The organism is Roseiarcus sp., from assembly GCF_049514155.1.
Lineage (GTDB): Bacteria > Pseudomonadota > Alphaproteobacteria > Rhizobiales > Beijerinckiaceae > Roseiarcus.
The window spans coordinates 1-57,671 of record NZ_JBEKVH010000020.1; the positions used below are offsets into that span (position 1 = coordinate 1).

The window sequence follows — 57,671 nt, forward strand, 5'->3', positions numbered from 1 at the left end:
CGCACCCCGATCGTGACTTTGGCGCCGCCATCGAGCGGGCCGGCCGGCAGCGCCAGCGGCTCGAACCCGACGCCAAACACCCGCGCAGTCCCGCCGTCCACGGCTTCCACAGAACCGGAAAAGAAGTTCATCGCCGGCGAGCCGATGAAACCGGCGACGAACAGGTTGGCCGGCGCATAGTAGAGATCGAGCGCCTTGCCGATCTGCTCGATGCGGCCTTCGCTCATCACCACGATTCGGTCGGCAAGCGTCATCGCCTCGGTCTGATCATGCGTCACGTAGACCATGGTGGCGCCGAGGAGGCGATGCAGGCGCGCGATTTCGACGCGCGTCGAAACGCGTAGCGCCGCGTCGAGATTCGACAGCGGTTCGTCGAACAAGAATACGTCAGGCTCCCGCACGATCGCGCGGCCGATCGCCACGCGCTGGCGTTGCCCGCCGGAGAGATCGCGCGGGTAGCGACCGAGAAGCGGCTCGAGCCTCAGCATGCGCGCCGCCTCGTCGACGCGCCGCTGGCGCTCGGCCGGCGCCACCCCGGTGAACTTGAGGCCGAAGGTCATGTTCTTGCGCACGTCCATGTGCGGATAAAGCGCATAGGACTGGAACACCATCGCGATTCTGCGTTCGGCCGGCGCCAGTCCGTTGACCAGCCGATCGCCGATGTAAATGTCCCCCGTCGTCACGCCGTCGAGTCCGGCGATCATGCGCAGCAACGTCGACTTGCCGCAGCCCGAAGGGCCGACGAGAACGATGAACTCGCCGTTCTCGACGCTGAGGTTGATGTCGGTCAGCACGTTCGAGGAGCCGTAGCTCTTGCCCAGATGTTCGACGCGGAGGTTGGACATCGCGTAAAGCGCCCTACTTGACGGCGCCGGAGGTCAATCCGGCGATGAGCTGACGGGAGAAGACCACGTAGATGACGACGACGGGCAGAATGGCCATCGACAGCGCCGCCAGCACGGAGTTCCAGTCGGTGATGTACTGGCCGAGGAATTGTTGCACCCCGAGCGTGATCGTGTGCGTCGAGTCGCTCGACGTCAGGATCAGCGGGAACCACAGATCGTTCCAGATCGGCACGATGGTGAACACCGCGACAGTGGCGATCGCCGGCCGCAGCAGCGGCGCAATCACTTCGAAGAAGATCCGCGTCTCCGGCACGCCGTCGCAGCGCGCGGCGTCTCGAAGATCCATGGGGATCTGCTGAATGAACTCGCTGAGGATGAAGATCGCCATTGGCAGGCCCTGCGCGATATAGACGAGGATCAGCGCCGTCAGCGTGTCGTTGAGACCGGCCGTCCGCATCATGTTGAGGATTGCCACCGATCCGAGACGGATCGGAACCATGATGCCGATCGAAAGGAACAGCGCCACCGCGGTGGAGCCGCGGAAGCGGTATTCGCTCAACGCCCAGGCCGCCATCGCGCCGAACAGCAGCACCAGCCCCATGCTGACGAGGGTCACGATCAGCGAGTTCTCGAAATAGACGACGATGTGGGACGCCCGGAACACTTTCGCGTAGCCGATCAGCGAGAACGTCGAACTGTCGGGCGGCGACAAGGGCGAACCGAAGATGGCGTTGCGCGACTTGAACGAGTTCATCACGACGAGGAGGATCGGACCGAGCGCGAGCGCGCTGTAGGCGATGAGAACGGCGTGGACCGCAAGAGCGCGCGCGCGTTGTTCGAGAAACACGGTCGGAAATCCTCAGAATGTGTAGCGACGCATGCGGCGTTGGACCACGAACAGATAGACGCAGACGCCGATCAGAATGATGAAAAACATCACGGTGGCGACGGCGGCGCCCATGGTCGGATTTCCGAGCTGAAGCTGGTTGCCGAAGAAGGTGCGGTAGAAGAACGTGCCGAGGATGTCGCTGGCGAAGTTTGGACCGGCGAGCGCGCCCTTGACCGAATAGATGAGATCGAAGGCGTTGAAGTTGCCGACGAACGTCAGCACCGACACCAGGCCGATGGTCGGCAGCACCAGCGGCAGCTTGATGTGGAAGAAGATGCGGAGCTGGCCGAGCCCGTCGACGCGCGCGGCGTCGACGAGTTCATCGGGAATGTTGAGCAACGCGGCATAGATCAGCATCATCGGAATGCCGACGAACTGCCACACTGACATCAGCGCCAACGTGACCAAAGCCGTCGACTCCAGGCCGAGCCAGGGGGCGAACCAAGATCCGAGACCAACCGCCGTCAGCGCGCCCTTGGCGACGCCCCATAGCGGCGAAAGGATCAGGTTCCAGGAGAAACCGACAATGACCACCGACAGCATGGTCGGCAGAAAGAAGACCGTCCGGTAGAAGCTCTTCAGCTTCAGTCCAGGCAGGCTGAGGAGACCGGCCAGCGCGATGCCGATCGGATTCTGCACCGCCATGTGGATGGCGAAGAAGATCATGTTGTTCTTTAGCGCATTCCAGAACGGCGTGGACCACAGAGAGTCGGTCAGCAGGGTCACGAAGTTCGCGAGACCGACGAAGTGGACGCCGCCGCCGCTCTCGCCGGTGAACGTCGACAGCTGCATCGTCGCCAGCAGCGGATAGATTGAAAACGCGGTGTAGATGACGACAGACGGCCCAAGAAACAGGGCGAGAAGGCCAATCAGCTTGGCCTTTGGCATCTGGGCGACGACTTGGGGAACGGGTTCGGCCATGGCCGGGGCTTTGGGCAAGAGGCGAGAGCGACAGCGTAGCGAACCGTCCCTCTCTCCCGCAAGCGGGAGAGAGGGGATCGCGTCAAGCGTCTAGAGATTGCTCGACGGGGCTCGACGCCCCGCCGACGCGCGCGTCACTTAGCGGCCGGCTTGTACCACTTGTCGAGGCCGTCCTGCAGCTGCTTGCCGGCGGCTTCAGGGGTCAGTTTGCCGTTGATGACCTGCGCCGACACGTTCCAAAGCTCATTCTCGAGATTCGGCGTACCACGCGACAGGATCTGGTACGAGTCGCGGATCGTCGACTTGCAGTCCTTGCGCCAGCCGACCATCGTCGCGGCCAGTTCGTCGTCGACCTTCACCGGCGTCGTGTTGAGCGAGAAGAACCCGGGCAGCGCGTTTGAATAGAGCGTCGCGAATTCCGGGGTCGTCAGCCACGCGAGGAACTTCTTGGCGTCGTCCTTGTTCTTGGACGCCGAGTTCAGGCCCATCGCGATGTCGGTGTGGTCGGAGATGTAGCATTCCGTGTCGCCGGCGGGCAGCGGCGGCGGAAACGCGCCCATCTTGAACTTGGCCTGCGCGCGGAACGTCGAGATGTCCCATGAGCCGGCCGGATAGATCGCCGCCTTGCCGAGCGAAAACAGGTTCTGGCTGTCGGGATACGTTTGCGCCTGGAACCCGTCACCCATGTAAGGCGCCCAGGAAGCGAGCTCCTTGAATACGGCGATGTACTGCGGGTCGGTGAACTTGTCCTTGCCGGCGATGAGGTTCAGGCGGCCGGTCTCGCCTTTCCAATAGTCGGGCCCGATGTTCTGGAAGCCCATCGTCGCGGCTTCCCACTGGTCGGCCGTGCCGAGGTCAATCGGCGTGTAGGTCCCGTCCTTCTTCAGCTTGTCGAGGATGTCGTGGAACTCCGCCATCGTCTTCGGCGGCTGCGCCCCGATCTTCTTAAAGGCGTCCTCGTTGTAGATGAAGCCATGGATGACGGAGGCCATCGGAACGCAGAATGTCGTCTTGCCGTCGTCCGTTTGCCAGGCGGCTTTCGCGACGCTCGAGAAACTATCCATTCCCTTGAGGTCGTTCAGGCCGTCCAACTGGTGCTTGTTGAAGAGGTCAAGCGAGGCGTCGAACGGCCGACAGGCGATGATGTCGCCAGCCGTGCCGCCGTCGAGGCGCGCGTTGAGGGCGGCGTTGTATTCCTTCGGCGCAGACGGCGCGAACTCGACCTTGATGTCGGGATAGGTCTTGTTGAAGGCGGGAATGATCTTCGAATTCCAGATGTCGGCGTCGTCGTTGCGCCAGCTTTCGATCTTCAACGATCCCGCTTGCGCGGCGACGAGGCCCGTCACGAGCGCCGCGACCGCGATGGCCGCGCGGGAAACTGTCTTCCGTGTCCAGTTCATCGCTTCTCTCCTCTTTTCCTGGGCGGGCGGCGCGGTTCATCCGCGGCGCTTCGCCCGAGCTCCTTACGCAGAGTATCTAGCGCCTCGGCCAGACGGCCGCGCGAACGTGCAAGACGACTGACGGCGTCGCCGCAGTCGCGGGCGCCCGACGACAGAAGCACCGCCTGCTTCACTTCGCCGCCGGCCGCCGCCAGCGCGGCCTGCGCCGTGTTCTCCGCGACGCCTGAAATCGACATGACGATCCCTAGCGCGCGACGTTGCAGCTTGTCGTTGTCGGCTCGCAGGTTGACCATCAGACCGGCGTGTATGTGTCCGAGCGCGAGACCGACGAGCGTCGACAGCATCCCCAGCGCGCATTTTTGCGCGACGCCCGCGGCAAGTCGCGTCGATCCCTGCAGCGCCTCGTCGCCGGTGTCGAGCAGAAGCCCAATGTCGGCTTCCGTCAACAGCGGCGCGTTCGGCCGATTGGCGATGGCGATGACGAATGCTCCGGCGCGCCGGGCGGCCTTCGCGCCCGCCAGCGTGAACGGCGTCGAACCGCTGGCGGAGACGGCGATGACAGCGTCGCTCCCGAGATCGCCGAGCGCCGCGACGGCCTGTTCCGCCGCTTGGGCGTCGTCTTCCGCGGCGGCGTCAAGGTCGAAGGAAGCGCCGTCGCGGCCGGCGAGGATAATGGCGATCCGTCGGCGGTCGAGGCCAAAGGTGCCGGGCAGTTCGGCGGCGTCTTCCGCCGCGACGAGGCCGGCCGCGCCCGCGCCCAAATAGATGCAGCGGCCGCCGCGCTCCCATCGAACGGCCAGACGCGTCGCCGCCGCGCGGATGTCGCCTTCGACCGCCGCAACGCAGGCGATCGCCCGCCGATAGGACGCGAGCATCGCGCCCGAGAGCGCTGGCGCCGGGTCGGCGATCACGCGAGGTTCGGCGTCGCGCCGTCCCTGTCCGACCGATTTACGCAGTTCCACACCGCGCCCATTGGGTGTACCAGTGGTAGATACCTCTTGTATTTTTCATTAATGAATGGCATACCTCTTGTCTAGTGGTCTGCAACAATTTTTTACGGACTTGGGAGCGTGTCGACAGCCCAATTCTTCATCGGCGTGGACGGCGGCGCCACCCGTTGCCGGGCGCGGATGCGCGCGGCGTCGGGTCGCGCGCTCGCCGAGGAAACGGGGCCTGCGGCCAATATCTACGTGGATTTCGAAGCCGGCCTCGGCGCCATTGGCAAGCTCGTCGCAGCGGTGATCGCCAAGGCCGGGCTCGACCCGACCAGCCGCGGCAAAATGGCGCTCGGCGTCGGTCTGGCGGGCCTCTCCAGCGCTCAGGACGCCGCGCGCGTCGCCGCTGCGCTACCGGGTTGGGCGCGCGTCGAGGCAGCCAACGACGCCGTGACCGCCTGCATCGGCGCGAACGGGACGGGCGACGGCGGATTGATCATCGTCGGCACGGGCACGGCGGGCATCGCCCGCATCGCTGGCGCCGCGAAGATCGTCGGCGGCCGCGGTTTCCTGCTCGGCGACGACGGATCGGGCGCCCGCATCGGCGCCGACGCTATGCGCGCGGCGATGCGCGCGTTCGACGGTCTCGAGCCGATGAGCGGACTCTCGCGCGCGTTGCTGGCCGAGTTCGATTCGGATCCGCTGCGAATGATGACGTGGGCGCATTCCGCCAAGCCTGGCGACTACGGCGCCTTCGCGCCTCGCGTGTTCGAGGCCGCGCGCGCCGGCGAGTCTGGCGCGCGCGAGATCGTCGGCCGCGCCGCAACCGCGGTCGTCGCGATTTTTCGCGCGCTCGAAGCGCGCGGCGTCGAGCAGATCGCCATCGTCGGCGGCGTCGCGGAGTCGTTGCGGACCTACGTTCCCTCCGAGGTCGAGGCGCGGCTCAGAAGGCCGAAACACGACGCCGTCGACGGCGCCGTCCTGCTCGTCGGCGGGGCGCTTCCGGCGCCGGGAGATCTTTCATGACGATCGCGGCAACGTCGCCGAGCGGCGGCAAACTCTATCGCACTGTCGTCGAGACGCTGCGGCGCGAGATCGAAGCGGGGCGATTCGCCGAGTCGCAGTTGCTGCCCGGCGAGCGGGCGCTGTGCGAATTGCTGGAGATTTCGCGCACCACCTTGCGCAAGGCCATCGCCGAACTGATCGCCGAGGGGGTGCTGTTCCATCGCCACGGCGCCGGCACCTTCATTCATCGCGCAACGCCGCGCGTCGATCAGCCCTCGTCGCGCCTGACCAGCTTCACCGAGGACATGCGGCTGCGCGGATTCGAGGCTTCGTCGCGCGACCTCGAGCGCGGCGTCTCGCTGCCCACACCCGACGAAGCGATGATGCTCAGCGTGGGGCTGAACGACCGGGTGTTCCGGCTCGGCCGCCTGCGTCTCGCCAATGAAGTGCCGGTGGCGATCGAGCATGCGGCCGTACCCCTGCGCTATCTGCCGGACTGGGAGCGGGTCGGCCCGTCCCTCTACGAAACGCTGACCGAGCGCGGACATCGTCCGACGCGGGGTTTGCAGCGGCTGCGCGCGACCCTTCTCTCGGACGCGTATGCCGCGCTCCTCGGCGTCGAGCCGAGGAGCCCTGCCCTGCACATCCAGCGCATCGCCTATCTCGCCGACGGCGCCTGCGTCGAATTCACCAAGTCCTGGTATCGCGCCGACACATACGACTTCGTCTCCGAACTCACCCTTGCGCCGCCGTTACGAAAGATCCGCGGATGACCGCCTCTCTGACTCACATGCGCGCCGAGATCGACGAGGCGGGCGAGGTCGTCGAGCGCCAACTCGCGGGCGACGCCGGGCGCACCGACCGACTCGGACTCAAGCTCCGCGCGCTCGATCCGCTGGTGCTGACGACGATCGCGCGGGGCAGCTCGGATTGCTGCGCGCTCTATTTGAAATACCTGGCGGAGATCGTCGTCGGCATCCCCTGCGCCTCGATCGGCCCATCGATCGCGACGCTCTACGGCGCCCGACTGCGTCTTGCGCGCGCCGCCGCCGTCTCCATCTCGCAATCCGGCCGCAGTCCCGACATCGTCGAAATGCAGCGGTCGGCGCGCAAGGCGGGCGCGACGACCATCGCCATGGTCAACGAGATCGACTCGCCGCTGGCGACCGAGGCCGAGGAATTGCTGCCGCTGATGGCCGGGCGCGAGCAGTCCGTCGCCGCGACAAAATCCATGATCGCCGGCCTCGTCGCCGGGGCGGCGCTGGTTGCGGCGTGGCGCGGCGACGCTGATTTGCGGACCGCCATCGCGGGCCTGCCGGCGCTCCTGCCGGCTGAGAGCGCGCCGCCGCCCGCCGCCATGATCGAACGGGTCGCGCGCGCCGAACATGCCTTTGTGCTCGGACGCGGCGCGACTTTTGCAGTCGCCACCGAAGCGGCGCTGAAGCTCAAAGAGACCTGCGCCATTCACGCCGAAGCCTACTCGTCGGCGGAAGTGCTGCACGGGCCCGCCGAACTGGCGCGGCCAGGCTTCCTCGTCATCGCCTTCATGCCGACCGACGCCGGGCGCGAGGGCATGAAAATGACGCTGCGCCTGCTCGCCGCCGCCGGCGCCGACGTCGTGCGGGTCGACGCAGGCGGCGACGACGCCGGCGACCGGCTCGCCTGCGCGACGGCGGCGTCGCCGCTGCTGACGCCGATCGCCATGATCCACCGCTTCTATGGTCTCGCCGAGGCGGTGTCGCGCCGCCTCGGCCGCAATCCGGACCACCCGCGCAATCTGCACAAAGTGACGGAGACGATCTGATGACGGCGCTGGTCGGCGCGCGGATCTTCGACGGCGAGCGTTTCCTCGACGACCACGCCGTCATCGTCGACGGCGCCCGCATCGCCGGCGTCGCGTCCTATGGGAATCGTCCCCGCGGCGGCGACGAAGTCGATCTCGGCGGCGGCATTCTCGCGCCAGGTTTCGTCGACGTTCAGGTCAACGGCGGCGGCGGCGCGTTGATGAACGACCACCCGAGCGCGGACGTCGTCGGCCGCATCGCCCAGTCGCATCGCAAGTACGGCACGGTCGGCATGATGCCGACCCTGGTGACCGACACGCCGGAGAAGATGCGGGCGGCGATCGCGGCGGTGCGCGGAGCGCGACGGCGCTTTCCTTCGGTGCTCGGCATCCATCTCGAAGGGCCGTTCCTCGACCCGGCGCGCAAGGGCGCGCACGACGCGAGCCACATTCGCACGATTGAGCCGAGCGACATCGAAATGATCGCCAACGCCGACTGCGGCGCGATGATGCTGACGCTTGCCCCCAACCGCATTCCCACCGACGCAATCCGCGCGCTCGCCGCGCGCGGCGTGTTGGTTTCGCTCGGCCACTCCGAAGCTGCCTACGAGGAGGCGCAAGCCGGGCTCGCGGCGGGCGCGCGCGCGTTCACCCATCTCTTCAACGCGATGAGCCCGTTTCAGGGCCGCAGGCCGGGCATGGTCGGGGCTGCGCTCGACTCCAAAGAAGCCTTCATCGGAATCATCGCCGACGGGCATCATGTGCATCCCGCGAGCCTTCGGATCGCCTTCGCCGCCAAGCCGCACGACCGGATCATGCTGATCACCGACGCCATGCCGCCGGCGGCAGGCGGTCCCGACAGTTTCATGTTGCAGGGTCGGCGCGTCGCGCGGGTCGACGGCTGCCTGCGGCTCGCGGACGGCACGATCGCCGGGTCGGTGATCACCATGGACGAAGCGCTGCGGTACTGCGTCCACACGGTCGGCCTGCCGCTCGCCGAGGCGTTCATGATGGCGTCGCGCGCGCCGGCGGCGTTCCTGCGTCGCGAGCGCGATCTCGGCCGGATCGCGCCCGGCTATCTCGCTAGCCTCGTCCATCTCGACGACGAGCTGCGGGTCAGAGAGACGTGGGTCGAAGGCGAGCCGACGTTCGCCAAAGCCGCCGCCTGACGTCAGCGCTTTAGGCGAACGACCTCGCCGGTGCGGACGCTTTCATCCGCCGCAAAAACGATGCGCAGCGAATTCAACGCGTCTTCATGATGCTCGGTCAGATCGATCCCGCCTCGGATCGCCTTGAGGAACAGCCGCTGCTCGCGTTCGCACAGCTCCTGATGGCCGGGCTCGTCCTCGGTCGAGACGAGGTCGTCGGGCTTCGCGAACGCGCCGTTGGCGTCCAGCGCGGCGTGATGGATGCGCAGGGCGTTGGTTTGCGTGTGGGTGTTGTGGTCGGCGGACTTCGCGGTCGCGTCGGCGCTCTCGTGCGAGACGATCGACACCGAGCCGTTCGGTCCGATGATGTCTTTTACGAAATGGGCCGTCTCGCTGATCATCGGTCCCCAGCCGGCCTCGTACCAGCCGACCGACCCATCGTCGAAAGTGATGTCGAGGTGGCCGTAGTTGTACATCGCCGGCGCGATCTCGCCGGTGAGCCGAGCCCCAATCGCGTGCACGGCGACGGGTCGCGCGCGCGTCACCTGGCACATGATGTCGACATAGTGGACGCCGCAATCGACCAGCGGCGAGGTCGAGCGCATCAGATTCTTGTGCACCTGCCAGAACGAGCCCGCCGACTGCTGGTTGAGGTTCATGCGCATCACCAGCGGCTTGCCGAGCGTCCGGCCGATCTCGACGAAGCGCGACCAGGACGGATGCACGCGCAGGATGTAGCCGATCAGCAGCGTCTTGCGCGCCTCGCGCGCCGCCGCAACGATGCGTTCGGCCGCCTCGAGCGTATCGGCGAGCGGCTTCTCGCAGAACACGTGCGCGCCTGCGGCGAGCGCCTTGAGCGCCATCGCGGCGTGGTGCTCGGTGTAGGCGCAGATGGCGACGGCGTCGGGACGGGTCGCGGCGAGGGCGTCGTCGAGCGTCTCGAAGCGCGGCGCGCCGGGAAACTCCGCCTCAAGGTCGGCTCGCTGCGCCGCGTGGCGGGTGCACAGCCCGACGAGTTCGAACTCATCGATCGCTTTGTAGGCCCGCGCGTGGCTGGTCCCCATCGTGCCGAGGCCAACCACGAGAACACGCACGCGCTGTGCGCCCATCGTTCTTCACCCGTTTTCCGCGGGCGATCCGAAGCCGCGCCCACTCTGCACGCCAGTTATATACCTCTTGTATTTTTCTATAGCCGCCAGCATACCTCTTGTCCATAGCTCCGCGCCCGGGCGTTACCGATCGAGGTCCGCCGTCGAACGCGGCAGAGGAGGTGGACCACCCCGTCTAAAGCCGACTCGGGTTTTCGAAGAAGTCGACGGCGGCAGTCGTCCCGGCAGACATTGCCGGGGCGGCCGCCGCCGCGGCTGCGGCGTCCTACCGGTCCACAGGGAGCGATCGGCAGGAGCCAACGGGGGTCTTGGTGATCCAGGTTTCGACCGGCGGCTTGCTGTTCATCGCCCGCCAGACGTCCTCGCTGCGGATCGGCATGTGCGTCAGCTCCGCTCCGGTCGCGCTGCGGATCGCGTTGCCAAGCGCGGGGGCGACCGAGATCATCGGATGCTCGCCCACGCCGCGCGCCCCGTAAGGTCCGTCGAGCTGGGGCGTCTCGACGATGATGCAGTCGATCTCGTCGGGAAGGTCCTTGCAGGTGGGGATCTTGTTGTCGGTGAACGACGGATTGAGCAGGTGGCCCTGCTGGTCATAGATGTAGCCTTCGCAGAGCGCGGTGCCGAGGCCCTGCACCATGCCGCCGATGCACTGCCCGCGCACCGACTCCAGATTGATCGCCTTGCCGACGTCGTAGGCGGAGGCGATCTTCAGGATGTGGTACGCGCCGGTCGTCGGGTCCACCTCGACGATGATGCCGTGCGCGCCGTAGGTCCAGTCGAGCGCGGGCAGGCCCTGGCCGCTGCCCTTGTCGAGGTTGGTGAGGCCCTGGGCGGTGTAGCGCCCAACACCGATCAGCGGCCCGCCGATCGCGCCGCCGTCCGGGTAGCTGTAGCCGATGGAGAGCTGCGCGAAGGTGACGCTGATTTCGGGGCGGTGGACGATGAAGATCTTGTCTCCGTCATGGTCGAGATCGCAGACGTCCGCACGCAGCGCCTGGGCCGCCGTCTGGTAAGCCTTGTCGAGCAGATCGGCGCAAGCGAGCATCAGCGCGTTGCCGGTGAGCATCAGCCCTTTCGACGCGACCGTCTGCCAGTCATAGGGATCGCGGTCGGTGTCCTTCTCGATCGTCACCCGAACCTTGTTCAACGGGAATCTCAGACGCTCGGCGGCGATCTGGGCGAACGCGGTGGTCGAGCCCTGACCAATGTCGGTCAAGCCGACGTTGGCGATCACCGTGCCGTCGGAATTCATCTTCACCACGACCGAGGTGGCGGTGAAAGGCGGCATCGCCGGCGCCTTGTGCAGGGTGGCGACGCCCTTGCCGATCTTCAGGCCGGTCCGCGCCTCGCGCGCTTTCTCCGCCGGCGTGAGCGCGCCGTAGCCGATCGCCTTCGCCACCGAATCGAGGCACTTGCGCACATCGCCGTTGTGCTCGGTGATCACTTCGCCGGTCAGCGTGATCGCACCGGGCTTGAGCAGGTTCTTCCTGCGGAATTCCAGCGGATCCATGCCGATCGTCTGGGCGACCAACTCCATATGCCGCTCGAGGCCCCAGAAGAACTCGACGTGGCCGAAGCCGCGGTACGCCGTGCCGTAGGGCTTGTTGGTGTAGACGGTGTAGGCGTCGACCCATGCGTTGGGAATCTCATAGGGGCCGGCGGCCGAGTAGCCGGTGGCGCGCGTGACGTTCACCGCATAGTCGGCGTAGGCGCCGGCGTCCCAGAACATCTCCATCTTCTGCGCGATGATGCGGCCGTCGGCGAGCACGCCGGTCTTGATGCGGTAGGTCAGCGCGCTGCGGCAGGGCAGCAGCGAGAACTCCTCCTCGCGCGTCGCCTGGAACTTGACCGGCCTGCCGCCGGCCTTGCGCGAAAGGCAGGCGACAAGCGGCTCGAGGTGGATGCCGGCCTTGCCGCCGAACCCGCCGCCGACGTTGGGGATGACGACGCGCACATTGTTGAGCGGCAGTTTGAAGGTGTGGCAGAACAAATCGCGCACGGTGAAGGGCGACTGCGCGCTGGTCCAGATGTCGACCCGGTCGCCGGACTTCCATTGGGCGATGGCGACGTGGGTCTCCATCGGAACGTGCTGCACCGATGGGTTGGTGTACTCGCGCTCGACGATCCATTCCGCTTCGGCGAAGCCCTTTTCGACGTCGCCCTTGCGGCACTTGGTCAGATTGGCGATGTTGGTGCCGGGCTGCGGCGAGAAAGCCGCCTCGACGAAGTCGTAGCTGGCGAGATCGGGATGCACCAGCGGCGCGCCCGGCGCGAGCGCGTCCATGTGATTGAGAATCGGCGTCAGAATTTCGTAATCGACCTCGATCAGCTCGACCGCCTCGTGGGCGATCGCCAGCGTGTCGGCGGCCACCGCCGCCACCGCTTCGCCGAAATGCCTGATTTCGTTCTTGGCCAGGATGTCCTTGTCGACCACATAAAGGCCGAGCCGGTAGTCGAGGTCGTGGCCGGTGAGGATCGCGCGCACGCCCGGCAGACGCTTGGCGCGCGATACGTCGATGCGTCGAATCTTTGCGCGCGCGTGGGGGCTCTTCTTGACTTGCGCATAGAGCATCCCCGGCAGAATCATGTCGCTGACATAGAGGGCCGCGCCGGTCAGCTTGTCCGCCACGTCGTGGCGCACGGGGCTGCGGCCGATCTGCCGCAGGGTTTCGGAATTCGCCGTCTCAAGCATGGCTAAGCTCCTGCATGCTCGCCGGTTGCCCGGTCGCTTCGAGCACGGCCTCGATAATCTGCACATATCCGGTGCAGCGGCAGAAGTTGCCTTCGAGGCCTTCCTTGATTTCTTCGACGCTCGGCTTGGGATTGCGCTCGATCAGCGCGCGCGCCGACATCACCACGCCAGGCGTGCAGAAGCCGCATTGGACGGCGTGGCGCTTCGCGAACGCCTGTTGGAGCTCGGAAGGCTCGCCGTCGCGCATCTCGCCCTCGATCGTGCGAACCGACTTGCCGTCGACCTCCGCCGCCAGAACCAGGCACGAGTTGACGGCGCGGCCGTCGAGCAGAACGGTGCAGGCGCCGCACTCGCCGCCACCGCAGCCTTCCTTCGTTCCGATGAGGCCGGCGTATTCGCGCAGAAAGTGCAACAGGGTAATGTTCTCCGGCGCTTCGCGTTCGCAGAGAGCGCCGTTGATGACGACACCGATCTTCATGACCTCACCTCATCGAGAAGGCGCCGGACGTAGCATTCGACCATGTGCAGGCGATATTCCTTGGTCGCCCGCACGTCGCTGATCGGGCTGATCGCCGCCAAAACCGCGGCGACCACCGCGTCGGCGGGCAGAGAAGCGTCGAGCCCCTCGATCAGCACCGGGGTCGGAGCGCACGAGCCGACGGTCAGGCGCATTTCACCGCCGCGTTCGATGGACAGCGCGACGCTGACGATGCCGAGATCGTGGCCGTTGATCCGCTTGAGCTTGTAGTAGCCGCCGCGCGCGCCCGCCGACGCGGCGGGAACGACGATGCGCTCGACCGCCTCGTTGGGCGCGACGACGGTCCGCTTGACGCCCTTGAAGAAGGCGCTGAACGGAATCTCGCGCTCGCCGCTCTTCGAGCCGATCACGGCGTGCGCCCGCAGGCACAACAGCGCCGGCGCCATGTCCGCGCAGGGCGAGGCGTTGACGACGTTGCCGACGACCGTCGCGCGATTGCGGATCTGGTGGGAGGCGAGATCGCGCGCGCAGGCGACGAGCAGCGGATAGTCGCTGCGGATCTTCGCGTCATCGAGAACCGCATTGATGGTCGCGCCGGCGCGAATGACGAGACCTTCGCGCTCGCTCCAGGCAATGCCGGCGAAATCGTCGACCTTCTTCGTGTCGACGACGACCTTCGGCCGCGCCAAGCCGGCACGGACGTTGACCAGCAGGTCGGTGCCTCCCGCGAGGAGCGACGCCGCGGCGCCCTCGTTGGCAAGGACGCTATGCAGCTCGGCGCGCGTCCTCGGCGCCAAATAGGTGAAGGAATGCAGCATAGGACCTCCGCCGATGATCGACCGCCAAACGCGGCCGCCGTTGCTTCCGACCCGTTCCCGTCACTCTGAAGGCGCTGGGTCGGCGGCGCCTGATTGTCGCTCCGTAAATACGTCCGTGACTCTGCGCGGCCGCAAACTCGGGGCGCTATTCCCGAAGAGATTTCCTGCCGCCCCGGCTGTCTCTTGGGCCAGCGTGCGCATTCGCGCGAGGTCGACCCGCACCCCGTGGCTGACGACATGGCGGGGAGCGGCATGGAACCGTAGCGCTTCGACGACGTCCGGCTCGCCGAGCACGACGAGGTTCGCCTCCGCGCCGACAGCCACAGCGTGATTGGGCACGTTCATCGCTTTGGCCGGGGCGACCGTCGCCATGTCGTACAGCCGCTCGATGTCGTCGCGCCCGGTCATCCACAGCAGGTGCGCCGCGAGGAACGCGACTTCGAGCATGTTGTTGCGACCGAAGGGATAATAGGCGTCGGAGATGTCGTCCTGGCCAAGGCAGACGTTGATCCCCTCGTCGAAGAGATCCCGCACCCGCGCGTGCAGCGGTCCGGTATGAGGGTCGGTGACGACGGAGATGTCGGCCTTGCGCAGCACGCCCGACAGGCGCTGCAAATAGGGTGTCGGGTAGAGCGCCATGGCGCGGCAGTGATGAGCAAGCGCGCGCCCCCTCCATCCCCGCCACAGGGTCTCGGTCGCGAACATCTCCAGCGTCCGCAGGCTCGGGTCGCCCGCATCGTCGAGCAGCATCGAGACGTCGGCGTCGTGCTTGGCCGCAAGGTCGAAGCAGAATGCAATATGCGCCCGCGCATCGTCGTCGGTGAATTCGATCCACGGAATGCCGCCGACGACGTCGGCGCCAAGCGCCATCGCCTCTTCCATCAGGCGCTCGGCGCCCGGCTCCTTGACGATTCCATCCTGCGCAAAAGCGACCACTTGGATGTCGACGACGCCGCGAAACTCCTCGCGCACCGCAATCAGCGCCTTGACGCCCTCAAGGCGGGCTTTGCTGTCGACATCCGCAAACGCGCGGATATGGAGGACGCCGTGCAGCGCCGCCAGCGCCGTGGCGCGGCGCGCGTTGGGAACGATCCAGGCGGCGTCGTATTTCGCTTTGATCGCGCTCGCCAAGTCGATGGCGCCCAGCGCCTTGCCCATATCGGCGCCATGGTAGGCGGCGAGCGCAGCCTCGTTCATCATCGGCAGCGTCCACACTTTGCACAGATGCAGATGTGGGTTGACGAACGATTCGGTGACCAGACCGCCCTCGGCGTCGATCGTGTCGCGCGCCGACGCGCCGACGCCTTCTCCGATAGCGACGATCTGGCCGCTGGCGATAGCGATGTCGACAAGCTTCTCGCCGCCGCGCCGGAGACGCGCGTTGCAGATGCGGAGGTCTAGCTCTTCGCGAACCACGACCCTTTCATCCTCCGGTCGTCACGAACGCCGATCGCTCGGCGACCGCGATCATGGAATGGCTCGCCAGCGGCGCGGGCTCGGCAGCTTCGGTCGCCTTGTCCCAAACGGCAGCGCCGTAAAAGAAACCCGTCGCCGCGTCCAAGCCGGAGCTGTGGCCGATGGCCGCAAGGCGCAGCAGAGCGCCGTCGAGATCGCTCTTCGGCGCGCCCGAGCACGCCGCGGCCAGCGCCGCCAGCGGTCGAGAAATGCGCCCGGCAAGCGCGTCGCGCAGGAACGACGCGCTGATGTCCGTCGTCTGTCCGAGAAGCCCTCGCACGAACTCGGCGAACGACGCCAGGAGACGCGAACGCGCCAGGCCCGCGGCGCGCCGGCAGCAGCCGGCGGCGAGGAAACCGCAGAGGAAGTCGTCGCCGGCGGGCGTCAGTCCCTGCCCCAGGCCGACCAGCCGCACCGCCGCGCCGCGCATGGCGTCGATGCGCCCGGCCCGCACGCCGCGGCCGAGATCGAGCGCCGCTTGCGTCAGTCGCTCGCCCATGGCGCCGAAAGGCGGCGCTCCGGTCAGCAGCGACGCGATGCGCAAGTCGGTCGCCGCGCGCGCCTGCAGCGTTTCGAGCTGCGCCACGCCGACGCGCCAGCGCGCGCCGTCGCCTCGCAGCGGCGGCGCCAGCGGCGCGGCCAGCCGGCGCGCCGCCACGCAATCCACCCGCAGCCGCTCGCGACCGGTCGACCGGCGGAGCACGATCTCGTCGACCGCAAAGACGCCGCCGTCGCCCGCTGTCAGCCCAAGCGAAGCAAAGTCCTCCACCGAGGCGAGGCGAACGGCGCGCGGCAGATCGTCGGCCTCGGCGCTGAGCAGGGTCAAGAGTTCGCCATTCGGCGAGCTGAGGTTCAAGGCGGCGTGAAAGACGCTGTGAACGCGCACCGGAAATTCGCCACGAGGGACATCCGATCCCAGCGTCGCGGCCCGCCGGATTCGGTCAGCCGTAGATCGCATGGGCGCTCGCGAGAGCCTCCTTGACGGCGTTCTCGGCCTGAATGCGGCCGCCTTCGATGTTGCGTCGCAAAACATCGACCGCCTTGGCGGCGTCGCGCCGCTCGATCGCCTCCAGCGTCTCGAGGTGTTGCAGGCACGTCGCCTTGAGACGTTCCGCGTTGGTGATGTCGAACATCCTGACAAAGCGGATGCGCGCGTCGATGTTGCTGAGCATATCGACCATGGCCTGATTGCCGACGGCGCGCGCCAGCGCCTGATGGAAATTCTCGTCGACCGTCACCGGGTCGGCGATCATCTCGGGCAGAGTCTCATAGACCTGGGCCCAACGCCGCTTGAGCGCCGCCAAAGTGGACTCGTCTATGCCCGTCTTGCAGACTTGCTCCATGATGTAAGTCTCAAGAACGAGCCGCAATTCGTAGAGTTCGTGGATCTCGGTAAGGTTGAGCTGCCGGACGACGTAGCCCTGCCGCGGCGTCTTCTCAACCAGCCGCCGATCGGCCAGCATCTGGAGCGCCTCGCGAACGGGGCTGCGGCTGACCTTGAATTCGGCGCACAAGGATTCTTCGGTGAAGACGCTCTCCTGGCAGACAGCGCCAATGCAGGATTCGCTCGCTGACGCGGTCGAAAATCGCTTGGCTGAGGTTCGTCACGGACATTGCAGCGTCTCCCGTCTGTTCAGTCGGCCCCCGTCGCCGCCGCGCGGCGGCGAGGGCCATTTTCGGAATTGTCGCGCCGCGCTCCAATCCGACGCGGCGCGCGCTTGAATTTCAACCCGGCGACCCGACGCTGGCGTCGGACGTCTCTGTGATCGAGCCTACTTCGCGGACTCTCCAGACGGCTGAGAGCCGTCCCGCGCCGCGGCCCAAGCCTCGAGCCAGTTCATCATGTGATAGGCGACGAGCACCGCGACCGTTCCGAGCGCGATGCCGCCGAACGACACATCCTTGCTGAACGCGAGGGTGAAATCGCCGGCGCCGACGACCAGCGCGATCGCCGCCGGCATCAGGTTGACATTGCGCTTGAAGTCGACCTTGCTTTCGATCCAGATTCGTGCGCCGAGGACGGCGATCAAACCATACAGGATGGTCGTGACGCCGCCGAGCACGCTCAACGGCATCGTCAGGATGAGCGCTCCAAACTTCGGGCACAGTCCCAACACGATGGCGAACAACGCCGCGACGATGTAGGCGGCCGTCGAATACACCTTCGTCGCGGCCATGACGCCGATGTTTTCGGCGTAGGTCGTGGTGCCCGATCCGCCGAAGAAGCCGGCGATCATGGTCGCCAGGCCGTCGCCCATGTACGCGCGACCGAGGCTGGCGTCGAGCGATTCGCCGGTCATTTCGGCGACCGCCTTCACGTGTCCGGTGTTTTCGGCGATGAGGACCAGGACGACCGGAATCATCAACAGGATCGGTCCGATGGCGAAAGTCGGATGGGTGAACGGCGGCAGGCCGAACCACGCTGCATCCTGAAGCGCCGCGATCGATTTCGGATCAAGGCCGCCGGTCACGGCGGCGATGACCCAGCTCACGAGGACGCCGGCGAAAATCGAAATGCGTCCCAGGAACCCCCGCGAGGTCGCCGCGATCACGAGAATGACGAGCATCGTCAGGGTCGAGTAGCCCCAGTTGCTGGCGGCGCCCTTTGCCGCCACGCTGGCGAGATTCAAACCGATCAGGGCCACGATCGCGCCGGTCACGACCGGCGGCATGAGGCGGTTGATCCACTGATGACCGACTTGATTGACGATCAGGCCGATCACGAAGAGCAGCAGGCCTGCCGCGAAGATGCCGCTCAGCGCGAGGCCCATGTTCTTGTCGGCGCCCATGCTGGCGATCACCGGACTGATGAACGCAAAGCTCGACCCGAGATAACTCGGGATCTTGTTCCTCGTGACCAGGAGGAACACCAGCGTTCCGACGCCGCTGAAGAGGATCGTCGTCGTCGGCGGGAATCCGGTGATCAACGGCACCAGGAACGTGGCGCCGAACATAGCGAGCACGTGCTGCATGCCGATGCCGATCGTCTGCGGCCATGGGAGCCGTTCATTCGGCAAAACGACGTTGCCACCCGGGACTAATTTCCAAAGCATCTCTGTACCCCCCTCTGCTTCGTGTTTCTTTCCTCCGGCTTGGCGAGCGATTCGCCGAAGCCTGCAAGCTCCAAGCACGACCTCGACTTATTCAAAGACGAAGATGTTGACCGGCTTGCCGGGGCGCTCGTCGGATTCCTCGACGCGGCTGGCGAGCGTCATGCCGACGGTCGGTTCGGCGACGCCGATCCGGCCTGCGGCGCGCAAGCCATTGCCGAACTCGACGATGCCGAACAGCAGGAACTTGACGTTGTAGCCGTCGGGAAGGTTCCACACCCGCGTCCACGACAGCAGCTTGACCGACCCCTCCAAGGGGAAGGTCTCCCAATGCTTCCCCGTGACCGGGTCGCGCCGCGACGAACACTTGGCGCAGATCATCGGGGCCGGATAATAGATCGACCCGCATTTGGAACACCGGTACCCCAGGATCTCCGGCGTCTGGACGTCGTAGGCGCTGAAATCAATCATGAACGCTAGGTTCCCTTCATAGAGCGCGGCGGACGATTCGACCGGCCTGTCGCGCGCGACTTAGCGTCGCGGGGTGCGAGAAGACGGCGTCCTAGGCGACGATGCGCGTGCACAGATGCTCGCGCATCGCTTTCACGACGCGCCCCTCATGGGCGATGATCGCTTCTCTGCCGCCCTTTTCGACGTATTCAATCGCACCTTCGATCTTGGGTCCCATGCTGCCGGGCGGAAACTGACCTTCCTCCAACCACTTGCGCGCTTCCGCGGCGGTCATCAGATCGATCGGGCGCTGGCTGGGCTTGCCGAAGTCGAGGCAGACGCGCTCGACGCCGGTGAGGATGATGAACAGTTCGGCGCCGAGGTTGTAGGCGAGCAGCGCGGCGGTGGCGTCCTTGTCGATGACGCCCTCGGTCCCAATGACGGACCGCGTTCCGTAGCTCACCGGAATTCCGCCGCCGCCGCCGGCGATCACCACGGTCTCGTTTTGCACGAGGAGCTTGATCGTGCGCAGCGGCAGCACATGCAGCGGCTTGGGCGAGCAGACCACCCTGCGGTAGCCGCGTCCTGAATCCTCGACGATCGTCCACCCTTCGTCACGCCGCAGCTGCTCGGCCTGTTCGAGCGTGTAGAACGGTCCGATCGGCTTGGTCGGATTGCTGTAGGCGGGATCGGCGGGATCGACCACCACCTGGGTCAGCACGGTCGCCACCTCGCGCTGCATCTTGTCCTCTTCGAGGACCGTGCGCATCGCGATCTCAAGCATGTGGCCGAGCAGGCCCTGGGTCGTCGCCACCGCGACGTCGAGCGGCGGCACGGGGAGGATGTCGCGCGCTTTCTCGAATTGCAGCAGAAGATTGCCGACCTGCGGGCCGTTGCCGTGGACGAGGACGATCTCGTAGCCGCGATGCATGATCTCCAGCATCTGCCGGCACGTGCTCTTCGCCTTCTCCATCTGGGTATGGAACGACCCGTCGTCCCCCGCCTGGAGGATGGCGTTGCCGCCGAATGCGACCACGGCAATCGGTCGCGACATGGAGAGGCTCCTAGTCCTTGGCGCAGATGGTGGCGACGACGTTGTTGCCGAAGCCGCCGAAGTTGACCGCGATTCCGTACTTGGGGTCCTTGACCTGGCGGCCCGGCTCGACTTCGCCGCGCAGCTGTCGCGCGAGCTCGACGACCTGGGAGACGCCGGTCGCGCCAACCGGGTGGCCCTTGGACTTGAGCCCGCCCGACGGATTGATCGGCAGCCGCCCGCCAATGGCGGTCGCGCCCTCGCGCACCGCGAGGTACGACTTGCCGCGCTCGAACAGGCCGAGTTCCTCGCTGATCGCCAGCTCGAGCACCACGAACGCGTCGTGCAGTTCGGCAAACGAGATGTCCTTGGGGCCGACGCCGGCCATCGCGTAGGCTTTCTCGCCGGCGATGCGCACCGCGTCGAGATAGAGCGGGTCCTTGCGATTGTGGACGCAATGCGTGTCGGTCGCCGAAGCGACGCCGGCGATCCGCACCGGCTTCTTCTTGAACAGCTTCGCCTTCGGCGAATCCATGTTCACCAGCACCAGCGCAGCGGCGCCGTCGGTGACCGGGCAGGTCGAGTAGATGCGCAGCGGCTCGGCGATGTAGTTGTTGACGACATGCGCCGTCTCGCTGTCGGCGATCGCCTCGATCGTGCACGGAACCTGGACGTGCGCGTAGGTGTTCAGGGCGCCGTTGGCGTGGTCCTTGACCGCGATCAGCGCGAGATCGCGCTCGGTGCAGCCGTAACGGTCCATATAGAGGCGGGCGAACATGCCGCCGAAGCTCGGCAGCGTCAGCCCCATGTTGTACTCGGCCTCGGTGTGCAGCATCGTCGCGACGATGTCGGTGGCGCGCCAGCCGGAGACCTTGCGCATGATCTCGCCGCCGACGACCAGGGCCACGTCCGCCATGCCCGAGGCGATCGCCATGTAGGCGACCTTGATCGCGCTCGCCCCGGAAGCGGGACCGTTCTCGACCAGCTCCGCCGGAGTCGGCTCCATGTCCATCCGGCTGATCAGCGACGAGGCCACCGAGGTCTGATTGCAGAACAGACCGGAGGCCATGTTGGCGACGACGACCTGATCGACGAGGCGCCTCTGCTCGAGGATGCCGGCGTCGATCAGCGCGTCGGTGGCGGCGTAGGCCATCACGTCGGCGAGGTCGTACTCGCTCGAGTTGCCGAAGCGCGTGTGGCCGACGCCGACGATTCCGACCCTGGCGGACATTCCGCTCACCTCTTGAATCCGGGAATCTGCGGGTACTCGTTGGGCATCTTCAGCTTGGCGGCGGTCGCCAGGACCGCAGGCGGAACGGGGCGCACGCCGGTGCACTTGCTGGACTTCACCGCATCCCACAGCTTGCGCGTCAGCGCGAAGGTCGGCACGCCGCCGAGCTCGTGGCGGACTTCCGGATAGAGATTCGAGCGATCCTCGAGTTCGTACTCGATCATCCACCGCCTCCAGCCGTTCGGGCTCTCGGCGACGATCCAAACCTCATCGGCGCCCTGAAACTCGATGTGATCTTCCATCTTGGCGGCGAAAAGCTGCGCGCCGACGCGCAGGCCGCGCTTGATCGTCAGGGTGTGGAGGCTCATGCCGAGCTTGGGGCTCACCGAGCGGCTGGTGACGATGCCGGCGATGACGCCGTTGATCGCCCCGACCAGCACGAATTCGTTGGCGGTGCGGTAGCGGTACCAGCCGAGCAGCTCCTCGTACATGCGCGTCGCGACGATGTCGTAATAGTCGGCCGGAACGCCGATCAACGGATAGACCGTGCCGAGCAGAACGCCGACTTCCTCGCGCTTGGCCTCGCGCACCACCATCACCTCGCCATCGGCGAGGGTGATCATCTTGGCCGGATAAGGCGTGATCGGGAGCGCGGGCGGCCGCAGTTTGCTTTCAATTGCGTCGATGGCCATGAGAGGAACCTTTTCTTAGAATGAGGGGCCGTCCGCCCCATTGGTCGACGGCGCGTCGCGGCGAGCGTTTTGCGCTGGCGGCGCGCCGACAATTCAAATCGTCACTTCTTGCGCGCTTCGGCGTGCAGCTTCGGGTTGGCCGCGCCGGCGATATCGCCGAACTTGGTGAGAGAGGCCTTCGCTTTCTTCGCCATCAGCTTGGCGTGCCGGTCGTCGTCGACGAAGGCGACGATGCGGGAGATGCACGATTCGCCGTCGACGAAGCGCCAGGGGAAGCAGCCGATGGTCGCGCGCTGATTGAGCAGGAGGTCGATGTCGCCGCCGACGCACTCCGCGTGGATCAAGCCGTGATTGAACATCTCGATGTGCATGACCTGGTATTTGTCAGGCGTGAACATCGCTTCGAGCGTCTTGCCGTATTTCTTGACGAAATGCGCGTCGCACTCCTTGGCCTGCACCGGCATCCAATCGCGAATCTTCGTGTTCATCGGATGGTCGGCGCTGCCGCAGTCGACGCCGATCCAGCGCAGCTTCTTCTTCTTCGCCCAGTCGGCGAACTCGCGATCCGGCCCGGGGTGCTTGATCATGTAGCGGATCTCGTCCGCGGTCGGCTGGTCCCAGCCGTAATGGTGGTAGCCGGTGTGGATGATGAGGATGTCGCCCTCCTTCACCTCGACGCGCTCCTCGACCATCTTCGAGGTGTAGATGTCGTAGTCGCCGCAGACGTCGGAGAGGTCGACCACCGCGCCCTCGTGCATGAGGAAGTCGAGCTCGAGGCTGGCGATGTCCTTGCCCGGCGTATAGAAATGAATCTCGCCGTCGAGATGGGTGCCGACATGGTTCGAGTGGGTGACCACCTGGCCGTTGGCGCCGTTGGGGGCGAGCCGCTTGAAGTATTGAACCTGGAGCGGAATGTAGGTCGGCCAGGGCGGCGTGCCGACGCCGAGCGGAATCGTCAGATCGATAGGTTTCATGGATCGCTCCTCGATGAAGCTGGCGCCGCGCCGTAGGCCTCGGCGAAGGCGAGGACGGCGTCGCGGAAACAATTCCGCGGCGGCTTGACGAGCCCGGCGCCGACCATGCCGACGCCTGGCTCCTTGTGGGCGATGCCGGTGTTGACCACCGGCAGGATGCCGGTCTCGACCACCTTGCGAACGTCGATGCCGGTCGGCGAGCCGCGGAAGTCGAGCGCCGGGATCTGATAGGCGGCGTTTTCCGCCAGGGTGATCTCGTACATGCGGGTGGTGTAGGCGATGGCGTCCTGGGGGGAGCCGCCGACGAACTTCACGATCGCCGGCGCGGCCGCCATGCAGAAGCCGCCGATGCCCGCCGTTTCGGTGATGACGGAATCGCCAATGTCGGGCGCGGCGTTCGCGGCGGAATAGCCCGGCAGATAGAGGCCTTCCACCATCGACGCCGGCCCGGTGAACCAGCGGTCGCCGAGGCCGGCGATCTGGATGCCGAAGTCAGTCCCATTACGGGCCATCGCGACGATCATCGAGCTGCCCTTGACGCCGCGGGCGGCGTCGAGCGCGCATTTGCACGACGGCATCGACAGGTTGAGGAAGAAGTGGTCGTTGGCGTTGAGGAAGTTCAGGATGCGCACAATCCTCTCGACCGGTTCGCCGAGCTGGACGAGAATGGGCGCGATTTCGCGGATGATCAGCGAGGTGGCGGCGCGGTTGCGGTTGTGGCCCTCATCGCCCATCTGCAGCGCCTGGGCGATGACGCTCTTCATATCGATCGGACCGTGCAGCTTCAGCGCCTTCTTCATGACGGGGTAAAGTTCCGTCTCGATCCAGCGCAGGCGCGCGATCACCTCGTCGGAGAAGGCGCCGTAGCGCAAGACCTTGCCGAGCCCCTCGTTGACGGTGGCATAGGCGCGGTTGCCGAAGGCGGCGTTCTCGAAGATCCACACCGGCATCTTGGCGGTGACGATGCCCGCCATCGGGCCAACGGCGCCGTGGGCGTGGCAGGGCTCGAAAGAGATACGGCCCGAGCCGGCCAAGGCTTCCGCCTCGGCGCGGTCTTTCGCCAGGCCCTCGTAAATGAGCCCGCCGATCACCCCGCCCTTCATCGGACCGCACATGCGCTCCCAGGTCACCGGCGGTCCGGAGTGGAGAACGGTGGTCGGCGTCATGCCGGGGATGACCTCACCGGCGATTCCGATGTCGATCAGCGTCGGCTTGGCGGCGAGCAGGATCTCGACGGCCTTCTTGTTGGCCGCATCGACGTCGGTTCCGCCGTTGGCGATGCGGTCGAGCGCGTCGAGCGCGACGGCGTCGCCGCCGGCGGGCGGCCGCCAGTCCACTTGCGCGACCTCGGCGCCGATGGCGGCGAGGTTGTCGGCGAACGAGGCGAGCCCGAGGTTGACGACCGACAGCCGGCTCTTGAACAGCGCCGTCACGGGCTCGACGCGGGATGGCTCAGTCATCGCGCGCCTGCCTTTCCGCGCGTCCCGATGCGCTCGAGAATCCTGGTCGCCAGCGCGCAGGCCTGATGGTTCGAGGGCATGACGACGCATCCCGCCGCCTCGAGCTTCGCCTTCTGCAGCGCGAAGTTCTGCGGGTCGCCGGCAGTGCCGGTGATCGACGCCAGAACCGGCAGATAGCCGCCGCGCTTCCGCGCCGCCGCGCGCATCGCTTCGACCGCCGGCGCGATCGCGCCCGCCGGATCCTCGTGCGAGCCGTAGCCGATGACGACATCGACCACGACCACCGCGATCTCGCCGTCGTCCCGCTCGGCCATCATGCGCTCGACGCGCGGGCTGGGATCGATCATCGGATGCGGGCGGCCGACGGTGAAGGCGTCGTCGCCGAGATCGACCACGGTGTGGCCGACCGAGCGGCGCGGATCGGCGAGCACGAACTTGGGATCGGTCTGGTTGTTGGAATGGACGGCGCCGGTGGCGCGGTGCGCAACGATCCAGGCCTCGTCGGCGAGCGTGCCGCCGGTGAAATAGCCGCGCAGGTAGCGCTGCTTCGGCGCGATGGCGCGCGTCTCGCGCTTGACGATCGCCTCGATCTCGGCGTCGGACGCGGCGAAGGCGCGCGGCGCGTAGCGCTTGCCCTTGGCGAGAGCGACCGCCATCGCCGCCGTCTCTTCGAGGTTGCCGGCGAAGCGGACGACCGAGCCGGCGCGGCGCGCCTCTGGCGTCGCGCCGACGAAGAACGCGACCGCGGGTTTGCCCGCGCGCTCGAGCGCTGCGACCACCTGCTCGGCGACCGCCTTCGCCGGCGGCTTGGAGATGATGACGATGACCTTGGTGTCGTCGTCGCCGGCGAGCGCTTCGATTCCCATCAGCGTCGTCGCGCCGCCCACCCGTTCGTTCTTGAGGTCGCGCCCGCCGGCGCCGATCGCCTGGCTGACGCCCGACCCGGCGCGATCGATGAGGCAGGTGACCTCCTGGATGCCGGTGCCCGAGGCGCCGATGACGCCGACCGGGCCGCGCCTGACGACATTGGCGAAACAGAGCGGCATGCCGTTGATGATGGCGGTGCCGCAGTCCGGCCCCATCATCAGCAGGCCCTTGCGCCGGCTCAACGCCTTGAGGGCGATCTCGTCCTCGAGGGCGACGTTGTCGGAGAACAGCATGACGTGCAGGCCGTTCTCCAGCGCCTTGCGGGCTTCGCGCGCCGCGTAGGCCGAGATTGGCGTCGGGCTGAGCCCGGAGAGCGGAAGCAAGGCTGGTCGGCGCGGCATGCGCCGCGTCGCCTGACGTCGCTTTCGCTTTGCGGCTCAGCGCCCGCTTGGCCGCGGCGCGGGCGGCTTCGGCGCTTTCGACCGAGTTGCAATCGACGGCGATGACGAGATCGTTGGGGGCCGCTTCGGCCAGCGCGGCTGAGTCGAAGCCGAGCGACCGCAGCAGATCGAGGTTCATCTCCGTGCCCATGGCGACAGTGGCGTCATGCACGCCGGAGGTCTTCTTCACCTCCTGGCTCGTCAGCATGAGCAGGGCGGAGTCGTAATAGGACTCTTTCTCGACGAAGACTGTCTTCACATTCGTGACTCGCCGCTTGCCGTTGGCGGCCCCGCTCAGCGGGAGGCTGACGCCTCGATCGCTGTCCTCCAGGAATCGTCGTATACAAGACCGTATACGTCGACAATGCGGTGCGCTGACGCAGGATCGCCGCGACCGCAGGACGGCTGCGGCCGATCGTTTCGCGGCGCTGCGCCAGGATTCGATCGCAGAGGCCTGTCGACGCCGTTGGTGATGGGCGTTGTCGGCGAAAAGCGAACGCGCCGACGGGCGGCTGCGGTTCGCCCCGCCGACCAACAGTTCGCAGTTCTGGGGAAACGCATCAGCGCCGTGAGCCTCGGACGCCCTCACCGGCGTCGACGGGCGCGCCCCGGCGCGCGCGAGCGCCGGCGTCGCCAATTCCGTCTGCGTGGCCTTCGATTACGGCTTCTTGGGCGGCGCGGTCACCGACTGCGGCCCTTTGACTTGCGACAGCTTATACGCCGAGGCGTGAGCTTTCGGCTTTTCGGCCTTCGGCTTCTTGGCCTCCTTGTTGCTCCTGAGCTGACCTTTGGCCATTGCAACCTCCCACGACTTTCCAGCTTTCGCGACCTCAGGCGCGATCTTGCCATCGACTCTCGCGGTCGACCAGCGAATGCGGCATGAAAGATCGCGACCGCCTCACGTGCATTGCTCGCGGTCAAATCCAGGACGCGAACCCGTGCGGCCGCGCGCGGCGAACCGCTTCGTCGCAGGTGAGCGAAGTCCGCGCGTCGGCGGCGACACATTGTCGCTGCAAACAGAAATCGGCTTGGCGTTTGGCTCGCCTATCGGCTTGCACGTCCGAACGTCAGGCGAGAGTGAATTCATTAATGCGATCCGTCTTCTAACCCTGGTTTGCAGAGCGCAGGCGGAAGGCGGCTGGGTCGAATGGCGCGCTGAATTGATCTGGGTCCAACGCCCCGCTCGGCCCGACGCTACGTTTGACAACCTCGGCTGGAATTCATAACGCGCGTTTGAGCAAATCAAAGGGGACGCTGTGGCTCGACCGCGCCTATGCCGCCGCGTCGACGGCATGCCGAAGACCACCTACTTCAAGCCGCGCGCCATTCCCTCGCGAGAATTGAGCGAGGCCTGCCTGTCCGTCGAAGGATTTGAAGCGATACGACTGGCGGACCTCGAGGAACTGACGATGGAAAACGCCGCGTCGCGCATGGGCGTCTCGCGCCACACCTTCGGCCGCATCCTGGCGGAGGCGCGCAAGGCCGTCGCCGACGCCCTGGTTCATGGCCGCGCCTTGCGCATCGCAGGCGGCGATTACGAGTTGAAATCCTCTGCTGTCGCCGACGGATAAACCGAAAACAGCTGAACATCCACTCTGCCGAAACGAGGCGAAGGCGGCAAACCGCTTGCCGCGGCGCCAAGGGATCAGAAAAGGAACGGACAGATGACTTCCACCGATCAACCATTTTCCGTGCTCGACGAGTCGGTTCTGGCGGCCATGGAGGTTCGCCACGACCCTTACGATTACGCCTTTGTCGAGAACGTGATGCCGGCTACCATGAAGGAGGAGATTCTCGCCGACGCGCCGGTCATTCCCCATCGCGGCACCTATGGCGTTCCCAACCTTCGCTACGGCCCCAAATTCGACGCGGTGCTCAAGGACCTCTTGAACCCGCGCTTTCGTAAACTGGTCGAGCAGAAGTTCGGCGTCGATCTGAGCAAGGGGCACCCCACCATGGTCATGATGGGAAGCACCACGGGACACTACAACGAGGGCTACGCCCACCCCGATTCGAAGCACAAGCTGTTCACCGTCCTGCTCGGCTTCACGCGCGAGTATCCATACGAACGCGGCCGCCTGCGGATCCTGCGCAGCAACGACCGCGAGGACTACGCCTTCGAGTACCCGCCGGAATACGGCAAGATGTGCTTGTTCAAGGTCTCCGATAAATCCTGGCATGGCTTCCTGCCGCAGAAGAGCGAACGCAAGAGCCTTCAGTTCTGCTGGGTCGATTCACAGGCCTACGCGCGCGAGACCTACATGCGGCACGCGCTGAGCGCCTGGGCCAAGGCGACGCCCGGCTTCAACAAGCTGCTCGAATATATCCCGCGCGACTGGAAGAAAGTGCTGACGCGCCACTGATCGCCGGAAGGCGGCGGATGCGGCGATCGATGCGCTACGTGTCGCCGCCTTCGCCGCTGCTCCGCCTTCACGAGATGCGCCCTTTATCGCCGCAGACGCAGCCTCTGTTCCGGCACCGTAGCTGGCGACATTTGCCCTTTGCCTGACGTCGCAAGAGGTTCCGCCGTTTCTGGCTGGAAAGCGCGGCCATGCCTCTTTGTCGATGTGCGAACGCCGGCGGAATTGGCGTCGACGGGCTTGACGACGATGGTCGACGCCAACGCGCCGACGTTGTCGCTTTGCGGCGCCGACGCCAAACCGCAACCGAGGCGAGAAGCATCGCCCTCAATGGAAGACGACGTTGAGGGTCTGCGCTGAGCCGCTGCGAGCGAAACCGGGCGATCGGGTCGAGACTACCGATATCCTGGCGGCGCTCCGCCCGATCTGGCAGACGAAGCCCGAGACGGCCTCAAGGATTCGCGCGCGGGTCGAGCACGCTCTCAACGCCGCCAAGGCCAAAGCCATAGGGTCGGCGAGAGCCCGGCAGCGTGGCGTGGGCGCCTTGAGAACCTACTTCCGAGGCAACCCGCCTCACCCGCGGCCACCGCGCGGCGAAGCCGTTCGGATCAAACGGTCGCCCGGGCGCGCATAGCGCCAAGAGGCGGCGCCGATTCGTAGATTCAAGGCAACGCCGTCAAATCGGCTCGTCAATCTGGCGATGCGATCCGACGAGGCGGGACCGTTACCGGCCTGCTATCCGGTTCACGCCGAGTAGGCGAAGCGATATCGCAGATACCAGCGACATTTCTACTCGGTCCTTTCATCTCGGCGATATCTCCACTATGGATTCGACGTGAGCCTGATTCCATCGACAGGCGCTCGACGCGTTTGGTGACGTTCAGCGTTGGTCGCGGTTCGAGTCGGAACGTCGAAGCGTTCTGCGCGGCCGAATGGGATGTTGCGGAAGGGTCGTCTTCTCGTGCTCGCGATGATCGTTGACGACAGTCGAAGCAGCCTGCTGCATCTGCAACAGCTTACCGAACGTGATTCGGACGTGCGCGCAATGGCGTTTCTCGATCCAGAAGCCGCGCTCGACGCGGCGTTGAAACACAGATTTGACATGGTGATCGTCGATCACATCATGCCAAAAGTCGATGGAATCACATTCATCCGCCGGATGCGGGCGACGGAGGGCCATGGTCAAATCCCCATGGTCATGCTGACCGCGACGACCGAGGACGCCGTCCGGCTTGCGGCGCTCGAAGCGGGCGCCACGGACTTCCTGAGCAAGTCACAGAGCCCAGTGGAGCTCAAAGTCAGGCTGCGCAACCTGATCAAGCTCTCCGATGCGCTGCGCAAGCTCGACGATCACGTGGCGGAACAAGCCCGTGAGATCGAGAAGGCGACGCAGGCCCTCCTCGCGCGCGAAGAGGAGATGGTGTTCCGCCTGTCGAAGGCGCTCGAATACCGCGACAACGACACCAACGATCATACGTTCCGGGTGGCGAAGTTCAGCCGCATGATCGCCGCGCGGCTGGGGCTTTCGCGGCAGGAATGCGACAGCATCTATCTCGCTTCGCCGCTTCACGACATCGGAAAGGTGGCGATCCCCGACGGGATCCTGTTGAAACCGGGCCGTCTCGACGACGACGAACGGGCGATCGTCGAGACCCACGCCGAGATCGGCGAGCGAATCCTTCGCGGCAGCGCGTCGGATCTGATCAAGTTGGCGGCGCAAATCGCCGGGGGCCATCACGAGCGATGGGACGGCAAAGGATATCCGAGGGGACTTTCGGGCGAGACCATTCCGCTCGCCGCGCGCATCGTCGCGATCGCCGACGTCTTCGACGCGCTGACGACCGAGCGGCCGTACAAGAAGGCGCTTCCGGTCGCCAGCGCGCTGGCGATTCTCGAAGCCGAACGCGGCAGCCACTTCGATCCGGCGTGCCTCGACGCATTCCTTTCCGGCTACGCGGAGACGGACCGGTTCGACGCTTCAGCCGGGTCGAGCGAGGCCGCTTCCGACGTGACGGTGGGCGATGCGCATGAAAGCTAGCCGACGCCACAGCCGGCCGCCCGATCGCCGCGCCACGCCTCCGACCGCGATCGGCGCGCGATGACCGCGCATATCATCGCCGTCGCAAACCGCAAGGGCGGCGTCGGCAAGACGACGACCGCCGTCAATCTGGCGTCCGAATTGGCCAGCCGAGGGCGCTGCGTGCTGGTCGTCGACCTCGATCCGCAGGGCCACGCCGGGTTGGGTCTGGACGTCGTCGCCTCGCGCTCGGAAGCGACTGTCCACCAAGTTTTCGGCGAGCGTCGGGTCGATCTGGCGTCAGCGGTGAAGAAGAGCTGCGTGACCGGCGTCGATGTCCTGCCCGCCAAGCACGATTTCGACGTGCATGGCGCCGTCAACGATCCGCTCAGCCTGGCAAGAGGGCTCGCGGCCTTCGAAGATCGCTACGACGAGATCGTCATCGACACATCGCCATCGATCGACGTCACCACCGTGGCGGCGCTGAGTGCCGCGCAATACGTACTGATTCCGACCCAACTCCAGCATCTCGCCTACGACGGCGTCGTCCGCTTCTCCAACGTCCTGTTCAAAGTCGCGTCGATGGTCAATCGGCGCTTCACCGACTTGGCGATCGTCCCGGTTCAAATCGACGTTCGCACGAACTTGCAACGCATCGTACTGGCGAAGCTGCTGAAGGAATTCGGCCCCAAGCGCATCCTGCGCGGCATCAGGACCGATATCGCGCTCGCCGAAGCCTTCGGCTCGCGGAAGCCTGTGCGCCTTTATCGTCCGCACTCGCGCGCGGCGACGGACTACGCCTTGCTCGCTGAGGATATTCTGTCGTTGTGGATAGCCGACCGACGGCGCCCCGACCCGCTGACCGGCGCGCTCGACCCTGCGGCGGCGCGCCGACCGCTCGAGGAAAGCCAGGTCTAGGCGACAGCGGCGATCGGCTCGTCGCCCGCGTACCGGCGCGGACCAGCGTCAGGGCGTCGGCGGGTCGCATCGGACGCCGCATCGCCGAGAAACGCCTCATGGAGTTCGCGTTCGCTCGCCATCGTGTAGGCGCTACGCAGCAGCCCATCGAGCATATCGTCGCAGCCGGCCGACCATTCATCGGCGTCGCCGATTCCGGCCGCCAACGAATCGATGTCGGCGATTGCGTTATGCAGCGACATGCCGATGTCGTCGCGATCGCCGGCCAGACGGCGGGCCGCGTCGCCCAACAAGGCCCCGACCGTGGCCGTCTCCCGCTCGAGCCGCGTCAACGCGTCGGTCATCGCTTTTCCATTCGCCTTGAACGACTCGATTGCGCCGAGCATACGCTCGTCGAGGGCGTTCAGGTGATCGGCGCCACGCGCCCTGCCCCGCTCCGCGAACCGTTCGACGAAGGCGGCGACTTCGCGCAGCGTGGCCGGCAGTTCCTCGACGCCCTCGACGATCTTCGCCGCGTAGCTGCGCAATTCCTGCGCAATGACGCTCAGGCCTTTTCCACGGTCGCCGAGACGGCTCGATTTCAGCAGCGCGTTGGTGCCGATCATCGTCACGTCGATGATGATCTCGGACAGGTTCGCGGTGCGTTGGTCGAGATCCGCCATAGTTGCGCTGACGGTCGCGGCGGCGCCGTCGACAACGGCGCGCGCCTGGCGACATTCTTTCATGATGGCGCGCGCCGCCTCCAGCCTGTGCTCGAGCTTCTCGAGAAAGGAATCGCCGCCTCCGCCGCCCGACCCGAACAATGCGCGGTCCCGGGTTGCGAGCTCGTCGGAATCGGCAAGCAGCCCTTGCAGCGCCGCCGCAGTCGTGTCCATCTCACTGGTGAAGTCGCCGAGCGCCGCGCCGAGTTGACGCGATTGCAGGCGGCAGATCCCGGCGACCGTCGCGTTTCTCGCGTCGCGCTCGAGGGTCGCGCTGAGCGCGGCCCAGGCGTCGTCCGCCACTCCGACCTCCAGCCCATCCGCGGCCAGATGCAGCGCCCGGCGCACGTGTTCGATTCGCTGGCAGGTGCTGTCGCCGACCTGCAGCGCCACCACGCATTGACCGATCTGGGCGCCGACGCGCTGCGAGCGCGCGCCGATTTCCGACAGGGCCTCGGCGGTTTCCCGCCGTCGATCCCCCACCGCCGCGACGCTGGCGGCGATCTCGGCGGCGATCGACAACAAGCGCGCCTGATGGCTCTCCTGAAAGCGCTTCTGCGCTTCGCTGGAGGCGTGCAGCAGGTCATAGAGCTTGCCGTGAGTGAGCCGGTACTGGTTGAGCGCCTGCTGAGCGCGCTCGGCAAGCTGATGCAGCCCTTCGACGAAGCCGCGCGTGTCCTCGCCCAGGTCGCTCAGCGACGCCGCCTCGATCTTGACGTTGAACACCAGCATGGAGATCGTTCGTCCGCTCTCCGACAGATTGGCGATCCGTTCCGCGATCGCCCGGTTCAGCGCGACGAGGTCCGCGAGCGCCTGACTTTCCCCTGACAAGTCTTTGGCGGTCGCCTCGATCTGATCGGAGACCGTCTGCAAATCGAGGCCGGCGGCGCGCAGTTCGTCGCTTTCGAGCGATTGCGACAGTTCCCGGAACAGCCCCGACAGATCGCTCAATACGGGAATGGCGTCGCCGAGTCGCGCGCCAACGTCGAGGCAACTTCGTTCGCACGGCGCAAACGTCCGACTGACGGCGTCCGCGGTTTGCCGCAGAGCCGCCGCCGCCGACCCCCGCTCCGTCGCGACGATCGTCCCTTTCGGTTCAGCCATTCTCAGGCTCCGACCCGCAACTGCTGGATCTCGACCGGAATCGCCGACAGCGGCACGATCTTGTCGGCGGCGCCCAAGGCGATCGCCTCCTTCGGCATGCCGAAGACGACGCAGGTCTCCTCGTTCTGCGCCAGCGTCGTCGCGCCTGCCCTTTTCATCTCGAGAAGCCCGCGCGCGCCGTCGTCGCCCATGCCGGTCATGATCACGCCAAGCGCGTTCGCCCCCGCATATTGCGCCGCCGAGCGAAACAGAACGTCGACCGAGGGCCGGTGGCGCGACACCAGCGGGCCGTCCTTGATCGCGACATGGTAGCGCGCGCCGCTTCGCTGCAGCAGCATATGCCGGTTGCCCGGCGCAATGAGAACGCGGCCGGCGATCACCTGGTCGCCATCTTCCGCCTCCTTCACGTCGACCTGGCAGAGCCCGTTCAACCGCATGGCGAAGGCCGCGGTGAAGCGCTCGGGCATGTGCTGGACAATGACGATGCCGGGGCTGTTGGGCGCGAGCGCCGTCAGGACTTCGCGCAACGACTCGGTCCCGCCGGTTGACGCGCCGATGCAGACGACCTGATCCGTCGTGCGGGTCAGTGCGCGCGCGGGCGCCGGCGGCGGCATGATGACGTCGGCGGTCAGTTTCTTCTGAACCATATGGGACGTCGCCACACGAGAGCCCCTGAACGTCACCTTCGCGGCCGCCCGGATGGAGTCCCAGATACGCACCTGCGATTCGTTGAGGAACTGCTTGGTGTCGATCCGCGGCTTGAGGATGACGTCGACGGCGCCGGCGTCGAGCGCCTCCAGCAGCGTTTCCGAACCGGTCTCGAGCAGCGTCGAGCAGAGGACCGTCGGGATGGGTCGCTGGGCCATGATCTTGCGCAGAAAGGTGATGCCGTCCATGCGCGGCATCTCGACGTCGAGAACGAGGACGTTGGGCACCTCCTCATTGATGCGTTGCGCCGCGATGAACGGGTCGCCTGCCGTCGCCATGACTTCCATGTCCGGAGCGGCGTCGATGATCGAGCACAGCGTCTGGCGCACCGAGGCCGAATCGTCGACGACCAGGACGCGAATCTTGCGGTTCGTGGCGTTCATACCGTCCTCTCAAGCCGCGCGACGAAAGACGGTCGGAGCCATCTGCCGCATTGTGCTCAGCTCGGCGCCAGCGAGCGACTCCGAATGTCCGAGGATCAAGAAGCCGCCTTTGCGCAAATGATTGCAGAGGCGCTTCAGCACGGCGTTCTGCGTCGCCTTGGCGAAGTAGATGAGAATGTTACGGCAGAAGATGACGTCGAAGTCGCGGTCGACTCGATACGTCGGCTCCATGAGGTTGAGGCATTCAAAGCGAACCGCGCGCCGCAATTCGGGAACGATCCGCACTTCCTGGCGCCTCGCATCGATCGCGCGCATCACGTAACGCTCGCGCAACGGCGGCGGCACGGGGTCAATCATCGCCGTAGGATAGACGGCGTGCTGCGCCTGGGCGATGACCTCGGTGCTGATGTCGGTGCCCAGCACGGAGAAGCGACGCGCGTCGAGTCCGAGCGCTTCAGCCGCCACCATGGCGATGGTGTACGCCTCGGCGCCGATCGACGCGGCGGCGCTCCAGAATTTGTACGGCGCATTGGCGCCGTTCCGCAGGCTCGCCAACAACGGCAGGGCCCTTTCCCGTAGAAAGTCGAAGTGGTCTGGTTCGCGAAAGAAGTCGGTCTTGTTGGTCGTCACGCAATCGATGAGGTGGCTGAGCTCGTCATTCAGCTGGCCGCCTTCAAAGATCGCGTGACCGTAATCTTCGAGCCTCGTGAGGCCAAGAGCGCGAATCCGCTTGCGCAATCGGCCTTCGACCATCGTCCGCTTCGCCGGCGGCAGGCGAATGCCGGAGTGTTCCTCGACAAGCCACGAAATCCTGGCGAAATGCCTTTCCTGAAGCTGATCAGACATGGCGGCACGCAACCCTTTACGCTACGACGCAATAACAACAACCACACGGCCGACGCGCTCTACGCGGCTGACGCGATGAGCGGCGCGTCGCTTCCGAGCAACCGTTCGAGTTCGAGGACGATGACGAAGGCCGCGCCATGGCGGCCGATGCCGACGATGTAGTCCGCCCGCCAGCGGCTGCCGATCGCCGGCGGCGGTTCGAATGCGCCGCCGCCGAGATCGGTCACTTCGAATACGCAATCGGCGACCAGACCGACGCGCGATTTCTGTCCTTCGATCAAAGTGTCGGCGACGATGACCCGCGTTCGGTTGGTCGCCTCGACCCGAGCCAGGCCGAACTTGGCGCGCAGGTCGATCAGCAGCATTCCGACCCCGCGCACGTCCATGAGCCCGATCACATAGTCGGGCGCATGGGGTATGCGCGACACTGCCTTAAGGTCGAGGATTTCCTGTACTTGCTCAACCGGCAGGGCGAAGCGCTCCTTGTCGACCCCGAACGTGAGATATTGGATCGCTTGCGCCATGTTTCATTCCCATTCCGGCGTCGTCAGGAATCCTTGCGACACGTTTTCGTCAGGCGCGCTTGAAATGCGCGTCCGTCTCGTCCTCGCCAGGGTGCAGGTCGAGCGCGAAGCCCTTGCCCCCGGCGGACGCCTTCTGTTTGGGCGCCGCAGCCTTCGCCGCCGGATGAGCGACGGCGGCCTTCATCGTCGCGACCTTGGCCTTGAGTTTGCCGACCGCGCCGTCGATCGCGTGCACGGACGAGCCGGCCCCGTCGATGTTGAAATAGGCGATCGTCGCCTGCAACTGCTCGGCCTGCGAGGTCAGTTCCTCCGAGGTCGACGACACCTGTTCCGAGGCTGCGGCGTTCTGTTGCGTCACCTGGTCGAGCTGCTGGATCGCCTGATTGATCTGCGAGGAGCCGACGTCCTGTTCGCGGCAGGCGGCGGTGATTTCCTCCACCAACTCCGCCGTGCGCTTGATGTCGGGCACCAGGCGGGTCAGCATCTCGCCGGCTTCCTGCGCCGATTTCACCGTTTCGGTCGACAGCGTACCGATTTCCGCCGCGGCGGCCTGGCTGCGTTCGGCGAGCTTGCGAACCTCCGAGGCGACGACTGCGAAGCCGCGGCCGTGCTCGCCGGCGCGCGCCGCCTCGACCGCTGCATTGAGCGCGAGCAGATCGGTTTGCCGGGCGATTTCCTGAACGATGGTGATCTTCTCGGCGATCGTCTCCATCGCCTTGACGGCGCGCGCCACCGCGGCGCCGCTCGCCTCGGCGTCGAGCGACGACTGGCGCGCGATCTTCTCGGTCTGGGCGGCGTTGTCGGCGTTCTGCTTCACGTTGGAGGCCATTTCCTCCATCGACGAGGAGGCTTCCTCCGTGGACGAGGCCTGTTCGGTCGCGCCCTGTGACAGTTGCTCGGCGCTGGCCGACAGTTCCTGGCTGCCGGACGACACGTTCTGAGCCGCCGCGATCGCCTCGGTCACGACCTTGCGAAGTTTCTCCAACATCTGTTCGAGGGCGATGCCGAGTCGATCCTTGTCGGACGAGCGCTTGGCCTCGATCGTCAGATCGCCAGCGGCGATCGCATCGGCGATCGTCGCCGTTGCGTTGAGATTCGTCGTCATCTTGTTGAGCGACTTCACCAGATCGCCGACCTCGTCGTTGCTGGAGATTTCGATCTTGTGGCTGAGATCGCCGATCGCCACCGCGTCCGCCAAGCTCACTGCGCGGCTCAAGCCACGGCTGATGCTAAGCGAGATCCAGAACGCCGAGCCGATCGCGATCAGAAGCGATGCGATCATCGTAGCGGTCAAGATGAGCTCGGCGTCGTTGGCGTCCTGGGCGGCCTGTGTCGCCGCCTCGCCCATCAGTTTTTTGACCAGGCCGAGGTAATCGCCAAGGGCGGCCGTCGTCTCGGCGACGGCGGCGCGTCCATCCGTCGCCGACAGCTTCGCGGCCTTTATGTTGCCGGCTTCGCGCGCGATTTCGGATGCGTGCGCCAGCGCCTTGATGAAGCGGTCGGTTTGCGCTGTCACCTCGTCGACCGACACCCCGACTGCCGACGCTTGCGGCGCTGCCTGTAAGACCGTCTTGGCGAGCACGTCGTTCTTCTCGGAGAGGTCCTTGACGAAACCGGCCAGTTCGTCCTCGCTCGACGCTGAAATGGCCTCATACAACATCCTCAGCGCACGCGCGCCTTCGACTCTGACCGTTTGCAGCGCGAACAGCGCCCGTCCACTCTCGACGGAGGCAGGCGCGCGATTGACCGAGGCGAGGGTGGCGTCGAGCGCGTCGTTGAATCCCTTGGTCGCCGCGACGCCTTCGCCGCTCCAGAACGCGGCGGCGCGATTTGACGAATTGAGCTCGGCGAGTTTGACGGTGTTGTCTTCAATCGCATTCATCTTTTCATACGCAGCCGAGAATTTCCCGAGCAACACCTTGCCGGCTTCGTTCGTGGCGCTCAGCACCTCAGCGTTCAGCCGCAATGCGTTCTCGCGCTGGTTCTTGATTTCGGCCGCATACTTGGCGATGTCGGCGCCGCTCGAGGCGATAATCAGGTCCTTTTCGGCCCGCGTTTGATAGAGGAGCGAGGTCTGCATTTCGGCCGCCTTATCGCCCCGACCCGCCCTAGCGACAAGGTCGGCGCTAGTCGCCGCCAGTTGATTGAGCTTGATGTACGCCACCCCGCCCGTGATCAGGGAAAGAATGATGACGGCGCCGAAGGCGCCCGCCAGCTTTGCCTTGACCGAGAATCGCATTGGTTGGTCCCCTCTATCTCAATTCAAAATCTGCTTCATGTTCGGGACGATGATGAATTCGTCCTTCCATTTGGCGATCGCCGCGATGAATTCCGGTCGCCAGCGCATGCCGATCGGCGGCGCTTTCTGCAGCGTCGATGTATCGAGGTCGGTAACCTCGTAGACCTTGTCGGCGACGATGCCGATGGTCGTCGGCTCTCCGGCAAGGTCGATCTCGAGAACGATGAAGCGCGAGTCGGGGGTGATCGACGCCGGCGGCATGCCGAAGCGGACTCTGAGGTCGGCGAGCGGGATCACCTTGCCGCGCACGTTGAGCACGCTCGAAACATAAGGTTGCGCGCCCGGCACCCGGGTGACCGGCACGGGATCTAGAATTTCGCGCACCTGTCGCGCGTCGAGCGCAAACATCTCGCCGGCGAGGCCGAGCATGAGCACCTGACGTGAGGATTCCTCAGCGCTGGCCATCAGGCGAACTCCGCAGTCGACGATTGCATCCGCGTCTCGCGCGCCTGACCCAGAGCGATCAAGTGCGGCACGTCGAGGATGAGCGCGACCGCGCCGTCGCCCAGAATGGTGGCGCCGGAGAAGCTCGGCACGTCGGCGTGAAGTTTGGACAGCGACTTGATCACCGTCTGGTGGCTGCCGATGATCTGGTCGACGACCAGGCCGACGCGCGTGTCGGCCGCCGCAACGATGACGACCTTCTGATGCGCATCGGGGTCGCCGGGCTCGTCGAACAATTCGCGCAGGCGCAGGAATGGCACCAGTTCGCCGCGGATGTTGAGGAAGCTGCGCCCCTTCGAGCGCGTCGAGTCGGCATCGGAAAGCTCGACGCATTCCTCGACCGCAGTCAGTGGGATGGCGTAGCGCGCGTCGGCGACGCGGACCAGCAGACCCTCGATGATCGCCAGCGTCAACGGCAGCCGGAGGGTGATCTCCGTGCCCTCACCGGGGTGTGTGGCTATGTCGATCGAACCGCGCATGCCCTCGATCGTGCGCCTGACGACGTCCAGGCCGACGCCGCGGCCAGACAGCGCAGAGACCTCCTTCGCGGTCGAAAACCCGGGCTGGAAGATCAACTGATGGAGCTCGGCGTCGGACAGCACGGCGCCGGCGGCGATAAGGCCGCTTTCCTCGGCCTTGGCGCGGATGCGCTTGGCGTCGAGGCCGCGTCCGTCGTCGCTGACGCTGATCAGCACTTCGGCGCCGGCGTGACGCGCGACCAGGCTGATATTGCCGGCCGGCGGCTTGCCTGCTGCGAGGCGAGTTTCGGAATCTTCGAGGCCGTGATCGGCTGAGTTGCGAATCACATGCACGAGCGGATCGGCGAGCCGCTCGATCATCGTCTTGTCGAGTTCGGTCTCTTCGCCGGCGGTCGTCAGATCGATCTCTTTGCCGAGATCACGCGACAGATCGTGGACGAGGCGGCGGAAACGCCCGAACAGCGAGCCGATCGGCACCATGCGGATACCCATCATCGCGTCACGCAGCGCCGAGGTCAGACGCTCGATCTCCTCCGCCACGCCCTTGGTGCCGCCCCCGGCCGAGGCGAGCTGAGTCAGCCGCGCCTGTGCGATGACGAGTTCGCCGACGCGATCCATCATTTCATCCAGCCGCTCGGCCGGGACGCGGATGGTCGAGGTCTCGACGCCGCCGGCGCGCTTGGCCGCGGTCTCGGGCGCTCCGCCGGCATGATCGGCGCGCGCCGGCGTCGGGGAGGCCGCCGTTTGCGGAAGCGGGGCGGCGGTCTCCGGCGCTGCGGCCGTCGCCGCGGCAATCGAGGCGTTGGCCTCCGGCGCAGCGACCGCCGCCGCGGCGTCGATGGCCTCGACCTTGAGCTCCATGTCGTCGGCGACGAACATGAAAACGTCGTCGATGGCGCTGCGCGAATGCGCCATGGTGAGGACGGCTTCCCATTCCAGGTAGCAGGCGTCGGGCTCCATATCGGCGAGCGGCGGCACGCGGTCGCAATGGACCGTCACCCGACACTCGCCGAGCCCGCGCAATTCGTCGAGCAGGAGCAGCGGATTGGCGCCGTTGATCAGCACGTCCTTGTTGAAGCGGAAGCTGAGGCGCCAGGTCTCCGACGGCCTAGGCGGCGCGGCCTCGCGCGGCGACGGTGCTTCGAGCGGCGCGCGCGCGTCCGCATCGGCGAACAATCTGCGCAGATCGGCGAGGATGCAGACGCCGATGACGGCGTCGGTCTCTTCTGGCCTTTCGATCTGGGAACGGATGAAGTCCTTGGCGTTGAGCGCGATGGCGATCAGCTCCTGGTCGGGCGCGGCCTCCCCCTTGCGAACCCGATCGAACGCGCTCTCGAATTCATGGGTGAATGCGGCGACCTGCTCGAACCCGAACATCGCGCCCGAGCCCTTGATCGTATGGAGGGCGCGGAACGCCGTGTCGATGAGATCGTGATCGTCGGGCGACTGCTCGAGATCGAGCAACGCCTGTTCGAGTTGCTCGAGGAGTTCCGCGGACTCCTGACGGAAGATGTCGGCGGGATCAGCGTTTTCGTTCATCCCAAAAACTTCTTTGCGGCGGCGAGGAGTTGTTCCTGCCTGAAGGGCTTGGTGATCCAACCGGTGGCGCCGGCGGCCTTGGCCTGCTGCTTCATTCCGTCGTCCGATTCGGTCGTCAGAAACACGATCGGAACGCCGCGATAGGGCGGCAGTTTTCGCACCTCGCGGATGAACTCGAGGCCGTTCATGTTGGGCATGTTGAGATCGGTGACGATCATGGCGACCGCATTGGCCTTGGCCTGGGCCAAGCCGTCGCGACCGTCGCCCGCTTCGATCACCTGATATCCGGCGGCGGTGAGCGTGATCTTGACCATGTGGCGGACGCTCGCCGAGTCATCAACCGCAAGGATCGTCTTCATCGCGCTCACGCCGAAAGTTGGGTCAGGACTTCGGCCAAAGTTGCGGTCGGCCGCTTGGGCGCCGAAAAACCGCAGCGGCGCAGGGTCTCGGCGAGCAGACCCGCTGGCGGCGAAGCCAGCGCGATGGTCTTGCCGCGCTGCGAGGCGAAGCGGTCGGCGGCGACAAGGATCTGGATGAAGGCCACATCCATTTCGCTCGCGCTCGAACAATCGACCGTTACCCGGGAATGGCCGTTCAGAGCCGCAAGCACTTCCAAATGAATCGCCTCAGCGCGAGGCGTCGTCAGACTGCCCGTCAAGGACAGGACGTAAGGCGAATCGACGACCGTCACAAAGAGCCCCCAACGCAAATGATATTAACGTGACGTCAGGTGACACTGGGCGCCGATGGTTAACGATTGATTTACGCTTGCGGCGGGAACTTGCCGCTGAAGCGTTCCTGAGGATCTGCCCGGAAATTCGGGAGTGGGCGGCGGTTTCCACAGTTCGACCGGATTTGTTGGAAGAATTCCAACCCGACCGAAACCGTTTAAGAACCGTTCGACGCGCTGACGCCGCAGGTCTGCGACCGTTTGCCGCATGACGGGCGCCGGTTCGATTCCGCCCCCTGGCGCTAGCCCCCGTCTCAAGGCGTGCTGTACCCCACGCCTCAAAACTATTTCAATGGGTTAAGGCATAGCGCGGCATCGTGGCGGCGAGGCGGCTCCGGCCAATTTGCGGGCGGCGACGCGGATAGGAGGGGTCAAAGTCTTGGCGAGCGAATTCGCTCGCCCTCTGGCGGCGGCGCATCCGCGAGAGACGGAAAACCACCCGACCCAATGGCGAGGCGACGGTGGCGAAGCGACTCTGAATGTCGCGCGCGAAAGTTGGCGGACAATCGCCGTCAGCCCTGTCGCGCGATTCGAATATGCGGCCGCCAACTGGGCTGACGGCTCATGCCGGCGAGCGCGGCGCTCACGCTGCCGCAGCTACGCCACGTTCCGGGACGCGATCGGGCGCTTTTCGTCTTTATGAGAATCGGCCAAGCGACCGGGCGCCGATCGACGTTGCAAGCCTTCGAAGCGAATAATTCCCGCTGGGTTAGGATCTGACGCCGGGCTGCAGCCCGGCTGTTACGGCGCCGCGTAATGTCCGAGAATCCTAATATAGTTCGCACGCGAATAAACACTCTGATCCCGGCTGCGCAGCCAGCTCATCATGCCGCGCATATCGTCAAGCGATGCGATTTCCCGTTCCTCCATCCAAGTACGCAGGCCGTCTACGAGCGTCGACATGTATCCGACGCCGTGGCGCAGCAAAGCCGAAGTCGTCATGACCGCATCGGCGCCGGCCAACAGATATTTCACGACGCCGTCGACATCGGACACCCCGGTCGAAGCGGCCAGCGACGCCTTGGTCCGTCCAGAGAGAATCGCGATCCACAGCATTGGCAGCCGCATTTCTTCAGGCTCGCTGAGATCCAGCCGGTCCGTCAGCTTCATACGCAGCAGATCGATGTCCGGCTCGAGCAGACGATTGAACAGCACGAGCCCAGCCGCTCCGCGCCCCACCAGTTGTTCCGCGAAGTGGCCAATCGAACTCAGGTAGGGCGTCAACTTGACGGCGACGGGGAGCGCCACCGTTCCGCAAACCGCTTCGACAATCTCGCTATATCGCGCTTCGATCACTTGGCCAGACTCGAGCAGATCCGTTGGGACATGATACATGTTCAGTTCCAGCGCCGACGCGCCGGCCTGCTCGATCAGCCTAGCGAAATCCGTCCAACCTGCGCGTGACGATCCGTTCAGACTGGCGATGACGGGAACGCCGACCGCGGCGCGCGCGCGGCGCACAAGGTTCAGATAGCTGTCCGGACCCATGCCGTAGGGATTGGCGATCGCGCCAGAAAAATACGATTGCGCTTCCGGCGAACTTTCCGCGTAGGCGTCGACGCGGCAAGACACCTCGTCAGCTTCCGCCTCGATCTGCTCCTGAAACACCGAAGGCAGCACGATCGCGCCGACGCCGGCGTCCTCGAGACGGCGGATATTGTCTAGCCGGCTGTTCAGCGAGGAGGCCGATGCGATCAAGGGGTTCTTCAGCTTCAGGCCGAGATAATTGGTGGTCAATGCCATAATGAACTCCCGCGATCCGCGTTATTCGCCGGGCGTCGGGATCGCCTCATCCCGACGGCGTGGAGCCTTCATCTCCGGCGAGGGCGGCTGCGCCCCAGCGCCTCGCGCATCCGGATGAAACCGGCTGCCATCGCGGCGCGCGAGCTCCTCATACTCCCGGTATTTTTCCGTGACGGCCGCCTGCGCCATCGCGAGCAGCGCGTCAGCCTCCTCCGGCCGTGACCGCGCCAGCGAACTGTAGCGAAGCTCGTTATAGGCGTACGCCTTCAGCGGAATGCGCGGCCGCGGCGAGTCGAGGATAAAGGGGTTCTCGCCGACCGTGCGCATCACCGGGTTGAAGCGGAACAGCGGCCAATAGCCGCTGGCGGCCGCCAGGTTCTGCTGCTGCATGCCATGCCGCATATCGATCCCGTGCGCGATGCAGTGGCTGTAGGCCAGAATCAGCGACGGACCGGCGTACGCCTCCGCTTCGCGAAACGCCTGCAACGTCTGCTGTGGATTGGCGCCCATCGCCACCTGCGCCACGTAGACGTTGCCGTAGGCGATCGCCTGCATCGCAAGGTCCTTGCGGGCGGTCCGTTTGCCTGAGGAGGCGAACTTTGCCACCGCTCCGAGCGGCGTCGCCTTGGACGCCTGGCCGCCGGTGTTGGAATAGACCTCGGTGTCAAGCACCAGCACATTGACGTCGCGGGCGGTCGCCAGCACGTGATCGAGACCGCCGTAACCGATATCGTAGGCCCATCCGTCGCCGCCGACGATCCAGATGCTCCTGCGCACCAGATGATCGACGACCGACAGCAAATCGAGCGCGTTCGGCTCGTTGATCGCGAGCAGCCGCGTCTTCAATTGCGCGACTCTGATTCGCTGGGCGCGGATATCGGACTCCTTGATCTGCGGCGCCCTGGCGATCGCCTCGGCAAGGTCCCGTCCCACCTTATCCGCGAGACCCGCCAGCAGCGATAAGGCCAGCGCAAGATGTTTGTCGGCCGCGAGCCGAAAGCCGAGCCCGAACTCGGCATTGTCCTCGAACAGCGAATTTGACCATGCCGGCCCCCGCCCCTCGCCGTCTTTCGTCCATGGCGTAACGGGAAGGTTGCCGCCATAGATGGAGGAGCAGCCGGTTGCGTTGGCGATCTGCGCGCGATCGCCGAACAGCTGGCTCAGCAATTTGAGATACGGCGTCTCGCCGCAGCCGCCGCAGGCGCCGGGAAACTCGAACAGCGGCTGCAGGAATTGTACGCCACGGACGTCGCCGAAATCCACCCTCGAGCGATCGTTTACCGGCAGCGTTTCGAAGAAGGCGATGGCGCTGCGCTCCGCCGTCAGCAATCGCGCCTTGTCCGCCATGTTGATGGCTTTCACGTCCGCCTCGCGCGGACTGGTCTCGGGGCACGCCTCGACGCATAGTCCGCAGCCCGTGCAGTCCTCGACATAAAACTGCAGCGTGAAGCGGGCCTCTGGATAGCCGCGGGCGTTGACGGGCGCCGATTTGAATCCGGCCGGCGCCCCGACCAGGCGATCCTCGTGATAATATTTCGCCCGAATGACGCTGTGCGGACAGACGAAGCTGCATTGTCCGCATTGAACGCAAAGGTCTTCGCGCCAGACCGGCACAGTGTCGGAGAGGTTGCGCTTTTCGAACGCGGCGGTGCCTGACGGGAACGTGCCGTCGACCGGTATGGCGCTGACCGGAATCTCGTCGCCCAGTCCGGCGAAAATCCGCGCGGTCACGGTGCGGACGAAATCCGGCGCATTCGCCGGCGCTAGCGCCGGCATGACGATCTGGCTGGTGACGTCCGCCGGAACCGGCGCCTCGCTCAGCCGCGCCAAGGTTCCGTCGACCGCCGCGAAGTTCTTGTCGACAACCGACTGCCCCTTCCGCGCGTATGTCTTGCGGATCGCCTCCTTGATGTAACCGATCGCTTTCTCGCGCGGCAGAACGCCGGAGATGGCGAAGAAGCAGGTTTGCAGAATGGTGTTGGTCCGTGAACCCAGGCCGGCCTCGCGCGCGACGGCGGAGGCGTCGATGACGAACAAGCGTAATTTCTTGTCGATGAACGTCTGCTGCACCGGCCGCGGCAGTCGGTCCCAGATCTCGGCGGCCGAATACGGCGCATTCAGCAGCACCGTCGCGCCCGGTGCGGCGACGCGCAACAGATCCTGCCGCTGCAGCGCCACGAATTGATGGCACGCCACAAACCCCGCCTGGGCGATCAGATACGGCGCCTCAATCGGCTCGGAGCCAAAACGGAGATGCGAGATCGTCTGCGCCCCCGATTTGTGCGAATCGTAGACGAAGTAGCCCTGTGCGTAGAGACCCGCGTCCTCGGCGATGATCTTGACGCTGTTCTTGTTGGCGCCCACGGTTCCATCGGCGCCGAGTCCATAGAACACCGCTCGGGTGACCGTATCCTTCTCAATCTGAAAGCCTTCGTCGATCGCGAGGCTGGTGTGGCTCACGTCGTCGTTGATCCCGAGGGTGAAATTCGCCCTCGGCTTCGCCGCCTTCAGTTCGTCGAACGCGGCCTTGGCCATCGCCGGCGTGAATTCCTTCGACGACAGGCCGTAGCGCCCGCCGATGACGTGCGGCATCGTTGTGCGCTCGCCGCGCGCGACGGCGCCGGCGAGGCTGGTCACGATGTCCTGGAACAAAGGCTCGCCCGCGCCGCCCGGCTCTTTGGTGCGGTCCAAGACCGCGATCCGACGAACCTGCGCGGGCAACGCGGCCAGCAGATGCGCAACCGAGAACGGCCGGAACAGGCGCACTTGCAATACGCCGACTTTCTCGCCGGCAGCCCGCAGAACGACTGCCGCCGCGCGCGCCGTCTCGGCCCCCGAACCCATGAGGATCAGCACCCGATCAGCGTCCGGGGCGCCGTTATACTCGAACAGTCGATATGGCCTGCCGGTTCGGGCGGCGAAGCGCTTCATGGCGCCTTCGACAATTTCGGGCGTCCGCTCATGGTACGGATTGACCGCCTCGCGCGCCTGGAAAAACGTGTCCGGGTTCTGCGCCGTGCCGCGGATGAACGGATGCTCCGGGCTCAGCCCGCGGGCGCGATGAGCGCGCACTAGATCGTCGTCGATCATCGAGCGAATGTCGGCGTCGCTGAGCAAATCCAGCGTGTTCAACTCATGTGAAGTGCGGAAGCCGTCGAAGAAATGCAGGAACGGCACGCGCGATTTCAACGTCGCCATCTGCGCGATCAGCGCGCAATCGTGCGCCTCCTGCACCGACGCGGAACACAGCAGCGCGAACCCGGTGGGCCGGGCAGTCATCACATCCGCATGATCGCCGAAGATCGACAGCGCCGAAGTCGCCAGCGAACGAGAGGCGACATGAAAGACGGTCGCGTTCAACTCCCCTGCGATCTTGAACATGTTTGGCAGCATCAGCATCAGGCCTTGCGACGCGGTGAACGTCGTGGTCAACGCACCAGACTGCAAAGCGCCGTGGAGCGCGCCCGCAGCGCCGCCTTCGGCTTGCATTTCCTGCACGACCGGCACATTGCCCCAGATGTTTTGAACGCCGGCGGACGCCCATTCGTCGGCGATGTCGGCCATCGGCGAAGACGGAGTGATCGGGAAGATCGCGCAGACCTCGTTGACCCGATAGGCGACATGCGCGACGGCGGTGTTTCCGTCCATTGTGGTGCGCGTGCTCATCGGAGGGCTCCCTCGGCGCGCGGCGTCGATACGAACGAAATGGGGCGCGCGACATCAGCGGCCATCTCCATCGCGTGGCACGGGCACTGTTCGACGCACACGGCGCATCCGGTGCACAGATCCATGTCGACGCGGTATCCATGAGTCGGACCGAGCCTGACGATCGCCGTCTCCGGGCACGCGGCGAAACAATTGTCGCATTCGAAGCAATTGCCGCAGGACAGGCATCGTTGCGCCTCGTGGCGCGCCGCCGTCGCGTCGAGTCCGCTCACGACCTCGTCAAATCCGTCGATCCGTTTCGCGGCTTCGTTGGTCCGTTGCGGACTCGGATCGGCGTCGCTGTAGACCGGCGGACGCAACATTTCGAAGGATGCGATCGGCGCCTTCGGCGACGATTGGTAGCGCGCGCCGCGCAACCAGGCGTCGATATTCCGCGCCGCGCGCTTGCCGTGGCCGACGGCGATCGTCACCGACCGTTCGCCGGCGATCGCGTCGCCGCCGGCGAACAACCCGGCATGGCCGGTCATCATGTCGAGGCCGACGGCAATTGTGCCGTCGGCGCCGAACGTGAGTCCAGGCACATTGCGCAGGAAGCCGCTTTCCGTCGTCTGGCCGAGCGCCAACACCACGGCGTCAGCCGACAGCGTCTCGAACTGTCCCGTCGGCCGCGGATGACCGTCGGCGTCGAGCGTCGTCGTCTCGATGGTGAGTTCGGGTCCGACAATCTCCTTGATGGTCGTGAGCCACTTGATTTTGATGCCCTCCTCGACCGCTTCATCGGCCTCGAAGGCGTGCGCCGGCATGTGGGATCGGTCGCGCCGATAAACGATCAGAGCCTCGTCGGCCCCCAGACGCCGCGCCGTCCGGGCCGCGTCCATCGCGGTATTGCCGCCGCCGTAGACGACCACTCGGCGGCCCAGAAGCGGGGGCTCGCTGGCGCCGACGTCATGCAGTAACGAAACCGCGTCGAGCACCCGCACGGCGTCGCGCGCCGGAATCTCGACATGCTTGCCCACATCCGCACCGATCGCGAGGAAGGCGGCGTCGAACCGCCCCGCCGCGATTTCGGGCAGGACGTCGTCAACTTTGTGATTGAGGACGATCTTCACTCCGGCGGCCTCGATCCGCCGAATTTCGCGCTTGAGATCTTCTCTGGGCAGGCGGTAGGCCGGAATGCCGAACTGCATCATGCCGCCGGCTATGGACGCAGCTTCGTGGATTTCGACGGCGTGGCCCAGGCGGGCGAGATGATAGGCGGCCGACAACCCGCTCGGCCCGGCGCCGATCACCAGCACTCGCCGGCCGGTGGTTGCGACCCCTGCCTTGAACGTCCACCGTTCCTGCGTAGCGAGATCGCCGAGAAAGCGCTCGACCGCATGGACGCCGACGGGCGAGTCGAGCGCGCCGCGATTGCAGGCGCTTTCGCACGGATGGTAGCAGACCCGACCGTGCACCGCCGGCATCGGGTTGTCCCGCACCAGCGTCTCCCACGCCTCGCGATACTTCCCCGCTTGGGCAAGCCCCAACCACGCCTGGATGTCCTCGCCTGCGGGGCAGGCGTTGTTGCAGGGTGGCAACAGATCGACATAGACCGGATGGGCGGTGCGCGCCGGTCCGGTTTCGCGCCGGTCGGTCATGTCGACCGGCGGGCTCATGTCGCGGATGCGGTCGTTCATGCCGGCGCCTTTGCGGTTTGGATCATCGCCGCCGCCGCGTGGCTGGCGCTGCCGGTCTCTCGCAGGAAGCAAGCCAGCACGATCGCCAACATGATCCCCGCGACGCCAAAAGAATCGGCGTTCCGGAACACGGTTTCGGTGAGCTTGCCGCCGCCGGCGAGATCATTCAGCAGCCAGCCGTAAGCCGGCGCGAGGAGCACGCTGAGGGTGAAGACCAGGGAGTTGATCGCCCCGGTGGCGCTGCCTTTCACCTTATCGGGATTGACCTCCTTGATGATCGCGTAAGGGATCATCGCGGCGCCGGAGCCAATTCCCAGCAACAGGCCAAGCACGTAGGGCGGCACGGCGCCGGACAGGTAGATGACCGCCGCAGACGCCGCGAGCATGAGCAGGGCGCCGCCGATCAGCACCGGCTTGCGCCGTCCGATCCGCTCGGCGAGGTAGCCCAGAAGCGGGCATCCGATGACCCAGCCGAGCGGGACGATCGTCGCGCGGTCCACGGCTTGCGAATAGCTGACGCCGAGCGTGTCGCGTGGGAACGGAACGCCCCAGATCATGTCGCCGATCGTCGTCGGCAGGAAAAGGAGGCCGGCGCAAAAGCCGCACAGATAAGATTGCGGGTTCGCAAGCACGACCTTGTAGGGTTTGAACATCGATAGCCACGATCCGCCGCCGATTGGCTGCGCGTCATGTCCTGACGGAGTCGCGATCAACACGACGGCCGCGATGGCCAAGAGCGCAAAACCGGCAAAAATCCAGAACTGCTCCCACGTGATCAGGCCATGGATCATCGGACCGACGGCGAATTGTCCCGCCGAGCCGCCGAGCATGCCGAAGCATTGCGTGAACCCCACCGCGGTCGCGAGCCGGGCCGCGGGGAACCCGTGGCTGGCGAGGTAGACCGTCCCGGTGAAGGCAAACGCCGCCCCGCCGCCCTGCAGCAAGCGGCCGGCCGAGCCGAGGCCGAACATGACAGCGCCGACGACGGTGACGACGATCCCAATGGGAATGACGTACTTGGGTCCGAAACGGTCGAGCGCCGCGCCCGCGACGATCGCGGAGCCGGAGTAAGTGTAATAGTACAACCCGAGCAGCAAACTCACGCCGAGGGTCGTCAGTCCGAACGCAGTGCTCAACTCCGGAACCATCACGCCGGGAGCGGAGCGAATCGCGTACTGACCGAAATAAAACAGCAGGCAGAAACCCCAGGCGGCGACGAATCCGATTTGCCCCGTTCGCCTCGACGACGCCAGCGCGGCGATTGTCGGCATGAGCTGGCTCCCCGTACTGTCGCTGATGCGTGGGTGACGGCATCGACGATAGCGGGCGGACGATCGCCGTGGGGAGCCTCGGAAACTACTCAGGGGCGATCGGGAAACGCTCCGCAAAGCTCCGCTGTCCGCCGAATGTCGCCGCGCCGTCGACCGTCGCCCAATCTAACATAGCGGGCAGCTTGGAGGGAACTCATCCCAAGCGCACTTTGACGCGGTGAATCGATCCATCGTCAACAAGCGGCACGCGCAGCGGGCGCTCCGTCAGTTCAGCGCCGTCGACGTTAGCGGAAACGACGCCCCGGTTCACCCCGCCGGGATTTTCCACCAGCACCTTGTATCGCGCCGAGCGGTATTTCACATCCGCCTCGAATTGCCCCCAGGCCTTGGGAACACAGGGATCGATGCGAAGAGAAGCGCCGTGCAGCCTCAGGCCGAGCAGACCCTCCACGCCGGCGCGTTGCAGCCATCCGGCCGAGCCGGTGTACCAGGTCCACCCCCCGCGTCCGACATGTGGCTTGGTCGAATAGATGTCGGCGCAGACGACGTAGGGCTCGACCTTGTAGCGATAGGCGTCGGCGCGGGTTCGCGAATGGTTGATCGGATTGAGCATGGCGAAGAGTTCCGCCGCCTTGTCCCCATCGCCCAGCGCGGCGAACGCCATCACCGACCACGTCGCGGCATGCGTGTATTGGCCGCCGTTTTCGCGAACGCCAGGGGGGTATCCTTTGATGTAACCGGGATCGGTCGCCGTTTTATCGAAGGGCGGGGCGAACAAGAGCGCCAAGCCGTCGTCGCGGTGGATCAACTCGCGATCCAGCGAGGCCATCGCGCGCAGGGCGCGGCCTTGCGTCGCCGCTCCCGACAAGACCGCCCAGGATTGCGCGATGGAATCGATGCGACATTCGTCGCTGCGCGACGAGCCAAGCGGCGTTCCGTCGTCGAAAAAGCCTCTCACATACCAATCGCCGTCCCAAGCTTCGCGCTCGAGCGCGACCTTGAGCGCGTCGGCGTGCATGGTCCAATGTTCCGCGCGGGCGGTCTCGCCGCGCGCGGCTGCGAGCGGCGCAAACGCCGTCAGCGTCGCGTAGAGGAACCAGCCGAGCCAAATGCTTTCGCCTTCGCCCTTTTCGCCGACGCGGTTCATGCCGTCGTTCCAATCGCCTGTGCCGATGAGCGGAAGTCGGTGGCGGCCATCGGCTAGGCTCTGATCGAGTGCGAGCGCGCAATGCTCAAACAGCGTAGCTTGTTTTTGAGAGACTGTCGGCTGAAAGAAATTGTCCGTCTCATTCGCTTCCAATCCTGGTCCTTCGAGGAACGGAAGGGATTCGTCGAGCACGAGCTTGTCTTGCGTGGCCTCGACGTACTGCGCGACGGCGTAGGCGAGCCAAGCGCGGTCGTCGGAGATCCCGGTGCGCACGCCCTTGCCGGAATTTGGCAGCCACCAATGTTGCACGTCGCCCTCGGTGAACTGACGGGCCGCCGCGCGCAACAGATGTTCGCGCGTCAGATCGGGGCGAGCCGCAACCAGCGCCATGCCGTCCTGCAATTGATCGCGGAACCCATAGGCGCCGCTGGCCTGATAGAAGGCCGAGCGCGCCCAGATGCGGCAGGCGAGCGTCTGGTAGAGGAGCCAGCCGTTGAGCATGAGGTCCATCGTCCGGTCGGGCGTCTTGACCTGAATCGCGCCCAACGTGTCGTCCCAAAGCGCCGCGACGTCGGCCTCGAGGGCGTCGAGATCGGCTGCGCGATAGGTCTGGACCGCCGCGCGGGCGGCCTTCCGTGTCGCGGCCTGTCCCAGGAAGAAGACCACTTCGGCGACACCGCGCGCCGGCAGCTCGAGCGTCGTGCGCATCGCGGCGCAAGCGTCCAAGCCGGCGCCGACCCTGTTGGACAATGGCGCCGAGCTCGCGAGCCCCGCCGGATTGGCCAGCGCGCCATTGCGGCCGATGAAGTCGCGCCGGTCGCCGGTCGAATCTGTTTGTGCGCCGCGCATATCGGCGAACGCGAAGCGCGAACCGAAGTCCGTGTTCCAAGGATTGCGCGCGAACATAGCGCCGGTGAGGCCATCCATCTCGGTTTCGATGAAGCCGAGGGAAGCGGATCGCGATGCGGCCAGGACCCATTCGACGTAAGCGGTCACGCTGAGTACGCGCGTGCGATTGGTTTCGTTGGTCAGGCGAAGGCGTGATATCTTCACAGATCCCTCGACTGGCACGTACTGCAGAAGACTCGCAGCGATGCCGCACGCTGTATGTTCGAAGCGGCTGTAGCCTCGCCCATGCCGCGCAACGTAGGTCGCCTGCGGGTCGCGAATGGGAAGCGCGGTCGGACTCCAGAGATCGCCAGTTTCGTCGTCTCTGATGTAGAAGGCTTCGCCCGGAGGGTCGCTGACCGGATCGTTGGACCACGGGGTAAGCTGGTTCTCGTGGCTATTGGCGGACCAGGTGTAGCCGCCGCCTTCGGTCGCCGTTTGGAAGCCGAACGTCGCATTGGCGATCACGTTGATCCATGGCGCAGGAGTCGATTGGCCGGGGCCGAGCACCGTCACATATTCCTTGCCGCCCACCGCAAATCCGCCCAAGCCGTTGAAGAACTCTAGATCGGGCGGGCGGAGCGTGGCGAGGAGCCGCGGACGATGCGCCGGAGGCTCGACGAGCGGTCGAATGGGCGCGTTGGGGTCGGCGGCGCGGTCGAGCTGATCGGAAAGGCTGCCGTGCTGGGCGGCGAGCACGACGCGCGCCGCCGAGATCAGCAGCGAACGCGTTGGCGCGGGGATGAGGTCGGACCTGAGAATGGCCACATGGCCCGGCTCTCGCTCGACGCCTGGGGCGGGCCTCGATTGGCTGGCGCGAACAAGGGTTTCAATAGCCACCTGGAGGTCTTGCACATACGACGACCGGCGCTCGTTCAGGATCACGAGATCGACAGCGAGCTGTTTCATTCGCCAGTACTTGTGAGCTTGCAGAATCTGATGAACGAAACTGAGATTTTCGATATCGGCGATTCGCACGAGGACGATTGGCAGATCGCCCGAAATCCCGTGAGACCACAGTCCGGATTGCGGGCCGGAGCCCTGACGAATCGCGTCCGAGGCCGGTCGCAGCGCCCGCCCTGAGAAAACGACGTGACCGGCCAGACGTTGAAACAGACCCGCCTCTCCCGGCCTGACGCCCAAATGATGAAGCTGGACTTGCCCCTGGGTCCAGGCGAGCGTCGTGGCGCGCTCATAGGCGGCGGCGTCACGATGCTTGTCGATGCAATCCAACAGGGTGGCGCGCGAATTGGCCGCCATAGTCCAGAACGCGACGCGAACGGTGGCGCCCGGCGCCACAACGACGCGGCGGCGCAAGGCGAAGATCGGATCGAGCACGGCGCCAACGGAATTGGTCAGAGGCCGCGCGTCCCCAATCGCAAGCGGCGCGCTGATGCTGTGTCCCCGGCCGAGGAAGCGCGCCCTGTCGGTTTCAAACTCGGGTCTGCCGACGGCCTCGCCGTTGGCGACGCTCAGATGCGCGGCCCATATTTCGGGCTCCGACGGCGTTCGCTTTCGTCGCGTGGCGAGAATCGCGCCCGGGTCGACGAGGTATTCAGTTTCGACGAACAGCTTCGCGAAGGCGGGATGAGCGACATCGGCGCTCTGAGGACCGAGAGTGAGTTCGGCATACGAGGTGATCTCGATTTCGCGCGAGCGGCCGCCCGCGTTGGTGATCGAGACCCGCCGCACCTCGGCGTCGTCCTCCTCGGACACGAGCACTTCGAGGACCGTCGTCAGGGTTCCGTCGCGCCGCGTGATCTCCCCGCGCTCCTCGCTGAAATGGATGGAATATTCGTCGGGTTCGGCGCCCGTTGGTTGATAGCCCGCAGACCAGACGGCCCCACTGCGCATGTCACGGAGAAAGATATAGGCGCCAGAATCGTCGCAGGTGGCGTCCTCCCGCCAACGGGTGATCGCCGCGTCGCCCCAACGGCTGTAACCGGAGCCTGCCGCCGTCAGCACCACGGCGTAGCGACTATTGGAGAGCAGCAGAGTTGCGGGCGGGGAAAGATGGACGGACATGATTTTGCGACTGCCCGTGGCGTCTTCTTCGTTGGGAAGCGTGGCGGAATGGACTTCAGCCACCCAAGGCCGCGCTACCGGGACCTCGCGCGGAACCCTCTCCTGCAGCAACAATTCCGTCGCCTGAATGATCGGCTCGGCGTGAAAACGGGCGCGCATCGCGCCGTCGAACACCGCGTTGGCGACGGCGACGATCGTCATGCCTTGGTGATGCGCCATATAGGCGCGCACCAACGCGAAGTCCTCGCCGTCTTGAATGCGCGCAGGGGTGAAGTCCACCGCTTCGTAGAAGCCGTAAGCCCCCCTCGCCCCCATCGCCGTCAGCCGTTTCAGATTCGCAGCTGCGGCGACGGGATCGACCATCGTGGCCAGTGCGGTCGCATAGGGCGCGATGACGCGATTGGCTTCCAACCCCCGCTTCAGCCCGAGGCCAGGCACGCCAAAGTTGGAATATTGATAGGTCAATTCGAGATCGCGCGCGTTGTACGCAGATTCGGAAACGCCCCACGGCAACCCAAGCTTCGCGCCGTAGTCGATTTGACGACGCACAACGAGCCGATCGGTCTGATCGAGCAAACTTCCGGCAGGCGCACGCATGACGAGCGGCGGCATCAGATATTCGAACATCGAGCCTGACCAGGAGATGAGAGCCCCACCGTGTACGACCGGAGTCATCGCCCGGCCGAGTCGGAACCAATGCCGGGCTGGCACGTCGCCCTTGGCGATCGCGAAGAAGCTAGCCAGCCGCGCCTCGGAGGCCAGGAGGTCGTAGCAATTGGGATCCAGCGCCGACTCGGAAACGACGTATCCGATCGACAGCAGCTGTCGCTGCTTGTCGAAGAGAAAGCCAAAATCCATCGCCATCGCCATGACGCGGAACGCGTCCTCCAGCACGATCAGCCGAGCCTGGCGCGAAGCGACGGTCTCTGCCGACGACGCCAAGTCAGCTCGATGCGCGTCAATCGCGGAGAGGCTCGCTTGCGACCAATATAGGAGATCCGATCCGCTGCCGTCGCTGCGCTCTAGCGCGATCGCGCGGGCGATATCGAGCAGGACCGTCGCCTCGCCCGAGAGGCCCGCCAGTTGCGTTGTGAACGCTTCGTCGTCGGCAAGGGACGCGCCTTCCAGCGTCTTGGCTATCGACGCGAGCGAGTCTTCGAGTTGGCGCGGCGTGACGGTCTGAGTTCTGCGCCCGTGACGGAGGTCAACGGCCTGCTCTGCAGTCAACGCGAGCGCATCGGCAATTCCTGCCCGGCGCGATGCCGCAGCCATCGACGATTGCCGCCATTCTCTGCACGCGTTGGCGACCGCGATCAAGTGGCCGCCCAGATTGCCGCTGTCGACGGAGGAGATGTACTTGGGCTCGAGGACTCGGAGATCGCGGGTGTCGTACCAATTGAAGAAGTGACCGCGGAAACGCGCCATTCGGATCATTGTCGCCAACGTCGCCTCTAGGCGCTCGATGGCTTGGGCCGCGCCGATCCAACCGAAGTCGCGGGCGCTGACGACGGACAGCAGATACAGCCCGAGGTTGGTCGGCGAAGTGCGGTGCGCGACCTCGGGCGCCGGGTCTTCCTGAAAATTGTCGGGAGGCAGCCAATTATCCGCCGCGCTGACGAGGACTTCGAAGAACCGCCAGGTGCGGCGGGCCGTTCGCCGCAGCGCTTGCACGTCGGCCGCGGAGGCGTTCGCCCGGCGCTCGAGGCCTCGAGGGACGCTGACGGTGCGCGCGACCGCAGGCGAGACCAGCCAAAGCGCAACGAGGGGCGCCGCAACCGGCCAAGCCCCATGCCCGAAAAGGAGTGCAACCAACAAAGCCGCGACTGCGATACAGATCGCTCCCGACATGCGCACGATAAAGCCGGCCAGGTCCAGACGCGGTCCCATCAACGTCTGCGCGGCAGGCACCCATTGCAGCAAGTGCCGCCGACTGACGAAAATACGCCATAGCGTGCGCAAGATTGCGTCGCTCATCAGTCGCGCCTGGTCGGCGAGAAACGTCACGTTCAACGCGGTCAATACCACCGCTAGGCCAAGGTCCCCAACGAGCGCGCGAACATGCGTTGAAATCTGCGCCCCGGGGCGTCGCGAGGGGATCGCCGAAATGACCGGAATGAGACTAGGGACGACAATCGTGGCGAGCACGAACGAGGTCCAGACCAGCGCCGGATAGATCGGCAGGGTCCAGCCCACGGCCAAGGCCACGACGGCGGTCGGCGCCGAAAGGGTTCGACGCAGATTGTCGATCATCTTCCAGCGACCGATCCGTGGGAGTTCGCCCTTGACGCTCGGCGCGCCATCGCCTCTGTCGGCGAAGCCGAAAATCCAAGGCAGGAGCTGCCAGTCCCCTCGCGCCCAGCGGTGATGACGCTGAGCGCTGACGTCGTATCGGGAAGGGAATTCCTCGACGACTTCGACGTCCGAGGCGAAGCCGGCGCGGGCGAAAGTCCCCTCGAACAGATCATGACTCAGCAGCGTCGAGTCCGGGGCGCGGCCGGAGAGGGCGCTCTCGAACGCGTCGAGGTCGTAGATGCCCTTCCCGGCGTACGACCCCTCGCCGAACATGTCCTGGTAGACGTCCGAGACCGCCGAGGAATAAGGATCGATCCCGCTGGCGCTCGAGAATATGCGTTGAAACAGCGATCCCTCGCCGCCCTCGGGCAGCGACGGCGTCACCCGCGGCTGAAGCACGGCGTAGCCTTCTACGACCCTGCCGCGCTCGGCGTCGATGCGCGGCCGATTGAGCGGATGCGCCATCTTGCCGATCAGTCGCCTGACCGTGTCACGCGGCAAGCGCGTGTCCGAATCCAGCGTGAGGACGTATCGGACGTTCTGAGGGGGAGGCGCTGCGGCGGCGCTGGAGTCGATGAAGGTGGTGTCCGTCGCGCCGCGCAGCAGTCGATTCAACTCGTGAAGCTTGCCGCGCTTGCGTTCCCAACCGATCCATCGCCTTTCGCTGTCGTTCCAGATGCGCTTGCGGTGCAGCAAGAGAAACCGAGGGCCCGCCGGGGCTGGGCCGTAACGTCGGTTGAGACTTTCTATGCCTTCGCGGGCATAAGCGAGCAGCTCAGCGTCGCCGTCCACATGCTCGGCGTCGGCGTCGACCCAATCCGAAAGCAGGGCAAAGTGTAAATCGCCCTCTGGACTCGCCAGATGATGGATCTCGAGCCGCTCCACTTGCGCCGCGATATCTTCCTGAGAGGTCAAGAGCGTCGGCACCGCGACCAGGGTGCGCAGCGACTCGGGAACCCCGTGGCGTAGCTCCAGCCCGGGCAACGGGACCGCGTGGACAAAAAACGCGGTGCCTCTGTTGACCAGCGCCACGCCAACGTCAATCGCCGAAACCACTCCGAGACAAGCCAGCAGTCCGAGCAGGCCAACGCCGAGACCCATGCCGGCCATAACCATCAATGGCGCAGCAAGCAGGCACGCCGACGTGAGGACGATTGCTGCGCTGTAGGCGTCGAAACTCAACCTGGTTGTTGCGCGCGCGGGCCGCCAAAGGCGCCTGCGGAAGCCGATCAACTTCTCAAATTCGCGGCGTCCGCCCGCGAGCAAATAGTAACCGGGGTCGGCGCGCCGCAATTGCTCCATGGGAGCAAGGGATGGATGAGGCTTGTGCGCTTCGGTAACGGCAAGGCGCGCGATATCGAGCTCGCCTTGGCGAGATCCCCGCGCCAGTTGCTCGACCGCGGTGCGATAGAGTGTGCGGGTGGCGAAGTCCATTTCCAGAAATGCGCCGCCTAAGGTCAATGCGTCATCGACGAGACAAATTCGCTTAAACAGTTCCGTCCAATCGACTTCGGCGATCACTCTCAAGCTCGTCACGATGTTGCGCATGGTCACGTTCGCGGCCCCGTGACTACGCTGGACCTCGCGCACCGCCACATCCGCCGTCACGTCTTGCTTCGACAGGCGCTCGTCCAACCACGCCAGCGCGGGCGTGACCTTGGGATCCTGATCGCGAAGCCGATGCACGAGTTGAACCGCGAACGCCTCCGAAAGCGACCCCGCATCTTGATCGGCGAAAACGATCGAGGCTGGCTCCGCAGCGCGCCCGCTGACGCCCAGCAACCGATCCGCGACCCCATCGGCCTCGTGCCGCGCGACCCGACTTTGCGTGATCTGCTGCGCGAGTCGTCGCAAATTTTCGATCAGCACGACCTGCAGGGTGATCGAAGCCGCCCAAAGCTCGCCGATCATCAACGGCTGGATCGTCTGATAGGCGTTGATGAAGCTGACGAGGATGTTGGCGTCGAAACTACTGTCGGTGTGGGCGACAAACGCCCAAGCCATGCCGAATACGCGCGGATATCCGGCGAAAGGGCCCGAGACGAGTTTCGGCAGTTGGCGATAGTAGCTGGGCGGCAGGTCCATTGTGATCTGACGGATCTGCCTTTCGACCAAATGGTAGTTGTCGATAAGCCACTCCGCCGCCGGCGTTGTCGCGCGCCCCTCGTCGGTCGCCTCCACGATCTCTCGATAGGCCGACAACAGGACCGCGCCGTTATCGGCCAATCGGGCGGCC

General features: G+C 65.6%; 43 protein-coding genes and 2 pseudogenes (1 of these 45 running past the window's edge). 9 read left to right on the forward strand and 36 right to left on the reverse strand.

The features are described 5' to 3' along the window. From ABSF49_RS04695 to ABSF49_RS04715, 5 genes are all read right to left on the reverse strand, one after another. A partial coding sequence (locus ABSF49_RS04695) for an ABC transporter ATP-binding protein (protein ID WP_424111474.1) occupies positions 1-845 on the reverse strand: 845 nt, incomplete at its 3' end. A 13-nt stretch (positions 846-858) separates the two neighbouring features. Then, positions 859-1,692, reverse strand: coding sequence for a carbohydrate ABC transporter permease (locus ABSF49_RS04700; protein ID WP_424111475.1), 834 nt, complete (start codon positions 1,690-1,692; stop codon positions 859-861). 12 nt (positions 1,693-1,704) lie between these two features. Then, positions 1,705-2,655, reverse strand: coding sequence for a carbohydrate ABC transporter permease (locus tag ABSF49_RS04705; protein ID WP_424111476.1), 951 nt, complete (start codon positions 2,653-2,655; stop codon positions 1,705-1,707). A gap of 134 nt (positions 2,656-2,789) precedes the next feature. Next, on the reverse strand, positions 2,790-4,055 hold the full coding sequence (locus tag ABSF49_RS04710; RefSeq protein WP_424111477.1) for an ABC transporter substrate-binding protein: 1,266 nt from the start codon (positions 4,053-4,055) through the stop codon (positions 2,790-2,792). Further along, entirely contained in the window at positions 4,052-4,966 is a 915-nt protein-coding gene (locus ABSF49_RS04715; RefSeq protein ID WP_424111478.1) for an N-acetylmuramic acid 6-phosphate etherase, read from the reverse strand. Before ABSF49_RS04715 ends, ABSF49_RS04710 begins: the two co-directional genes overlap by 4 nt. Before the next feature lie 159 nt (positions 4,967-5,125). Here ABSF49_RS04715 and ABSF49_RS04720 point away from each other — a divergent pair, with 159 nt between their 5' ends. From ABSF49_RS04720 to nagA, 4 genes are read left to right on the forward strand one after another with little or no spacing between them, the layout of a single operon-like run. Continuing rightward, positions 5,126-6,016, forward strand: a complete 891-nt coding sequence (locus tag ABSF49_RS04720) for a glucosamine kinase nucleotide-binding domain-containing protein (RefSeq protein WP_424111479.1) — start codon at positions 5,126-5,128, stop codon at positions 6,014-6,016. Beyond that, a complete protein-coding gene (locus tag ABSF49_RS04725) occupies positions 6,013-6,768 on the forward strand; it encodes a GntR family transcriptional regulator (protein ID WP_424111480.1) in 756 nt (251 codons plus the stop codon). Before ABSF49_RS04720 ends, ABSF49_RS04725 begins: the two co-directional genes overlap by 4 nt. Further along, positions 6,765-7,799 (forward strand): SIS domain-containing protein, encoded by a 1,035-nt coding sequence (locus tag ABSF49_RS04730; protein WP_424111481.1) that lies wholly within the window; start codon positions 6,765-6,767, stop codon positions 7,797-7,799. The genes ABSF49_RS04725 and ABSF49_RS04730 overlap by 4 nt, the downstream gene beginning before the upstream one ends. Then, positions 7,799-8,947 (forward strand): N-acetylglucosamine-6-phosphate deacetylase, encoded by a 1,149-nt coding sequence (nagA, locus tag ABSF49_RS04735; RefSeq protein WP_424111482.1) that lies wholly within the window; start codon positions 7,799-7,801, stop codon positions 8,945-8,947. Before ABSF49_RS04730 ends, nagA begins: the two co-directional genes overlap by 1 nt. A 2-nt stretch (positions 8,948-8,949) precedes the next feature. On the opposite strand, the gene ABSF49_RS04740 is transcribed toward nagA, so the two are convergent. The 17 genes and pseudogenes from ABSF49_RS04740 to ABSF49_RS04815 form a co-directional block, all read right to left on the reverse strand. After that, complete coding sequence (locus ABSF49_RS04740) at positions 8,950-10,035, reverse strand: Gfo/Idh/MocA family protein (protein WP_424111483.1); 1,086 nt, start codon at positions 10,033-10,035, stop codon at positions 8,950-8,952. 265 nt (positions 10,036-10,300) lie between these two features. Next, positions 10,301-12,727, reverse strand: coding sequence for a xanthine dehydrogenase family protein molybdopterin-binding subunit (locus ABSF49_RS04745; RefSeq protein WP_424111484.1), 2,427 nt, complete (start codon positions 12,725-12,727; stop codon positions 10,301-10,303). Then, complete coding sequence (locus tag ABSF49_RS04750; RefSeq protein ID WP_424111485.1) at positions 12,720-13,205, reverse strand: (2Fe-2S)-binding protein; 486 nt, start codon at positions 13,203-13,205, stop codon at positions 12,720-12,722. Before ABSF49_RS04750 ends, ABSF49_RS04745 begins: the two co-directional genes overlap by 8 nt. Then, positions 13,202-14,023, reverse strand: a complete 822-nt coding sequence (locus ABSF49_RS04755; RefSeq protein WP_424111486.1) for an FAD binding domain-containing protein — start codon at positions 14,021-14,023, stop codon at positions 13,202-13,204. The genes ABSF49_RS04750 and ABSF49_RS04755 overlap by 4 nt, the downstream gene beginning before the upstream one ends. Before the next feature lie 60 nt (positions 14,024-14,083). Continuing rightward, positions 14,084-15,439: an amidohydrolase family protein gene (locus ABSF49_RS04760; protein WP_424111487.1), complete on the reverse strand. Its 1,356-nt coding sequence runs from the start codon at positions 15,437-15,439 to the stop codon at positions 14,084-14,086. A gap of 7 nt (positions 15,440-15,446) precedes the next feature. After that, positions 15,447-16,364, reverse strand: coding sequence for an oxamate carbamoyltransferase subunit AllH family protein (locus ABSF49_RS04765; RefSeq protein ID WP_424111488.1), 918 nt, complete (start codon positions 16,362-16,364; stop codon positions 15,447-15,449). A gap of 55 nt (positions 16,365-16,419) precedes the next feature. Continuing rightward, positions 16,420-16,992, reverse strand: a complete 573-nt coding sequence (locus tag ABSF49_RS04770; RefSeq protein ID WP_424111489.1) for a GntR family transcriptional regulator — start codon at positions 16,990-16,992, stop codon at positions 16,420-16,422. A gap of 258 nt (positions 16,993-17,250) precedes the next feature. Further along, on the reverse strand, positions 17,251-18,495 hold the full coding sequence (locus ABSF49_RS04775) for a uracil-xanthine permease family protein (protein ID WP_424111490.1): 1,245 nt from the start codon (positions 18,493-18,495) through the stop codon (positions 17,251-17,253). 123 nt (positions 18,496-18,618) lie between these two features. Then, positions 18,619-18,999, reverse strand: coding sequence for a Zn-ribbon domain-containing OB-fold protein (locus tag ABSF49_RS04780; protein ID WP_424111491.1), 381 nt, complete (start codon positions 18,997-18,999; stop codon positions 18,619-18,621). 91 nt (positions 19,000-19,090) lie between these two features. Continuing rightward, positions 19,091-20,032 (reverse strand): carbamate kinase, encoded by a 942-nt coding sequence (arcC, locus tag ABSF49_RS04785; protein WP_424111492.1) that lies wholly within the window; start codon positions 20,030-20,032, stop codon positions 19,091-19,093. Between the two features lie 10 nt (positions 20,033-20,042). After that, on the reverse strand, positions 20,043-21,242 hold the full coding sequence (locus tag ABSF49_RS04790; RefSeq protein WP_424111493.1) for a thiolase C-terminal domain-containing protein: 1,200 nt from the start codon (positions 21,240-21,242) through the stop codon (positions 20,043-20,045). 5 nt (positions 21,243-21,247) lie between these two features. Continuing rightward, on the reverse strand, positions 21,248-21,934 hold the full coding sequence (locus ABSF49_RS04795) for a hypothetical protein (RefSeq protein ID WP_424111494.1): 687 nt from the start codon (positions 21,932-21,934) through the stop codon (positions 21,248-21,250). Positions 21,935-22,035: 101 nt separating this feature from the next. After that, the gene (locus ABSF49_RS04800; RefSeq protein WP_424111495.1) at positions 22,036-22,908 is read right to left on the reverse strand and encodes a cyclase family protein; all 873 of its coding nucleotides are present in this window, start codon (positions 22,906-22,908) and stop codon (positions 22,036-22,038) included. Further along, positions 22,905-24,368, reverse strand: a complete 1,464-nt coding sequence (locus tag ABSF49_RS04805) for a YlbE family protein (protein WP_424111496.1) — start codon at positions 24,366-24,368, stop codon at positions 22,905-22,907. Before ABSF49_RS04805 ends, ABSF49_RS04800 begins: the two co-directional genes overlap by 4 nt. Beyond that, complete coding sequence (locus tag ABSF49_RS04810) at positions 24,365-25,636, reverse strand: AllF/FdrA family protein (protein ID WP_424111497.1); 1,272 nt, start codon at positions 25,634-25,636, stop codon at positions 24,365-24,367. The genes ABSF49_RS04805 and ABSF49_RS04810 overlap by 4 nt, the downstream gene beginning before the upstream one ends. A gap of 16 nt (positions 25,637-25,652) precedes the next feature. Then, positions 25,653-26,264: pseudogene (locus ABSF49_RS21730) on the reverse strand (hypothetical protein); the annotation flags it as partial. Between the two features lie 69 nt (positions 26,265-26,333). Continuing rightward, the gene (locus ABSF49_RS04815; RefSeq protein ID WP_424111498.1) at positions 26,334-26,471 is read right to left on the reverse strand and encodes a hypothetical protein; all 138 of its coding nucleotides are present in this window, start codon (positions 26,469-26,471) and stop codon (positions 26,334-26,336) included. Between the two features lie 460 nt (positions 26,472-26,931). Between ABSF49_RS04815 and ABSF49_RS04820 the strand changes: the two genes are divergently transcribed. From ABSF49_RS04820 to ABSF49_RS04840, 5 genes and pseudogenes are all read left to right on the forward strand, one after another. After that, the gene (locus ABSF49_RS04820) at positions 26,932-27,246 is read left to right on the forward strand and encodes a DUF134 domain-containing protein (protein WP_424111499.1); all 315 of its coding nucleotides are present in this window, start codon (positions 26,932-26,934) and stop codon (positions 27,244-27,246) included. Positions 27,247-27,339: 93 nt separating this feature from the next. Then, a complete protein-coding gene (locus ABSF49_RS04825; RefSeq protein ID WP_424111500.1) occupies positions 27,340-28,038 on the forward strand; it encodes a 2OG-Fe(II) oxygenase in 699 nt (232 codons plus the stop codon). 316 nt (positions 28,039-28,354) lie between these two features. After that, a pseudogene (locus tag ABSF49_RS04830) lies at positions 28,355-28,669 on the forward strand (phage integrase central domain-containing protein); the annotation flags it as partial. A gap of 336 nt (positions 28,670-29,005) precedes the next feature. Then, a complete protein-coding gene (locus ABSF49_RS04835) occupies positions 29,006-30,073 on the forward strand; it encodes an HD-GYP domain-containing protein (protein ID WP_424111519.1) in 1,068 nt (355 codons plus the stop codon). 60 nt (positions 30,074-30,133) lie between these two features. Then, positions 30,134-30,970, forward strand: coding sequence for a ParA family protein (locus ABSF49_RS04840; protein ID WP_424111501.1), 837 nt, complete (start codon positions 30,134-30,136; stop codon positions 30,968-30,970). On the opposite strand, the gene ABSF49_RS04845 is transcribed toward ABSF49_RS04840, so the two are convergent. The 14 genes from ABSF49_RS04845 to ABSF49_RS04915 all read right to left on the reverse strand — a co-directional run. Continuing rightward, positions 30,967-32,775: a coiled-coil domain-containing protein gene (locus tag ABSF49_RS04845; RefSeq protein ID WP_424111502.1), complete on the reverse strand. Its 1,809-nt coding sequence runs from the start codon at positions 32,773-32,775 to the stop codon at positions 30,967-30,969. The genes ABSF49_RS04840 and ABSF49_RS04845 overlap by 4 nt on opposite strands. A gap of 2 nt (positions 32,776-32,777) precedes the next feature. Beyond that, positions 32,778-33,866 (reverse strand): protein-glutamate methylesterase/protein-glutamine glutaminase, encoded by a 1,089-nt coding sequence (locus ABSF49_RS04850; protein ID WP_424111503.1) that lies wholly within the window; start codon positions 33,864-33,866, stop codon positions 32,778-32,780. Between the two features lie 9 nt (positions 33,867-33,875). Further along, the gene (locus ABSF49_RS04855) at positions 33,876-34,712 is read right to left on the reverse strand and encodes a CheR family methyltransferase (protein WP_424111504.1); all 837 of its coding nucleotides are present in this window, start codon (positions 34,710-34,712) and stop codon (positions 33,876-33,878) included. 59 nt (positions 34,713-34,771) lie between these two features. After that, a complete protein-coding gene (locus ABSF49_RS04860; protein WP_424111505.1) occupies positions 34,772-35,236 on the reverse strand; it encodes a chemotaxis protein CheW in 465 nt (154 codons plus the stop codon). A gap of 49 nt (positions 35,237-35,285) precedes the next feature. Then, positions 35,286-37,475 carry a HAMP domain-containing methyl-accepting chemotaxis protein gene (locus ABSF49_RS21735; protein WP_490363315.1) on the reverse strand — a complete coding sequence of 730 codons (2,190 nt, stop codon included), beginning with the start codon at positions 37,473-37,475 and terminating at the stop codon, positions 35,286-35,288. 18 nt (positions 37,476-37,493) lie between these two features. Next, positions 37,494-37,940 carry a chemotaxis protein CheW gene (locus ABSF49_RS04875; RefSeq protein WP_424111506.1) on the reverse strand — a complete coding sequence of 149 codons (447 nt, stop codon included), beginning with the start codon at positions 37,938-37,940 and terminating at the stop codon, positions 37,494-37,496. Beyond that, positions 37,940-39,997: a chemotaxis protein CheA gene (locus tag ABSF49_RS04880; RefSeq protein ID WP_424111507.1), complete on the reverse strand. Its 2,058-nt coding sequence runs from the start codon at positions 39,995-39,997 to the stop codon at positions 37,940-37,942. The genes ABSF49_RS04875 and ABSF49_RS04880 overlap by 1 nt, the downstream gene beginning before the upstream one ends. After that, positions 39,994-40,356, reverse strand: coding sequence for a response regulator (locus ABSF49_RS04885; RefSeq protein ID WP_424111508.1), 363 nt, complete (start codon positions 40,354-40,356; stop codon positions 39,994-39,996). The genes ABSF49_RS04880 and ABSF49_RS04885 overlap by 4 nt, the downstream gene beginning before the upstream one ends. A gap of 5 nt (positions 40,357-40,361) precedes the next feature. After that, positions 40,362-40,688, reverse strand: coding sequence for an STAS domain-containing protein (locus ABSF49_RS04890; RefSeq protein WP_424111509.1), 327 nt, complete (start codon positions 40,686-40,688; stop codon positions 40,362-40,364). Between the two features lie 780 nt (positions 40,689-41,468). After that, positions 41,469-42,470, reverse strand: a complete 1,002-nt coding sequence (locus tag ABSF49_RS04895; RefSeq protein ID WP_424111510.1) for a dihydroorotate dehydrogenase-like protein — start codon at positions 42,468-42,470, stop codon at positions 41,469-41,471. Positions 42,471-42,491: 21 nt separating this feature from the next. Next, positions 42,492-46,136 carry a pyruvate:ferredoxin (flavodoxin) oxidoreductase gene (gene nifJ, locus ABSF49_RS04900; RefSeq protein ID WP_424111511.1) on the reverse strand — a complete coding sequence of 1,215 codons (3,645 nt, stop codon included), beginning with the start codon at positions 46,134-46,136 and terminating at the stop codon, positions 42,492-42,494. Beyond that, positions 46,133-47,812 (reverse strand): NAD(P)-binding protein, encoded by a 1,680-nt coding sequence (locus ABSF49_RS04905; RefSeq protein WP_424111512.1) that lies wholly within the window; start codon positions 47,810-47,812, stop codon positions 46,133-46,135. Before ABSF49_RS04905 ends, nifJ begins: the two co-directional genes overlap by 4 nt. Continuing rightward, positions 47,809-49,200, reverse strand: coding sequence for an MFS transporter (locus ABSF49_RS04910; RefSeq protein WP_424111513.1), 1,392 nt, complete (start codon positions 49,198-49,200; stop codon positions 47,809-47,811). The genes ABSF49_RS04905 and ABSF49_RS04910 overlap by 4 nt, the downstream gene beginning before the upstream one ends. Before the next feature lie 76 nt (positions 49,201-49,276). After that, positions 49,277-57,671, reverse strand: the 3' portion of a protein-coding gene (locus tag ABSF49_RS04915; RefSeq protein ID WP_424111520.1) for a GH36-type glycosyl hydrolase domain-containing protein. It continues 188 nt past the right edge of the window; only the last 8,395 of its 8,583 coding nucleotides appear in the window; its start codon lies off the right edge, out of view; its stop codon occupies positions 49,277-49,279.

Coding starts and splice junctions, on each gene's coding strand:
- ABSF49_RS04705 (WP_424111476.1), bottom strand. CDS start 2,655: ATGGCCGAACCCGTTCCCCAAGTCGTCGCCCAGATGCCAAAGGCCAAG.
- ABSF49_RS04710 (WP_424111477.1), bottom strand. CDS start 4,055: ATGAACTGGACACGGAAGACAGTTTCCCGCGCGGCCATCGCGGTCGCG.
- ABSF49_RS04725 (WP_424111480.1), top strand. CDS start 6,013: ATGACGATCGCGGCAACGTCGCCGAGCGGCGGCAAACTCTATCGCACT.
- ABSF49_RS04730 (WP_424111481.1), top strand. CDS start 6,765: ATGACCGCCTCTCTGACTCACATGCGCGCCGAGATCGACGAGGCGGGC.
- nagA (WP_424111482.1), top strand. CDS start 7,799: ATGACGGCGCTGGTCGGCGCGCGGATCTTCGACGGCGAGCGTTTCCTC.
- ABSF49_RS04740 (WP_424111483.1), bottom strand. CDS start 10,035: ATGGGCGCACAGCGCGTGCGTGTTCTCGTGGTTGGCCTCGGCACGATG.
- ABSF49_RS04745 (WP_424111484.1), bottom strand. CDS start 12,727: ATGCTTGAGACGGCGAATTCCGAAACCCTGCGGCAGATCGGCCGCAGC.
- ABSF49_RS04750 (WP_424111485.1), bottom strand. CDS start 13,205: ATGAAGATCGGTGTCGTCATCAACGGCGCTCTCTGCGAACGCGAAGCG.
- ABSF49_RS04755 (WP_424111486.1), bottom strand. CDS start 14,023: ATGCTGCATTCCTTCACCTATTTGGCGCCGAGGACGCGCGCCGAGCTG.
- ABSF49_RS04780 (WP_424111491.1), bottom strand. CDS start 18,999: ATGATTGATTTCAGCGCCTACGACGTCCAGACGCCGGAGATCCTGGGG.
- arcC (WP_424111492.1), bottom strand. CDS start 20,032: ATGTCGCGACCGATTGCCGTGGTCGCATTCGGCGGCAACGCCATCCTC.
- ABSF49_RS04790 (WP_424111493.1), bottom strand. CDS start 21,242: ATGTCCGCCAGGGTCGGAATCGTCGGCGTCGGCCACACGCGCTTCGGC.
- ABSF49_RS04795 (WP_424111494.1), bottom strand. CDS start 21,934: ATGGCCATCGACGCAATTGAAAGCAAACTGCGGCCGCCCGCGCTCCCG.
- ABSF49_RS04800 (WP_424111495.1), bottom strand. CDS start 22,908: ATGAAACCTATCGATCTGACGATTCCGCTCGGCGTCGGCACGCCGCCC.
- ABSF49_RS04805 (WP_424111496.1), bottom strand. CDS start 24,368: ATGACTGAGCCATCCCGCGTCGAGCCCGTGACGGCGCTGTTCAAGAGC.
- ABSF49_RS04810 (WP_424111497.1), bottom strand. CDS start 25,636: ATGCCGCGCCGACCAGCCTTGCTTCCGCTCTCCGGGCTCAGCCCGACG.
- ABSF49_RS04815 (WP_424111498.1), bottom strand. CDS start 26,471: ATGGCCAAAGGTCAGCTCAGGAGCAACAAGGAGGCCAAGAAGCCGAAG.
- ABSF49_RS04825 (WP_424111500.1), top strand. CDS start 27,340: ATGACTTCCACCGATCAACCATTTTCCGTGCTCGACGAGTCGGTTCTG.
- ABSF49_RS04835 (WP_424111519.1), top strand. CDS start 29,006: ATGATCGTTGACGACAGTCGAAGCAGCCTGCTGCATCTGCAACAGCTT.
- ABSF49_RS04840 (WP_424111501.1), top strand. CDS start 30,134: ATGACCGCGCATATCATCGCCGTCGCAAACCGCAAGGGCGGCGTCGGC.
- ABSF49_RS04845 (WP_424111502.1), bottom strand. CDS start 32,775: ATGGCTGAACCGAAAGGGACGATCGTCGCGACGGAGCGGGGGTCGGCG.
- ABSF49_RS04850 (WP_424111503.1), bottom strand. CDS start 33,866: ATGAACGCCACGAACCGCAAGATTCGCGTCCTGGTCGTCGACGATTCG.
- ABSF49_RS04855 (WP_424111504.1), bottom strand. CDS start 34,712: ATGTCTGATCAGCTTCAGGAAAGGCATTTCGCCAGGATTTCGTGGCTT.
- ABSF49_RS04860 (WP_424111505.1), bottom strand. CDS start 35,236: ATGGCGCAAGCGATCCAATATCTCACGTTCGGGGTCGACAAGGAGCGC.
- ABSF49_RS21735 (WP_490363315.1), bottom strand. CDS start 37,475: ATGCGATTCTCGGTCAAGGCAAAGCTGGCGGGCGCCTTCGGCGCCGTC.
- ABSF49_RS04875 (WP_424111506.1), bottom strand. CDS start 37,940: ATGGCCAGCGCTGAGGAATCCTCACGTCAGGTGCTCATGCTCGGCCTC.
- ABSF49_RS04880 (WP_424111507.1), bottom strand. CDS start 39,997: ATGAACGAAAACGCTGATCCCGCCGACATCTTCCGTCAGGAGTCCGCG.
- ABSF49_RS04885 (WP_424111508.1), bottom strand. CDS start 40,356: ATGAAGACGATCCTTGCGGTTGATGACTCGGCGAGCGTCCGCCACATG.
- ABSF49_RS04895 (WP_424111510.1), bottom strand. CDS start 42,470: ATGGCATTGACCACCAATTATCTCGGCCTGAAGCTGAAGAACCCCTTG.
- nifJ (WP_424111511.1), bottom strand. CDS start 46,136: ATGAGCACGCGCACCACAATGGACGGAAACACCGCCGTCGCGCATGTC.
- ABSF49_RS04905 (WP_424111512.1), bottom strand. CDS start 47,812: ATGAACGACCGCATCCGCGACATGAGCCCGCCGGTCGACATGACCGAC.